At 71.3% G+C, this 52758-nt stretch carries 53 protein-coding genes, 1 tRNA gene and 1 pseudogene; 26 read left to right on the forward strand and 29 right to left on the reverse strand.

The annotated features are described in order from the left end of the window. Window positions 1-380 precede the first annotated feature (380 nt). On the reverse strand, window positions 381-2540 hold the full coding sequence (locus VGR32_RS13150) for a primosomal protein N' (RefSeq protein ID WP_327451374.1): 2160 nt from the start codon (window positions 2538-2540) through the stop codon (window positions 381-383). Between the two features lie 30 nt (window positions 2541-2570). Here VGR32_RS13150 and fsa point away from each other — a divergent pair, with 30 nt between their 5' ends. From fsa to hisS, 5 genes are all read left to right on the forward strand, one after another. Then, complete coding sequence (gene fsa, locus VGR32_RS13155) at window positions 2571-3224, forward strand: fructose-6-phosphate aldolase (RefSeq protein WP_327451376.1); 654 nt, start codon at window positions 2571-2573, stop codon at window positions 3222-3224. 48 nt (window positions 3225-3272) lie between these two features. Further along, complete coding sequence (locus tag VGR32_RS13160) at window positions 3273-3974, forward strand: DUF484 family protein (RefSeq protein WP_327451378.1); 702 nt, start codon at window positions 3273-3275, stop codon at window positions 3972-3974. 4 nt (window positions 3975-3978) lie between these two features. Next, on the forward strand, window positions 3979-4893 hold the full coding sequence (locus tag VGR32_RS13165) for a tyrosine recombinase XerC (protein ID WP_414642920.1): 915 nt from the start codon (window positions 3979-3981) through the stop codon (window positions 4891-4893). An 81-nt stretch (window positions 4894-4974) separates the two neighbouring features. Continuing rightward, the gene (locus VGR32_RS13170; protein ID WP_327451477.1) at window positions 4975-6210 is read left to right on the forward strand and encodes a DUF418 domain-containing protein; all 1236 of its coding nucleotides are present in this window, start codon (window positions 4975-4977) and stop codon (window positions 6208-6210) included. Window positions 6211-6245: 35 nt separating this feature from the next. Further along, the gene (hisS, locus tag VGR32_RS13175) at window positions 6246-7742 is read left to right on the forward strand and encodes a histidine--tRNA ligase (protein ID WP_327451382.1); all 1497 of its coding nucleotides are present in this window, start codon (window positions 6246-6248) and stop codon (window positions 7740-7742) included. A gap of 266 nt (window positions 7743-8008) precedes the next feature. Here hisS and VGR32_RS13180 read toward each other — a convergent pair whose 3' ends face one another. Next, entirely contained in the window at window positions 8009-10156 is a 2148-nt protein-coding gene (locus VGR32_RS13180; protein WP_327451384.1) for a M13 family metallopeptidase, read from the reverse strand. Window positions 10157-10313: 157 nt separating this feature from the next. Between VGR32_RS13180 and VGR32_RS13185 the strand changes: the two genes are divergently transcribed. Next, window positions 10314-12155 carry a cation:proton antiporter gene (locus VGR32_RS13185; RefSeq protein ID WP_327451386.1) on the forward strand — a complete coding sequence of 614 codons (1842 nt, stop codon included), beginning with the start codon at window positions 10314-10316 and terminating at the stop codon, window positions 12153-12155. A 208-nt stretch (window positions 12156-12363) separates the two neighbouring features. After that, entirely contained in the window at window positions 12364-13023 is a 660-nt protein-coding gene (locus VGR32_RS13190; protein ID WP_327451388.1) for a TetR/AcrR family transcriptional regulator, read from the forward strand. Window positions 13024-13029: 6 nt separating this feature from the next. On the opposite strand, the gene VGR32_RS13195 is transcribed toward VGR32_RS13190, so the two are convergent. Beyond that, window positions 13030-14118: an aromatic ring-hydroxylating dioxygenase subunit alpha gene (locus VGR32_RS13195; RefSeq protein ID WP_327451390.1), complete on the reverse strand. Its 1089-nt coding sequence runs from the start codon at window positions 14116-14118 to the stop codon at window positions 13030-13032. A gap of 107 nt (window positions 14119-14225) precedes the next feature. Here VGR32_RS13195 and VGR32_RS13200 point away from each other — a divergent pair, with 107 nt between their 5' ends. Beyond that, the gene (locus VGR32_RS13200; RefSeq protein WP_327451392.1) at window positions 14226-15164 is read left to right on the forward strand and encodes an alpha/beta hydrolase; all 939 of its coding nucleotides are present in this window, start codon (window positions 14226-14228) and stop codon (window positions 15162-15164) included. On the opposite strand, the gene VGR32_RS13205 is transcribed toward VGR32_RS13200, so the two are convergent. The 3 genes from VGR32_RS13205 to VGR32_RS13215 are packed head-to-tail and all read right to left on the reverse strand — an operon-like array spanning window position 15161 to window position 17613. Further along, window positions 15161-15919: an ATP12 family chaperone protein gene (locus tag VGR32_RS13205; protein ID WP_327451394.1), complete on the reverse strand. Its 759-nt coding sequence runs from the start codon at window positions 15917-15919 to the stop codon at window positions 15161-15163. The two genes, VGR32_RS13200 and VGR32_RS13205, sit on opposite strands and share 4 nt — an antisense overlap. Before the next feature lie 18 nt (window positions 15920-15937). After that, window positions 15938-16621: an HAD-IA family hydrolase gene (locus tag VGR32_RS13210; RefSeq protein WP_327451396.1), complete on the reverse strand. Its 684-nt coding sequence runs from the start codon at window positions 16619-16621 to the stop codon at window positions 15938-15940. Beyond that, the gene (locus VGR32_RS13215; protein ID WP_327451398.1) at window positions 16618-17613 is read right to left on the reverse strand and encodes an RluA family pseudouridine synthase; all 996 of its coding nucleotides are present in this window, start codon (window positions 17611-17613) and stop codon (window positions 16618-16620) included. The genes VGR32_RS13210 and VGR32_RS13215 overlap by 4 nt, the downstream gene beginning before the upstream one ends. 172 nt (window positions 17614-17785) lie before the next feature. Here VGR32_RS13215 and VGR32_RS13220 point away from each other — a divergent pair, with 172 nt between their 5' ends. Beyond that, window positions 17786-18964: a hypothetical protein gene (locus VGR32_RS13220; RefSeq protein ID WP_327451400.1), complete on the forward strand. Its 1179-nt coding sequence runs from the start codon at window positions 17786-17788 to the stop codon at window positions 18962-18964. On the opposite strand, the gene VGR32_RS13225 is transcribed toward VGR32_RS13220, so the two are convergent. Genes VGR32_RS13225 through VGR32_RS13235 form a run of 3 tightly spaced genes read right to left on the reverse strand, consistent with a single transcriptional unit; the run spans window position 18961 to window position 20684 of the window. Then, entirely contained in the window at window positions 18961-19458 is a 498-nt protein-coding gene (locus VGR32_RS13225) for a CC0125/CC1285 family lipoprotein (RefSeq protein WP_327451402.1), read from the reverse strand. The two genes, VGR32_RS13220 and VGR32_RS13225, sit on opposite strands and share 4 nt — an antisense overlap. Before the next feature lie 26 nt (window positions 19459-19484). Then, entirely contained in the window at window positions 19485-20231 is a 747-nt protein-coding gene (locus VGR32_RS13230; RefSeq protein WP_327451404.1) for an RluA family pseudouridine synthase, read from the reverse strand. A gap of 9 nt (window positions 20232-20240) precedes the next feature. Further along, entirely contained in the window at window positions 20241-20684 is a 444-nt protein-coding gene (locus VGR32_RS13235) for a hypothetical protein (RefSeq protein WP_327451406.1), read from the reverse strand. Between the two features lie 96 nt (window positions 20685-20780). Here VGR32_RS13235 and VGR32_RS13240 point away from each other — a divergent pair, with 96 nt between their 5' ends. Together VGR32_RS13240 and VGR32_RS13245 are read left to right on the forward strand one after the other, a co-directional pair. Next, the gene (locus VGR32_RS13240) at window positions 20781-21245 is read left to right on the forward strand and encodes a YaiI/YqxD family protein (protein WP_327451409.1); all 465 of its coding nucleotides are present in this window, start codon (window positions 20781-20783) and stop codon (window positions 21243-21245) included. A 121-nt stretch (window positions 21246-21366) separates the two neighbouring features. Next, entirely contained in the window at window positions 21367-23451 is a 2085-nt protein-coding gene (locus VGR32_RS13245; protein ID WP_327451411.1) for a PBP1A family penicillin-binding protein, read from the forward strand. 3 nt (window positions 23452-23454) lie between these two features. Here VGR32_RS13245 and VGR32_RS13250 read toward each other — a convergent pair whose 3' ends face one another. From VGR32_RS13250 to hemC, 5 genes are all read right to left on the reverse strand, one after another. Further along, the gene (locus tag VGR32_RS13250) at window positions 23455-24183 is read right to left on the reverse strand and encodes a SprT family zinc-dependent metalloprotease (RefSeq protein WP_327451413.1); all 729 of its coding nucleotides are present in this window, start codon (window positions 24181-24183) and stop codon (window positions 23455-23457) included. Next, a complete protein-coding gene (locus tag VGR32_RS13255) occupies window positions 24146-25429 on the reverse strand; it encodes a polyhydroxyalkanoate depolymerase (protein ID WP_327451415.1) in 1284 nt (427 codons plus the stop codon). Before VGR32_RS13255 ends, VGR32_RS13250 begins: the two co-directional genes overlap by 38 nt. Window positions 25430-25531: 102 nt before the next feature. After that, window positions 25532-25607 (reverse strand) — tRNA-Thr (locus VGR32_RS13260). 14 nt (window positions 25608-25621) lie between these two features. Continuing rightward, a complete protein-coding gene (locus VGR32_RS13265) occupies window positions 25622-26284 on the reverse strand; it encodes a uroporphyrinogen-III synthase (protein ID WP_327451417.1) in 663 nt (220 codons plus the stop codon). A gap of 4 nt (window positions 26285-26288) precedes the next feature. Continuing rightward, on the reverse strand, window positions 26289-27224 hold the full coding sequence (hemC, locus tag VGR32_RS13270; protein WP_327451419.1) for a hydroxymethylbilane synthase: 936 nt from the start codon (window positions 27222-27224) through the stop codon (window positions 26289-26291). 41 nt (window positions 27225-27265) lie between these two features. Here hemC and tsaD point away from each other — a divergent pair, with 41 nt between their 5' ends. From tsaD to VGR32_RS13290, 4 genes are read left to right on the forward strand one after another with little or no spacing between them, the layout of a single operon-like run. Beyond that, window positions 27266-28396 carry a tRNA (adenosine(37)-N6)-threonylcarbamoyltransferase complex transferase subunit TsaD gene (tsaD, locus tag VGR32_RS13275; RefSeq protein ID WP_327451421.1) on the forward strand — a complete coding sequence of 377 codons (1131 nt, stop codon included), beginning with the start codon at window positions 27266-27268 and terminating at the stop codon, window positions 28394-28396. Continuing rightward, window positions 28393-29391: an NAD(P)H-dependent glycerol-3-phosphate dehydrogenase gene (locus VGR32_RS13280; protein ID WP_327451423.1), complete on the forward strand. Its 999-nt coding sequence runs from the start codon at window positions 28393-28395 to the stop codon at window positions 29389-29391. The genes tsaD and VGR32_RS13280 overlap by 4 nt, the downstream gene beginning before the upstream one ends. Continuing rightward, the gene (locus VGR32_RS13285) at window positions 29388-29771 is read left to right on the forward strand and encodes a Rieske (2Fe-2S) protein (protein WP_327451425.1); all 384 of its coding nucleotides are present in this window, start codon (window positions 29388-29390) and stop codon (window positions 29769-29771) included. The genes VGR32_RS13280 and VGR32_RS13285 overlap by 4 nt, the downstream gene beginning before the upstream one ends. Before the next feature lie 39 nt (window positions 29772-29810). Continuing rightward, on the forward strand, window positions 29811-30191 hold the full coding sequence (locus tag VGR32_RS13290; RefSeq protein WP_327451427.1) for a hypothetical protein: 381 nt from the start codon (window positions 29811-29813) through the stop codon (window positions 30189-30191). A gap of 5 nt (window positions 30192-30196) precedes the next feature. On the opposite strand, the gene VGR32_RS13295 is transcribed toward VGR32_RS13290, so the two are convergent. Both VGR32_RS13295 and VGR32_RS13300 read right to left on the reverse strand, forming a co-directional pair. After that, window positions 30197-30649, reverse strand: a complete 453-nt coding sequence (locus VGR32_RS13295) for a hypothetical protein (protein WP_327451429.1) — start codon at window positions 30647-30649, stop codon at window positions 30197-30199. Between the two features lie 20 nt (window positions 30650-30669). Beyond that, on the reverse strand, window positions 30670-31428 hold the full coding sequence (locus VGR32_RS13300; protein WP_327451431.1) for a creatininase family protein: 759 nt from the start codon (window positions 31426-31428) through the stop codon (window positions 30670-30672). 74 nt (window positions 31429-31502) lie between these two features. On the opposite strand from VGR32_RS13300, the gene VGR32_RS13305 reads away from it, so the two are divergent. Beyond that, the gene (locus tag VGR32_RS13305; protein WP_327451433.1) at window positions 31503-32753 is read left to right on the forward strand and encodes an NAD(P)/FAD-dependent oxidoreductase; all 1251 of its coding nucleotides are present in this window, start codon (window positions 31503-31505) and stop codon (window positions 32751-32753) included. Continuing rightward, window positions 32750-33466, forward strand: coding sequence for an endonuclease III (nth, locus tag VGR32_RS13310; protein ID WP_327451435.1), 717 nt, complete (start codon window positions 32750-32752; stop codon window positions 33464-33466). Before VGR32_RS13305 ends, nth begins: the two co-directional genes overlap by 4 nt. Here the strand turns inward: nth and VGR32_RS13315 are convergent. Genes VGR32_RS13315 through VGR32_RS13340 form a run of 6 tightly spaced genes read right to left on the reverse strand, consistent with a single transcriptional unit; the run spans window position 33463 to window position 37262 of the window. Next, on the reverse strand, window positions 33463-34068 hold the full coding sequence (locus tag VGR32_RS13315; RefSeq protein ID WP_327451437.1) for a transporter: 606 nt from the start codon (window positions 34066-34068) through the stop codon (window positions 33463-33465). The two genes, nth and VGR32_RS13315, sit on opposite strands and share 4 nt — an antisense overlap. Window positions 34069-34106: 38 nt before the next feature. After that, on the reverse strand, window positions 34107-34325 hold the full coding sequence (locus VGR32_RS13320; RefSeq protein ID WP_327451439.1) for a hypothetical protein: 219 nt from the start codon (window positions 34323-34325) through the stop codon (window positions 34107-34109). Next, window positions 34322-34729 (reverse strand): acyl-CoA thioesterase, encoded by a 408-nt coding sequence (locus tag VGR32_RS13325; RefSeq protein WP_327451441.1) that lies wholly within the window; start codon window positions 34727-34729, stop codon window positions 34322-34324. Before VGR32_RS13325 ends, VGR32_RS13320 begins: the two co-directional genes overlap by 4 nt. A gap of 35 nt (window positions 34730-34764) precedes the next feature. Beyond that, on the reverse strand, window positions 34765-35049 hold the full coding sequence (locus VGR32_RS13330; RefSeq protein ID WP_327451443.1) for a hypothetical protein: 285 nt from the start codon (window positions 35047-35049) through the stop codon (window positions 34765-34767). Between the two features lie 51 nt (window positions 35050-35100). Further along, the gene (locus tag VGR32_RS13335) at window positions 35101-36540 is read right to left on the reverse strand and encodes a HAMP domain-containing sensor histidine kinase (RefSeq protein ID WP_327451445.1); all 1440 of its coding nucleotides are present in this window, start codon (window positions 36538-36540) and stop codon (window positions 35101-35103) included. After that, window positions 36537-37262: a VTT domain-containing protein gene (locus VGR32_RS13340; RefSeq protein ID WP_327451447.1), complete on the reverse strand. Its 726-nt coding sequence runs from the start codon at window positions 37260-37262 to the stop codon at window positions 36537-36539. The genes VGR32_RS13335 and VGR32_RS13340 overlap by 4 nt, the downstream gene beginning before the upstream one ends. Before the next feature lie 134 nt (window positions 37263-37396). On the opposite strand from VGR32_RS13340, the gene rpmH reads away from it, so the two are divergent. From rpmH to yihA, 4 genes are read left to right on the forward strand one after another with little or no spacing between them, the layout of a single operon-like run. Then, window positions 37397-37531, forward strand: a complete 135-nt coding sequence (rpmH, locus tag VGR32_RS13345; RefSeq protein ID WP_125255230.1) for a 50S ribosomal protein L34 — start codon at window positions 37397-37399, stop codon at window positions 37529-37531. 34 nt (window positions 37532-37565) lie between these two features. Next, window positions 37566-37976, forward strand: a complete 411-nt coding sequence (gene rnpA / locus VGR32_RS13350) for a ribonuclease P protein component (protein ID WP_327451452.1) — start codon at window positions 37566-37568, stop codon at window positions 37974-37976. A 4-nt stretch (window positions 37977-37980) separates the two neighbouring features. After that, complete coding sequence (yidC, locus tag VGR32_RS13355; protein WP_327451453.1) at window positions 37981-39837, forward strand: membrane protein insertase YidC; 1857 nt, start codon at window positions 37981-37983, stop codon at window positions 39835-39837. Next, entirely contained in the window at window positions 39834-40487 is a 654-nt protein-coding gene (gene yihA, locus VGR32_RS13360) for a ribosome biogenesis GTP-binding protein YihA/YsxC (protein ID WP_327451454.1), read from the forward strand. The genes yidC and yihA overlap by 4 nt, the downstream gene beginning before the upstream one ends. On the opposite strand, the gene VGR32_RS13365 is transcribed toward yihA, so the two are convergent. Genes VGR32_RS13365 through VGR32_RS13385 form a run of 5 tightly spaced genes read right to left on the reverse strand, consistent with a single transcriptional unit; the run spans window position 40459 to window position 45485 of the window. Next, window positions 40459-40842, reverse strand: coding sequence for a hypothetical protein (locus tag VGR32_RS13365; protein ID WP_327451455.1), 384 nt, complete (start codon window positions 40840-40842; stop codon window positions 40459-40461). The two genes, yihA and VGR32_RS13365, sit on opposite strands and share 29 nt — an antisense overlap. A gap of 1 nt (window position 40843) precedes the next feature. Continuing rightward, window positions 40844-41971, reverse strand: coding sequence for a polysaccharide biosynthesis/export family protein (locus VGR32_RS13370; protein WP_327451457.1), 1128 nt, complete (start codon window positions 41969-41971; stop codon window positions 40844-40846). A 9-nt stretch (window positions 41972-41980) separates the two neighbouring features. Continuing rightward, window positions 41981-43222 (reverse strand): glycosyltransferase, encoded by a 1242-nt coding sequence (locus VGR32_RS13375; RefSeq protein ID WP_327451459.1) that lies wholly within the window; start codon window positions 43220-43222, stop codon window positions 41981-41983. Next, entirely contained in the window at window positions 43219-44514 is a 1296-nt protein-coding gene (locus VGR32_RS13380; protein WP_327451461.1) for a glycosyltransferase family 1 protein, read from the reverse strand. Before VGR32_RS13380 ends, VGR32_RS13375 begins: the two co-directional genes overlap by 4 nt. Next, entirely contained in the window at window positions 44514-45485 is a 972-nt protein-coding gene (locus VGR32_RS13385) for a KpsF/GutQ family sugar-phosphate isomerase (RefSeq protein WP_327451463.1), read from the reverse strand. Before VGR32_RS13385 ends, VGR32_RS13380 begins: the two co-directional genes overlap by 1 nt. 104 nt (window positions 45486-45589) lie before the next feature. Between VGR32_RS13385 and otsB the strand changes: the two genes are divergently transcribed. From otsB to VGR32_RS13400, 3 genes are read left to right on the forward strand one after another with little or no spacing between them, the layout of a single operon-like run. Beyond that, on the forward strand, window positions 45590-46378 hold the full coding sequence (gene otsB / locus VGR32_RS13390; RefSeq protein ID WP_327451465.1) for a trehalose-phosphatase: 789 nt from the start codon (window positions 45590-45592) through the stop codon (window positions 46376-46378). Continuing rightward, a complete protein-coding gene (locus VGR32_RS13395) occupies window positions 46375-48159 on the forward strand; it encodes a glycoside hydrolase family 15 protein (RefSeq protein WP_327451467.1) in 1785 nt (594 codons plus the stop codon). The genes otsB and VGR32_RS13395 overlap by 4 nt, the downstream gene beginning before the upstream one ends. After that, the gene (locus VGR32_RS13400; protein WP_327451469.1) at window positions 48156-49586 is read left to right on the forward strand and encodes an alpha,alpha-trehalose-phosphate synthase (UDP-forming); all 1431 of its coding nucleotides are present in this window, start codon (window positions 48156-48158) and stop codon (window positions 49584-49586) included. Before VGR32_RS13395 ends, VGR32_RS13400 begins: the two co-directional genes overlap by 4 nt. Before the next feature lie 5 nt (window positions 49587-49591). Here VGR32_RS13400 and VGR32_RS13405 read toward each other — a convergent pair whose 3' ends face one another. Further along, window positions 49592-50200, reverse strand: coding sequence for a glutathione S-transferase family protein (locus VGR32_RS13405; protein WP_327451471.1), 609 nt, complete (start codon window positions 50198-50200; stop codon window positions 49592-49594). Between the two features lie 139 nt (window positions 50201-50339). Between VGR32_RS13405 and VGR32_RS13410 the strand changes: the two genes are divergently transcribed. After that, window positions 50340-51065 (forward strand): YafY family protein, encoded by a 726-nt coding sequence (locus VGR32_RS13410; RefSeq protein ID WP_327451473.1) that lies wholly within the window; start codon window positions 50340-50342, stop codon window positions 51063-51065. 79 nt (window positions 51066-51144) lie between these two features. Here VGR32_RS13410 and VGR32_RS13415 read toward each other — a convergent pair whose 3' ends face one another. Then, window positions 51145-52347, reverse strand: coding sequence for an acetyl-CoA C-acyltransferase (locus tag VGR32_RS13415; RefSeq protein WP_327451475.1), 1203 nt, complete (start codon window positions 52345-52347; stop codon window positions 51145-51147). A 229-nt stretch (window positions 52348-52576) separates the two neighbouring features. On the opposite strand from VGR32_RS13415, the pseudogene VGR32_RS13420 reads away from it, so the two are divergent. Then, window positions 52577-52758: pseudogene (locus VGR32_RS13420) on the forward strand (cell envelope biogenesis protein OmpA); the annotation flags it as partial.

Consider the following 52758-nt stretch of genomic DNA (forward strand, 5'->3'; position numbering starts at 1 on the left):
GCCTTCCCGTGACGCGCCATGATCGCCGGCCTGATCCGGAGGCGTCTCATTGCCCCCGGCCCCCGCGCCGCCGCCCACCTCCGATGGCCACGACCTTGCAGGTTCACGCCGACGCCGGCCGGCCGTGGACATGTGAGCCCCCGGCGTCGACCCCCGCTCGAACCGCTCCCGCCGCGACAAGCTCGCAAGGCCTTGCGCCCTTCCCCCGCGACGGAACCACGCGAAGGTTGGCATGAGGCCGGACCGGTCATGACGGATAGGGTGAAGATTCCGGGCGGGCGTTGGGAAGGCGGGGGAATTCGGCGTGGGTCTTCGCAACTGAGCTGGGTCGGCCGACGCAATCCCTCCGCTCGAGGCGGGACCACGGAGGCCGCGGCGCCCTACAGGAAGCTGTACGGATCCACGTCGACGGTCAGGCGGACGCTGGAGGGCAGCTTCACCCGGGTCAGCCAGGCGCGGAGGAAACCCTGAAGATCCACGTCGCGGTCGGCGCGGACCAGCAGGCGCTTGCGACGGCGGCCACGGATCAGCGCCAGCGGCGCGTCGGCGGGGCCGTAGACCTCCAGCCGCCCGGCGTTGGGGATCGATCCGGCCAGAAGACCCGCGGCCTTGTCCACGGCGTCGGCCTTCTCGCCCGAAAGGATCAGGGCCGCCAGTCTGCCGAAGGGCGGCAGTCCGGCGGCCTCGCGCTCGGCCAGCTCGGCCTCGACGAAGGCGTCGCGGTCGCCCGCGGCCAGGGCCTGAAGCACCGGATGCTCGGGGGTCCAGGTCTGCAGCAGGGCGCGGCCCGGCCGATCGGCGCGTCCGGCCCGGCCGGTGGCCTGCATCAACAGCTGGAACGTGCGCTCCGCCGCGCGCAGGTCGCCGCCGCGCAGACCCAGATCGGCGTCGACCACGCCCACGAGGGTCAGGCGGGGGAAGTTGTGGCCCTTGGCGGCGGCCTGCGTGGCGACGAGAACGTCGATCTCGCCGTCCTGCATGCGACGGATCAGGCCGCGCGCGGCGCCGGCGTCGGGCGCGGTGTCGGAGCTGAAGACCGCGGTGCGCGCCTGCGGAAACAGGGAGCGGACCTCCTCTTCCACCCGCTCCACCCCCGGACCCACGGGCGTCAGGCTGTCGGCCGCGCCGCATTCCGGACAGCGGGCGGGCTTGGGCATGGAGAAGCCCGTCAGGTGGCAGACGAGACGGCCGGTGTAGCGATGCTCGACCAGCCAGCTGTCGGTGTCGGGGGCCGTCAGGCGGTGGCCGCAGGCGCGGCAGAGGACGACGGGGGCGTAGCCGCGTCGGTTCAGGAACAGCAGGGTCTGCTCGCCGCGGGCGAAGACGTCGGCCATTTCGGCGACCAGTTTCGGCGACAGCCACCGGTCGCGCTCCGGCGGGTCGGCGCGGAGGTCCAGCAGCTCCAGCGTCGGCAGGACGGCGGCGCCGTGGCGCGCCTTCAGCCGCAGCCAGCCGTAGCGGCCCGCCCGGGCGTTCGCCAGCGTCTCCAGCGAGGGGGTGGCGGAGGCCAGGACGACGGTCCCGCCCTCGATCATGGCGCGCGCCACGGCCAGGTCGCGACCGTGATAGACGAGACCGTCCTCCTGCTTGAACGAGCCGTCGTGCTCCTCGTCGACCACCAGCAGGCGCAGGTTCGGGAAGGGCAGGAACAGGGCCGAGCGGGCGCCCACGACGATGCGGACGCGCCCGGAGACCACGCCCTGCCACACCTGGCGTCGGCGCGGGCCGGACACGCCGGAATGCCACTCGGCCGGCGCGGCGCCGAACCGGGCCGCGACCCGCTCGATCAACGCCTGAGTGAGGGCGATCTCCGGCAGGAGGATCAGGACCTGCGCCGCCGGATCGATCGACAGGGCCCGCGCGGCGGCCTCCAGATAGGCTTCCGTCTTTCCCGAGCCGGTGACGCCGTCGAGCAGGAAGGGCCGGAAGCCGCCCGCCGCGACCGCGTCGCCGATCTGATCCGCGGCCGCCGCCTGGTCGGGGTTGAGATCCGACGGCGCGTGCGCGGGGTCGGGCGCCGGGAAGTCCGTCCGGGCCGTGACCTCGACCCGGACCAGGACGCCCTCGTCGACCAGTCCCTTGACCACGCCTGCGGAGACCCCGGCCGCGCGGGCCAGATCGGCGGCGGTCATCGGCACGGTGGCGGCGGCCAGAACGGCGGCGCGGGCCGCGGTGGCGCGCGGAGGCTCGACGGCAGGATCGCGGGCCAGCTTCACCGTCGGCTTCGGCTCGGGCGCGCGCAGGCCCTTCAGCGCCATGGCCGCCATCTCGCCCGGCGGCGACAGGGTCCAGCGGGCCGCCCATTCCACGAATTCCATCGTGCCGGGGGGCAGGGCCGGGTCGTCCAGCTTCGCCTCGACCGCCTTCAGCTTCCGGTTCGAGCCGGTCGTTTCGTGCGTGTCCGACACCAGACCGCGCATCAGGCGCGGACCCAGCGGCACGGCCACCTGATCGCCGCGGTTCAGGTCGAGCCCGTCCGGGACCTCATAGTCGAAGGCTTCGGGCACCGGCAGCGGGACGAGGACGGAGGCGACTTTCACGCGAGGGGCCGGTCGGCTATTGAGCCGCCCATGAAACTCTTCCTCGACACCGCCGACGTCGCCGTCATCCGGGACATGGTCCCCACCGGCATGGTGGACGGCGTGACCACCAATCCCACTCTGATCGCGAAGTCGGGCCGGAACATCGCCGAGGTCATCGCCGAAATCTGCGCCCTGGTCGAGGGGCCGATCTCGGCCGAGGCCGTGGCCACCGATTTCGAGACCATGGTGCGCGAGGGCGACAAGCTGGCCGCCATCGCCCCGAACGTGGTGGTCAAGCTGCCGCTGACGACGGACGGCCTGCGCGCCGCCCGCGCCTTCGCCGACAAGGGCGTGCGCACCAACGTGACGCTGTGCTTCTCGGCCGCGCAGGCCCTGCTGGCGGCCAAGGCGGGCGCGACCTTCGTGTCGCCGTTCGTGGGCCGGCTGGAAGATCACGGCGCGGACGGGATCGGCCTGCTGGAAGAGATCCGCACGCTCTACGACATCCACGGCTTCGACACCGAGATCCTGGCCGCCAGCCTGCGCAATCCCGGCCACGTGTCGGCGGCGGCGCTGGCCGGCGCCGACGCGGCGACCCTGCCGCCGGAGACCTTCCGGGCCCTGGTCAAACACCCGTTAACCGACAAGGGGTTGGATGCCTTCCTGGCCGACTGGGGCAAGACCGGTCAGTCCATCCTCTGAATTCGACGCCGGCGCCCGCTTGCAGGGCTCCTGGCGGGAGCACGGCGCGTGACGGCTGAATCCCTCGACCTCTTCGCCGACGAGCCCGGCCTGCACTGGCCGCAGGTCCGTGGGTGGCTGCAGGGGCACGGCGAGCTGCTGACGGGCGATCGCGCCCTGCTGGAAGAGCTGGGCTTGCGCGCCCACGGTCCCAACGTCGTCGACTTCACGCCCGCCGCGCTGACGCGGCTCGAGGCCGAGGTGGAGCGCGAGACCGACGCACGAAAGCGCATCGAGACGGTGGCGCGGGCGAATTTCGCGGCGCAGACCCAGACGCATGTGGCCACGCTGGACCTGATGGAGGCGCGGTCGAATTCCGATCTGGCGCGGCGGCTGGACGCGACGGCCAAGGCGAGGTTCGGCCTCGCCGGGGCGGCGATGGGGCTGGAGAAGCCGGGCGCCGTGCCGTTCGGCTGGAAGGCGCTGGAGCCGGGCCGCGTCGACGCCCTTGTGGGTCAGGACGGGCTGCACTGGCTGGGATCGAACTTCGACGGCCTGAACCTGTTCGGCGCGACGGACGAGGCCGTGGCCTCGGTCGCCCTGATCCGCATGGCCCCGGCGATCACGCCGGGCCGCCCGCCGCGGCCGGGACTGGTGGCGTTCGGCTCGCCCGATCCGGACGGCTTCCATCCCGCCATGGGTTGCGAACTGGCCGCCTTCGTGACCCGCGTGACGGAGCGCATGGCCGAACGCTGGCCGGCGCTTGACTGAGATCTTGACCGCCGACGACGCGCTCAGGGCCTGGCTGGACTGGCTGGCCTATGAGCGGCGCGCGTCGCCGCGCACGCTGGAAGCCTACGGCCATGCCGGGCGGCGGTGGATCTCGTTTCTGGAGCGGCATCGCGGCGGGCCGCAGGCGCTGGCCGATCTGGCGGACGTCGCGGCGGCCGAGCTGAGGGCGCACCTGGCCGAGCGGCGCGGCGGTGACCGCCCCCTGTCGGCGCGGAGTCTGGCGCAGGCGCTGGCGGCGATCCGCGGCTTTCACAAATACCTTGAGCGGCGGCACGACGTGCGCAGCCCGCAGCTGACCCTGGTGCGCGGGCCCCGGCCAAAGCCGACCCTGCCGCGCCCGGTGGCGGAAGCACAGGCGTTCGCCCTGTTGGCCGAGTCGGAAGCGGATGCGGATCTGCAGCCGTGGGAGGCGGCGCGCGACCGGGCGGTGCTGACGCTGCTCTACGGCTGCGGCCTGCGGATTTCCGAGGCGCTGGCGCTGACGGAGGCCGACGCGCCGCTGGCGGATTCATTGCGGGTGACCGGCAAGGGGGGCAAGACGCGGCTGGTCCCCGTGCTGCCGGCCGTGCGGCAGGCGGTCGAGGACTGGCGGACGGTGAATCCGTTCACGGCGACCGGTCGCGATCCGCTGTTCCGGGCGAAGCGCGGCGGGCCGCTGACGCCGCGGCACGTGCAGGCGACGGTGCAGCGGTTGAGGGGCCGGCTGGGCTTGCCCGCTTCGACCACGCCCCACGCCCTGCGACACAGCTTCGCCACCCACCTGCTGGGCGCCGGCGCCGATCTTCGCTCGATCCAGAGCCTGCTGGGACACGCGGGCCTGTCGACGACGCAAAAGTACACGGCCGTCGATGCGGCGCGTCTGCTCGAGGCCTATGCGACGGCCCATCCCCGGGCGTGAGCGCCCGGATTACGGGAATTTCATGCGGAGGGCGGGCGTGAAGGTGCGAGGCTGCGCCGTCGTCGACCATGGGGGGCCGTGATGACAGATTCCACGCTGGAGCCCGCGCGCCTCGCGCCGATCTCCGAAACCGACCGCATCCGCAATCTGGACATGCTGCGCGGCTGGGCCGTGCTGGGCATCCTGGCGGTGAACGCCGTGGCGTTCGCCTGGCCGTCGCTGTTGATGATGGCGCAGCAGCCGCCGCCTGCCGACGCGTCGCAGGCGGACGTGATCGGGCGCTGGGTGATCACGACCTTCTTCGCCGACAAGATGCGCACCCTGTTCACGATGCTGTTCGGGGTCTCGATCTTTCTGGTCGGGGGCGAACGCAGCGATCTGGATCGGGGATCCCTGCTGCGCAGGCGCCTGGGCTGGCTGCTGCTGATCGGGGCGCTGCACGGCGCGGTGCTGTGGTGGGGCGACATCCTGCTGCTGTACGCCGTCAGCGGCTTCGTCTTCCTGATGTGCCGGTCATGGAGCGCGCGTCGGCTGCTGTGGGTCGGCGGGACGGTCACGATCCTGTGGGCCGTCGTGGCGACGCTGGGATACTGGGGCATGGCGAACCTGCCGCCCGCGATCGCGGCCAAGATGGCGGGCAGCATGCCGTCGGCGACGCCGGAGGCGGTTCAGGCCGTGGTCGACGCCTGGTTGGCGGGGGGCGGGGCGTCCTTCGTCCAGAACTTCACCACCTGGATCGGCATGGCGCCCTTCTTCATCCCGTTCATGCTGCCGGTGACCGTGCCGCTGATGATGGTGGGGCTGGGCCTGTTCAAGTCCGGCTTCTTCTCGGGCAAGGCGCCGACCGGGGCCTATCTGACCTTCATCGTGCTGGGCGGCGCCAATCTGGCGGTTCTGGCCGTGCTGGGCTGGCAGAAGGCCATGGCGGGGGAGGGCGTCGATCCGACCGGCGGCCTGGCCGACGCGGCGCGCGGCGCGGCGCCGCTGATCACCCTTTTCTATGCGTCGCTCCTGATCCTGCTGGCGAGGTCGGCGCTGAAGGCGGCGACGGCGATCTTCGTGCCCGTCGGCCGCATGGCCTTCACCAACTATCTGTCCCAGACGCTGATCATGATGTCGCTCTACTATGCGCCATGGGGGCCGCAGTGGTTCGGTCAACATTCGACCAGCCAGATGTGGATGGTGGTCGGCGCGATCTGGATCGCCCAGATCGTCTGGTCGCCGCTGTGGCTGAAGGCCTTCTCAATGGGGCCGCTGGAATGGCTCTGGCGCTGCCTGACCTATGGGCGGATGCTGCCGCTGCGGCGCGCAGTCTGATTGCTCTTGGGCGGCGCCCGGTTTAAGCGCCGCGCATGACCGACGCCTCGTCCTCCCGCCCCGAAGCGCGCGCGCCGCGCGGCTTCGCCGACCGCCGCGCCCGCGACCTGATGGTCGAGCGGGGCCTGATCGCGCGCGTGTCGGAGGTGTACGAGCGCTGGGGCTTCGAGCCGCTGGAGACGCCGGCGTTCGAATACGCCGACGCGCTCGGCAAGTTCCTGCCCGACGCGGATCGCCCGAACGCGGGGGTGTTCGCGCTGCAGGACGACGACGACCAGTGGATGGCGCTGCGCTACGACCACACCGCGCCGCTGGCCCGGTTCGCGGCCGAGAGCTGGCAGACGCTGCCCAAGCCCTATCGCCGCTATGCCTTCGGGCCGGTGTGGCGCAACGAGAAGCCGGGGCCGGGGCGGTTCCGCGAGTTCATGCAGTGCGATGCGGACACCGTCGGCAGCGACCGCCCGGAAAGCGACGCCGAGATCGTGGCCATGGCCTGCGAGGGCCTGACGGCCGCGGGACTGGGCGAAGGGCAGGCGGTGTTGCGGGTCTCGGACAGGCGTCTGTTCGACGGCCTGTTCGACGAGGGCGGGGTGACCGACGCGGGGCAGCGGCTGACGGCCCTGCGCGCCGTCGACAAGTACGATCGGCTGGGCTGGGAGGGCGTCCGCGACCTGCTGGGCGCCGGGCGTCTGGACGAGTCGGGCGACTATACGAAGGGCGCCGAGCTGGGCGCGGGCGTGATCGGCCGCATTGAAGGTTTCCTGAAGGCCGAGCAGGCCGGGGGCTGGACCGACCGCATCGACCGTCTGGCCGCCGCGGGCGGGCTGGGCGCGGCGGGTCAGGCGGCGCTGGAGTCGCTGGCCAAAATCGGCGCCGCGGTGAAGGCGCTGGGGGCGCCCGAGGGCGCGGTGACCTTCGATCCGGCGGTGGTGCGCGGGCTGGAATACTACACCGCCGCGGTGTTCGAGGCGGAACTGCTGCTGGAGACGACCGACGAGAAAGGCCGCCCGGTGCGGTTCGGCTCGATCGGCGGCGGCGGGCGCTATGACGATCTGGTGGCGCGCTTCACCGGCGAGCGCGTGCCGGCGACCGGCTTTTCGTTCGGCGTGTCGCGGCTGGCGGCGGCCCTGCGGGCCGCGGGCCGCGCCCCGGCGGAGCCGCGCGGACCGGTGGTGGTGATCGTGTTCGACGACGACGGCATGACGCACGGCCTGGCCTGCGCCGCCGAGATCCGCCGGGCCGGTCTCGCCGCGGAGGTCTATCTGGGTCGCGCCGGCATGAAGACGCAGATGAAGTACGCCGATCGCCGGGCCGCGCCGGCCGCGGTCATCCTGGGAGGGGACGAGATCGCGCAGGGCACGGCCACGGTGAAGGATCTGGACGCCGGCCGCGTCGCCGCGGCGGGCCTGGCGGACAACGCCGCGTGGAAGGCGGAACGGCCGGGGCAGGTCACCGTGCCTCGGGCCGACCTGGTCGCCGTCCTGAGCTGTATTGTCGAAGAAGCTTCGAGAAAACCGCCGACCGCAGGCTGAGTTATCGACGATCAGTCAGGGAAACGCCCGATTTCCCCCGTCGATTGATTGACTTGCCCCGATCATGGCGGTTTCATGAACACCTCGACGGCGCGGGGCGACCTGCAGCCATCGGAGGCGTTTCGGGGAGGAAACGTCCGCTCTCAAGAGCAGAAGGCCCGCTGCGTGTATCCCCCGCAGCGGGCTTTTTCTTTGCCTGAAGCGCAGCGCCACGAAAAAGGGCCGCCCCGAAGGACGGCCCTGATCCGCTTTTTCTCTTGCCGGTCCTACCAGAGGCGGACGCGGTCGGACGGGGCGAGCCAGTAGCGGTCGCCTTCCTTGACGCCGAACGCCTCGTACCAGGCGTCCAGGTTCCGCACGGGGCCGATGACGCGGTATTCCGGCGGCGAGTGCGGGTCGGTGGCGACGAGGTTCTTCATGGCGTCCTCGCGGTACTTCGACTGCCAGACCTGCGCCCAGCCGTAGAAGACGCGCTGGTCGCCAGTGATGCCGTCCAGCACCGGAGAGGCCTGTCCGCCCAGCGAGCGGCGGTAGCCCTCGAGCCCCAGGGTGATGCCGGCCAGATCGCCGATGTTCTCGCCCATCGTCAGACCGGGCTTGATGTTGTGGCCTTCCAGCGGGGCATAGGAGGCGTACTGGGCGCCCAGAACGTCGGTGCGGGCGGTGAAGTTGGACGCGTCCTCGGCCGTCCACCAGTCGCGCAGCACGCCGTCGCCGTCCGACTTGCGCCCCTGATCGTCGAAGCCGTGGCCGATCTCATGGCCGATGACCCCGCCGATGCCGCCGTAGTTCACGGCCGGGTCGGCGGTCGGATCGAAGAAGGGCGGCTGCAGGATGGCGGCCGGGAAGACGATCTCGTTCTTGGTCGAGTTGTAGTACGCGTTGACCGTCTGCGGGGTCATGCCCCACTCGGCGCGATCGACCGGGCCGTTCATGCGGCCGACCTGATAGTTCCAGCGGAATTCGCCCGCGCGCTCGGCGTTGCCGACCAGATCACCGGGGTCGACCTGAAGCGCCGAGTAGTCGCGCCATTTGGTGGGATAGCCGACCTTCACGGTGAAATTGTCGAGCTTGTAGAGGGCCTGTTCCTTGGTGGCGTCGCCCATCCAGTCCAGCTGGCGGATGCGGTCGGCCAGCGCCAGACGCAGGTTCGCGACCAGCTCTTCCATCTTCATCTTCGACTCGGCGGGGAACCAGCGGTCGACGTACAGTCGGCCGAAGGCCTCGCCCATGGTGCCCTCGGCGAAGCTGACGGCGCGCTTCTCACGGGTGCGCTGCTCCGGCTGGCCGGCCAGATCGCGCGAGCGGAACTGCCACTGGCGGTCCGAGAAGCGCTTCGACAGGAAGGGCGCCATGTCGTCCACGGTGTGGAAGGCCTGCCACGCCTGGATGTCGGCGATCGGCGTGTCGGCGTAGATCGCCGCGATCTTCGGCATGGCCGTGTTCTGGCGCACGACGACGGTCGTCACGCCGCCCAGATCCGCCTGCCCCAGCCACGCGCCCCAGTCGAAGCCCGGCGCATAGGTCGCCAGATCGGCCGGAGTGAAGGGGTTGTAGGTCATGTCGCGGTTGCGGTTCTGCTCCGGCGTCCAGTGGGCCTCGGCGATCCGCGTCTCCAGCGCCACGATGCGGGCGGCGGCCTCCTGCGGGTTCTCCCAGCCGATCATGCCCAGCATGTCGGCGACGTAGGCCTCGTACAGCGCCTTCTTCTCGCCGAAGCGGGCGGCGTCGAGATAGTAGTCGCGGTTCGGCAGGCCGATGCCCGACTGGCCGACGTAGGTGGTGTAGCGGCTGGGGTCCTTCTGGTCGTCGCCGATCGAGACGCCGAAGAAGCCGGAGCCGAAGCCGCCCTGCAGCGTGCCCATGTAAGCCGCCATCTTCGCATGGTCGTCGGCCGCGCGAATGGCGGCGAGGTAGGGCTGCATCGGCTGGGCGTCCAGCGCCTCGATGCGGTCCACGTCCATGTAGGACCGATAGAGATCGGCCATCTTCCGCTCGTCGGTGCCGGCCGCAAGGTTCGGATTGGCCAGCAGCTCGTCCAGCAGGGCGCGCAGACGGTTGTCCGACAGCTCGCGCAGCAGGGCGAACGAGCCGTAGGAGGTGCGGTCCGACGGGATTTCCAGCGACTTCAGCGCCGTGCCGTTGGCGTGCTGGAAGAAGTTCTCGCCGGGCGACACCGACATGTCGCGGCCGTCGACTGCGAAGCCCCACGTGCCGTACTTCGGCGCCTCGACGCCTTCCCACGACCCGCCCTCGAACAGAGCGGGATTGAAGAGGGTGAAGATGGTGCACGCCTCGTCCACGCATTCGTGGCCGTGGCCGTCGTCGATCGTGTGGCGCTGCTGGGCCACGGCCGGAGCTCCGGCGAGGAGGGCGGCCGAGGCGGCCACCGACAGAAGCAGGGATTTACGCATGGGCATCTCTCTCCGTGCCGTCGCTGGGGACGGTTCGGCGCGGACCCTACGCCCGGCCCGGCCGTCGCCACCTTAAATTATTGTCATGAAGCCGTGAGCGCGCCTGTCCAAGCGGGGCCGCGCCGGTCATGATGCCGCGGACGGTTTCGGAGGGGCGATGGCGGCGGGACACGGCGGCGGCGAGTACAAGGATCTGGTGGTCTTTCTGGCCGCGGCCGGGGTGGTCGTGCCCCTGTTCAACCGGCTGAAGATCAGCCCCATCCTCGGCTTTCTCGCCGCCGGCGTCCTGCTGGGGCCCGACGGACTGGCACGGTTCGCCCAGACCGTGCCGTGGCTGGGCTGGCTGACCATCTCCGACGCCGGGCAGATCCGGGCGCTGTCGGAACTGGGCGTCGCCTTCCTGCTGTTCATGATCGGGCTGGAACTGTCGTGGGAGCGGTTGCGCGCCATGCGGCGGCTCGTCTTCGGGCTTGGGATGACGCAGATGGCGGCGTGCACCGCCGGTCTGGCCGGTCTGTTCATGCTGATGGGCCAGCCCTTCGTGTCGGCCGCCGTGCTGGGCATGGGGCTGGCGCTGTCGTCGACGGCGGTGGTCATGCCGGTGATGGCCGAGCGCGGGCGCATGGGCGGCGCGGCGGGCCGCACGACCTTCTCCATCCTGCTGGCGCAGGATCTGGCCGTGGCCCCGATCCTGATCACCGTGACGGTCATGGCCGCAACCGCGCTGGAGGGGACCACTCCGGCGGGGGAATTCGATCCCTCGGTTCTGGGCCCGGCGCTGTTGACGCTGATCCCTGCGGCGATCGGGCTGGCCCTGATCGTCGTCGTCGGCCGTCTGGTGCTGCGGCCCATGTTCCGCTCGGTGGCCAAGGCGCGGGCGCGGGGGCAGGGGCAGGAGATGTTCGTGGCCGCCAGCCTGCTGGTCGTCGTGGCGGCCGGGCTGGCGGCGCAGGCGGCGGGTCTGTCGATGAGCCTGGGCGCGCTGGTCGCCGGCCTGCTGCTGGCCGAAACGGAGTTCCGGCGCGAGGTCGAGGTCTCGATCGAGCCGTTCAAGGGCCTGTTGCTGGGCGTCTTCTTCGTCGGCGTGGGGATCGGGCTGGATCTGGACGCGGTGGCCGCGGACCCGGCCATGGTGTTCGGGCTGGCGCTGGGGCTGACGGCGCTGAAGGCGGCGCTGATCTATGCCTCGGCGCGGGCCTGGAGGGTGCGGCCGCGCACGGCGCTGGAGACGGCGCTGGTGCTGGGGCCGGCGGGTGAGTTCGCCTTCGTGATCCTGGGCGCCGGCATGGTCGAGGGCGTCGCCTCGCCCGCCTTCACCGGCACGGTCATGCTCGCGGCCACGATCAGCATCTTCACCATCCCGTTCATGGCCATGCTGGCGGATCGGCTCGTGGCCCGGGTCGACGCGGCGGCTCCGGACCTGCCGCCCGAGGCCGCGATCCCGGCCGTCGCCGACGGAAAGGTCCTGATCGTGGGCTATGGCCGCGTCGGAAGACTGGTCGGCGACATGCTGAGCGAACACGACCAGGGCTTCATGGCGGTCGACAGCGATCCTTCCGTGGTGGCGGCGGCGCGTGCGCAGGGCGTGGACGTCAGCTGGGGCGACGCGTCGCGGGGCGAGTTTCTGGAGAAGTGCGATCTGGAGCAGGCACGCGCCGTGGTGGTCACCATGGACGCGCCGGGCAAGGTCGACGAGGTGGTGCGCAGCGTGCGCGCCGCCCATCCCGAGCTCTGCCTGATCGCGCGGGCCCGCGACGAGAAGCACGCCGTGCGGCTTTATGGACTGGGCGCCACGGACGCCGTGCCGGAAACGACGGAAGCCAGCCTGCAATTGGCGGAGAACACCCTGGTCGACGTCGGCGTGCCGATGGGTCTGGTTCTGGCCTCGGTTCATGAGCGGCGTGACGTGTTCCGCAAGGCGTTCCAGGAGGCGCGCCCGGAGGCGGGGCGGACGCGGCCGGCGCGTGCGCTGCGCGGGCGGTTGCGTCCTTCAGCCTGATTTTCGACCGCCGGTTTTCCTTGCGGGGCGGGCGATTCAACCTGTGTAACACCATTACGGCGCAGTCGCCTCACGGGCGCATTTTGGTCATCGTTCCGTGTTCAGACCGAGCCTCGCCCGGCCCGTCGACACGTCGGTCAGGCCTTTCCGTGTGGAAACCACGTTCGTCAGGTTTCGCTTCATCCAGTTCCGAGTAGCCCTCCCCTCCATGCGCGACGTATCCCCCTCCGCCGACGCCGGCGCCGTCATGAACCGCCGTCAGGCCGCCAAGGTGCGGACCCGCGGCAAGGTCCTGTCCTCCGCCCGCGAGCTGTTCGCCCAGCGCGGCTATGATCCCGCCACCATCCGCGACATCGCCAAGGGCGCGGGCATGTCGACGGGCGCCGTCTTCGCCAACTTCCAGGACAAGGCCGAGCTGTTCGAGGCGGTGCTGGCCGAGGACCTCGACCGCGTCGCGGGCGAAATGAAGACGGCCGCGGAGGCTGAAGGTTCGGCCCGCAAGCGCCTGGGCGCCGCCTTGACCGCCGGCTATCGCGCCACGCTGGATCACCTTCCGCTGGTGCAGGCCGTGGTCGCCCGCGCCTGGTTCCACCCGGCCGAGGCCGAGCGCCGCGCGCGAGAGGCGGTCAAGCCGCTGACGGCCCTGATGGGCGAGATCCTGTCCGGCGCCGCGTCGCGGGGCGAGATCGCGCGCGACGCCGATCTGGACCTGATCGGCGGCATGATCTGGACCGCATTCGTCTCGGGTTTCCGCCGCGCCGCCTATGAGGGGCACGACCTGAAGGCGCTGTCCTCGACGCTGGAGCGCCAGATCGACCTGATCTTCGCCGGCGCCCGCCAGCAACAGGCCCAGCTCAGCGCCGCCTGAGCCGGCTCAGCTGCGCCAGCGCAGCGTGGTCGGTTCGATCGGATTGGAGAAGCCGCGCCCCTCGGCGCGGCTTTTCTGCCATTCGCGCTTGAGCTGCTGGTACCACTTGGCCTGACGGTCGGCGTCGTCGATCCAGATCAGGGTCGGGTCGAAGGCCAGCCCCATGTTCTGCAGGTTCACCATGCCGCCGTCCTGCTTCAGGAAGGCGCGCACGCCCATGCGCAGGAAGGGCCTGGCGAGCGCGAACACCCAGTGGTCGGACCAGAAGATCTGGGTGATCCGCGTGTGGTCGTCGTCCAGCGGCGTCAGGCAGGTCAGGGCCAGGACCTGTTTCGCGCCGACCTGGATGTGCTCCCAGCGATAGCCCGGCAGGCGGAAGGTGATCTCGGTCGCCGGCGCCCCGCCCAGGATCTTGTAGGCGCGGCTGTTGGACGACGGCGCGTGCCGGACCATGGCCCAGCCGTGCTCGACGGGGGCGAAGGCTTTCTTTTTCTCGTGCATGGAATGCTCGGACCGCCACCACCACTGCTGATGCACGTAGGGGCCGTGGGCCGGGTCCATCAGGCCGACGACGGCGTGGTCGACGTGGCTGTCGAACGTCATGGCCTCCACCAGCTTCGCCTCGCCGTCGGCGCCGGGGAAGAGGGGCGGTTCGTGGTCCGGCGCACCCGCGCCGCGAGGATCGGACGACATCCAGACGAAGACGATCCCCTGGCTTTCGCGCACGGGGTAGGAGCGCACCCGGATCCGCGAGGGATCGGTGGCGTCGCCCTCGACCAGCGAAGGAATGGCAGCGCAGGCGCCGTCGGGCCGGAAGCGCCAGCCGTGGTACGGGCACTCGATCGTCTCGCCGCCGTCTTCCGCGCGGTCGACGACGCGCCCGGCCGACAGGGGCGCCGCCCTGTGGGGACAGACGTCGCGCATGGCGAAGACCTGACCAGCCCGGGTCCGACCGACCAGCACGGGTTCGCCCAGGATCATGCGGCGCGCCTGCGTGCCAGGGCGGATCTCGCGTCCGAGGTCGACGAAATACCAGGCGTCGCGCAGAAATCCCTTGCCGAACTTCGTCGTCGTGGTCGTGGTGTCGGCGGTCATGCGTGGGTTCTAGCGTCCCGGCGGGCCGTGTCGCCAGCGTCTTTGAAAAAGAACTTTACATCACAAAGTAAGTGGGGCATGTCGGTCCTGCATCACCGGAGACCCTCATGCGCGCCCTGCTTCTGACCGCCGTCGCCTGCCTTTCCCTGACCGCGCCCGCGGTGCTGGCGCAGGAGCATGGCCACCACGCCGCCGCTGCGGAACACGGCGCCCATGAAGGTCACCGCCACGCCGACTTCGCCTCCGGCCGCTTCCACGTGCGCGTAGAGGGCACGGAGGGGCCGAACGTCATCCTGATCCCCGGCCTGACGTCGCACCCCGACGTGTGGCAGCCTCTGGTCGACCGGCTGGAGGGCCCGCATCGCCTGCATCTGGTTCACGTCCAGGGCTTCGCCGGGGCCGCGCCGATGGACAACGCCACGGGCCTGGTGTCGGCCCCGGTCGCCGAGGACCTGGCCCGCTACATTCGGGAACAGGGAATCGAGGACCCGATCGTCATCGGCCATTCCATGGGCGGCACCATCGCCCTGATGCTGGCGGCGCGGCATCCCGATCTGGTCGGCAAGCTGATGGTGGTCGACCAGATTCCGTTCATGGGTCAGGCCTTCGGCAACCCGAACGCGACGCCGGAGAACATGAAGCCGATGGCCGACATGATCCGCGACGGCATGGTCAACGCCACGCCCGAGGTCTGGGCGCAGCAGTCGGCGGCCAGCATCACCCAGATGATCCGCACGGAGTCGCTGCGCGAGGGTCCGATCCGGCACGGCGCGACGTCCGACCGCACCGTGGCGGGCAATGCCATGCACGAGCTGATCGTCACGGACCTGCGGCCCGAGCTGAAGAACATCACCGCGCCGACGGAGGTGGTCTACGTCACCTTCGCCTGGCCCGGCATGACGCCGGAGATGACCGACCAGATCTATCGCGGCGCCTATACGGGCCTGAACGGGGCGACGTTCAGGCGCGTCGACGAGTCGGCGCACTTCATCATGCTGGACCAGCCCGACGTGTTCGCCGCCGAGGTCAACGCCTTCATCGACTAGGTCAGGGCGGCGAACCACCGCTCCAGCAGACGCGCCTCCTCCCGCCGGGCGGAGGTGCGTTCGGCGTTCTCGGCATCGACGCCCCACCGCTCCTCCTGAAAAACCTCGTCCAGACGCGAGGCGTCGAACAGCGCGTCCGCGCCGCCCGCCGCGCGCTGCAGGGCGAAGGCCAGAACGGCGCTGCCCAGCAGGGGCGTCGCCATCGCCAGGCCGGTCAGGGCGAAGTCGTCCAGCCGCAGCGCCAGTTCGCGCACGCGGGCGACGGCGGCGGGATCCTGCGGCCGGTGCACGATCCCCTCGGCCGGCTCCAGATGCACGGCCAGCTCGGTCGCGGCCCACGCCCGCCATGGCGCCCACTCGCGCGCCTGCCGCTCCACCAGCGAAGCGGGCCCTTCGGCGAGGTAGCAGATCAGGTCCGAGCCGGCGAAGGCGGCCACTTCTTCGGCGACGGCGTCCCGCGCCTGCGACACCCGGTCGATCGCGGTCGAAGCCAGACGGGTGGCGGGCATGGCGGCGGGATCGAGATGCTCGCCCTGCGCGGCCCATTCGTCGGCGACCAGGCGGGCCGCCGCCTCGGTCGGCAGGATCAGCGGCGCGTGCGCCGGCGTCTTCGGCGTCCGCCCGTCCAGCCGCACCGCCCAGCCGCCGTCGGCTGGAGCCACGTCCACGTCCTTCCAGAATCGCTTCAGCCGCTCCTCGGACTCGCGGAAACCCTTGCGGGCGGCGACGTTGGGATCGAGCGACGGGATCTGCATGGCGGCCATATAGGTCGGTCAGGCGGCGGGTTCGAGGCGCTGGGAGGCGAAGGCGTCCAGAGCGGCGTCCAGCTCCGCGAAATCCGCGGCGACCAGAGCCGCGCCCGCCGCCAGCTGCTCCGCCGCGGTCTGAAACCCCCAGCCGACGCCGTAGGCGGGGACGCCTGCATTCTGCGCCATCGCATGGTCGTGCGCCGTGTCGCCGATCATGACCGTAGTCGCGGGGCAGGCGTCGCAGGCGCGCATGGCGGCGACCAGCATGGCGGGATCGGGCTTGCCGGGCCCGTCCTCGGCGCAATGGCTCGAAAGGAAGAGGTCCGCCCAGCCGTCGCGCGCCAGATTGCGGGCCACGCCGCGACGGTTCTGTCCCGTGGCGATGGCCAGCCGCCATCCGTCCCGCTTCAGGCGCCGCAGGTGATCCACGGCGCCTTCGTAGAGGGGCTCCTCGTGCCCGGCGGCGTAAAGGTCGAGGAAGGTCTGCCGAAATCCGTCGACGTAGTCGGCCGATTCCGACGGCGTCAGATGCGGCTCCAGAACCCGGATGGCGAGGGTCAGCTCCAGCCCCACGATCTGCCGGACGCGATCGTAGGACGGCTCGGGCAGTCCCAGCCGACGCGCGCCGGCGCAGCAGGCGGCATGTATGGACGCCCGGCTGTCGACCAGCGTCCCGTCGACGTCGAAGACGGCCAGCGGGCGCGTCATCGCATCCTCTTCACGCCGTGGAACGGGTCTTCGTCGGCCTCGTCCTCGGAGAAGCCGAAGTGCGCGAAGCCGGCCTTCATCTCGGGGCTCAGCGGCGCCTCGACGATCAGCTTGCCGCCGCCGGGGTGATCGAGCTCGATGCGGCGGGCGTGCAGCTGAAGCTTCAGCGGGCCGGACAGCGCCGTCGACTCCGGCGTGCCGTATTTGGGATCGCCGAGGATGGGGTGGCCGATGGCGCCCATGTGCGCCCGCAGCTGGTGGGTGCGGCCGGTGAAGGGGCGCAGCGCCATCCAGGCGGCCCGGTGGGCGGCGCGGCTGACGGTGGCGTAGGCGGTTTCCGCCGGCTCGGCGCCATGCTCCTTCGGATCGGCGGGGCGCATCATCTCGAAGTCGTTGATGCCCGACTTCTTCAGCGCCATGTCGATCTGGCCGGCCACCGGCCTGGGCGCGCCCATGACGATGGCCCAGTAGGTCTTCTTCGCCTGACGCCGGGCGAAGGCGCCGGCCAGCCGCTTCGCGGCCTCCGGGCCCTTGCCGAGCAGCAGGACGCCCGAGGTGTCGCGGTCCAGACGGTGCACCAGCCTTGGCCGCTCCAGCCCCTCGCCCCAGGCCGACAGCAGGCGGTCGACGTGCTTCGTCGTCTTGGTGCCGCCCTGAACGGCGAGGCCATGCGGCTTGTTCAGCGCGATGACGAGGTCGTCCTCGTACAGCACCAGCGACTTCGCATAGGCGGCGTCGCGGTCGGTGAGCCTGGGCCGGTCGCCGGGCGTCCTCTCCACCGGATCGGGGATGGGCGGCACGCGCACGGCGGCGCCGGCGGTGAGACGGTCCTGCGGCTTGATGCGGGCCCCATCGACGCGGATCTGACCGGAACGGGCCAGTTTCTCGACCTGGATGTGGGACAGGTGCGGCCAGCGGCGCCTGAACCAGCGGTCCAGCCGGATGCCGTCCTCGGCCTCGGCGACGTAGAGCGTCTTCACCTCACGGGTCATGGGCGCCGCATACATCCTCCCGCCCGGGAAGCGAAGGCCGCGGGGCCTGACCGAAACTTCACTTGCCGGGGACGGGGTTAACGGCGAAGGCTTCCCGTGACGGGAGAACGTCGTCCGGCGGGCGGCGAACTTCGCCATACTGGCCGATCAGTTCGGGGATTTCGCGATCGCCATGTCGCACGACGACCACAACCACGGATTCGACGACGGCCACGGCGGGCAGGGCCACGACCGGCGGCTGGAGCCCGCCAATCCGCCGCCCCCGGGGGCCGCGGATCACGCCGACCGGGCCGTGCCGCCCACGCCGACGCCGGTGCGCGAGCCCCTGCGGGGCGGTGACGGCATCCTGCGGCCGATCAGCGAAAGCGAGTATTTCGCCCAGACGCCGGAAGCCGAGGCGATCGTCTCGTCCCACATCGACGAGTACTTCAACCAGCCGCTGGACATCTTTCCCTTCTGGGAGACGGAGTCCAAGCCCGACCGCTTCCACGTCCTGTTCGGACGGCAGATCGAGGAACGGTTCCCGGTCGACAAGGACATCCGTGGACGCATCCACGACTATGGGCGGCGCGTGTTCCGCGCGCTGGTCACGCACGTCTTCGTCAAGCGCCTGAGCCAGGCCGGGGCGCTGGCGGCCTTCGCGGCGCTGGCGATCCTGGGGCCGGGGTGGTTCGCCCGTTGGGCGGGGACCGAGGCGATGGGCCTCGGTCTGGCCGCCGGGGCCATGCTGGCTGCGTTCGGCGTGTTCTGGGCCCTGCAGGCGATCCTGTTCATCCAGTACCGGTTCCAGCTGGAGAACGATTCCTACGAGCTGTCGCGCGAGGTGGTGCAGCGGACGCGCGAGCTGCAGAACCTGTTCACCAGCGCGCGGGCCATGGCCGACCAGGCCGAGACCCAGTTCCAGATGGACGGCAAGGGCTGGGGCCGCCGGGCGCAGTATCTGACCCGCCTGACCATGTGGATCGGCGCGCGCATGGAGTACCTGGAGAAGTTCGTCCAGATGGAGCTGTGGCGCGTGCGGCGCGAACGCTACTGGATGCGCTGGGCGCAGCGCATCATGACGCCGCTGGTGCTGATCGTCGGTCTGGCGGTTCTGGCTCTCGAGCCGGCGCCCGGGACGGGCGAAGCCGGGTTCCGTGGCCTGCAGGCGCTGGCGGCCGTGCTGGGAATCGCCGTCAGCTGGCTGTCCTACTTCCGCTGGCGCACGCCGGTCGCCGCCGTCCAGGACAAGCTGGGCGTCGAGGGCTGGGTCCGCTACGCCTCGCTGGACGTGGACAACGCCGTCTCGGACCAGGTCCGCCGCGACAAGGAGCGGCTGGTCGAGTACCGCGCCCTGACCCGCGGACGTTAGTAGCGCCCGATCGTCTCCAGCACGCCGCGGGCGTCGTAGACGGCGCCGCGATCCGGGGCCGGGCCGTCCCCGGTGACGATCTCCAGCGTGGTTGTCGTCGGCGAGGGGCCGCTGAAGTTCAGGCCGACGCCCACGCCGACTCCCGAGGTGGAATAGCTGCCGTAGCGGCCCGAATAGCGGCCCGAGCCGGCGCCCACGGACAGGGACGGGCGGATGCCGCCTGCGGAGTCCGGGCGGCCGTCGGTGTAGCGCTGGACCACCTCGAACCAGTCGTCGCCATTGGCCACGGTCAGCTCGGCCGCGCGGCGCAGGGCCAGCTCCGCGACGGGGGCGGGCGCGCCGACGCCGGAATAGGTCACGCGCCAGCGGTTCGATTCGATCCGCTGCTCGGCATAGCCCTGACCTCCGGACCCGGTCTGGGGGCCATAGGGAGCGAGCGAGGCGCAGGCCGTCAGGGCGAGCGCGGCGGCGGACACGGTCAGGATGCGGAACATGGCGGGTCTCCTCGCCGGTTCAGCGCTCAGGTCACGTCTTGCGTTCCCAGCCCCGCCTTCCGCATGAGGTCGAGGACGTCCGCGGGGGGCGCGGCCCGCACCGTGCGTTCCCCGCCCTCGGGATGCGGAAAGGTCAGCTTCCACGCGTGCAGCATGAGCCGGGGCGCCGGCGCGCCGGCAAGCGTCAGGGCGCCGCCGTAGCGCGCGTCGCCGACGAGGGCCCGGCCGATCGAGGCCATGTGCACGCGCAACTGGTGCATGCGGCCGGTCAGGGGGCTGAGCTCGACCAGGGCCGCCTCGTCGGTCGCCGAGAGGGTGCGGTAGAGGCTGGTCGAGGCCTGGGCGCCGGGCTCGTCGTCGGCGGCGATCCGCATGTGGCTCTCGCGGCCGATCTCGACGCGGAGAAGCGGGGTCTCGATCCGGCCGGCGCGGGGCTCGGGCGCGGCGGAGACGAGGGCGAGATAGGTCTTCTTCAGCCTGTGGGCCTGGATGGCCTTGCCGAGGAAGCCGGCCGCCGGCTTCGTCTTCGCCGCGAGAATGACGCCCGAGGTGTCGCGGTCCAGCCGGTGCACCAGATCGGGCCGCTTGCCGTTCGAGCGGGCGAAGGCCCACAGCAGGTCGTCCAGCGTGTGCGCCCGCACGCGGCCGCCCTGGCTCGACAGGCCGGACGGCTTGTTCAGGACCAGCACGTGGGCGTCTTCTTGGATCACCCACGAGCGTACGGCGGCGATCTCGTCTTCAGTGAGCGCGGCGGGCTGTCGGGGGGCTTTCACCCCCCGCGGTTAGCGCAGGACGCCGCGCTTGCCCATGGTCCAGGCGTACCAGGCCAGGAAGGCCGCGACGACCGCGATGAGCCACGGCATCCACTTCATCATCGCCATCGCTTCGGGCAGTTCGGGCATCGGATGGATCAGGCCGAACAGCAAGCTGGCCACCGCGCCCAGCAGCGAGGCCGCAAAGGCCCAGACGGCCAGACGATTGCGCAGCAGAAGCAGGATCGAGCCGAGCACCGCGCCCCAGACGCCCAGCGTCCACGGCACGTACATCCATGTCGGCATGGCGTTGAAGTAGTCGATCATGCCCTGCGTCATGCCGGACGCGCGCATGTAGGCCTCGCCCTGCGTGTTGGTCATGATGAAGTCGTAGGCGCCGAAGCCGTTCCACAGCAGGCTGACGACGCCCACGGCCCACAGGTGCCACGGCGTCTTCACGGTCATGTCGGTCATTCTTCCCTCCCCAGGTCGACCTGACGGGAGACTGCGCCCGGAACGCGGTTATGGCAACGCTTTGGCGGATGGTGCGCATGACGCTAGACAGCGGCCATGACCGCGCCGCGCCTGTTCATCGACGCCGACGCCTGTCCGGTGAAGGCCGAGGCCTTCCGCGTGGCCGAGCGGTGCGGCCTGCACGTCTTCGTCGTGTCGAACGGCTGGATTCAGCTGCCCCGCGCGAGCTTCATCGAGCAGGTCGTGGTCGACGCCGGGCCGGACGTGGCCGACGACTGGATCGCCGACCGGGTGGGGCCCGCCGACGTGGTCGTGACGTCCGACATTCCCCTGGCCGAGCGGTGTCTGGCCGCCGGTGCGCAGGCGATCCGGCCGAACGGGGATGCCTTCACCGAAAACTCCATCGGCTCGGCGCTGGCGGGGCGGATGGTCGGCGAGCACCTGCGGTCCATCGGCGTGGCGACCAGCGGACCGCCGCCGTTCGGGCCGAAGGACCGGTCGAACTTCCTGCAGGCGCTGGACCGGGCGGTGGTCGTCGCCCGACGCCGCGCGGCGGGATGAACGCCCGCTCACGTTTCCGTCATCGTTTGGACGGATTGGTGCGTTCACTCTTCAGGCGAGCGGCGGTGTTCGACCCCGCGCCGGGCGGCTAAGGTCGGCCCGGGCACTTTTGAGGGCGGCGATGGCGCGGTTCGGAACTCCGGGTGGACGTGGCGACGGCGCGGGCGCGACGCGCACGCCGATGCAGAAGGCCCTGTACTGGGGCGGCGTCCTTGCCGTCTGGGGCGTCATCTTCCTGGTGGCCTTCTTCGCGGTCTTCGCGCGGGGCCTGCCCGACACCTCGACCCTGTATGAAGTCGATCGTCAGCCCTCGATCACCTACCTGGACCGCAACGGCGCGCTGATCGCGGTGCGCGGGACGCAGCAGGCGCCGCCGGCCGACCTGAACGCCCTGCCGGACTACGTCCCGGCCGCCTTCATCGCCATCGAGGATCAGCGTTTCCGCTGGCATCCCGGGTTCGACCCGGTCGGCATGGTGCGCGCCATGGTGGCCAACATGCGCGCCGGACGGGTGGTGCAGGGCGGCTCGACGATCACCCAGCAGCTGGCCAAGAACCTGTTCCTGACGCCCGACCAGACCCTGCGTCGCAAGGTGCAGGAGCTGATGCTGGCCGTGTGGCTGGAGATGAAATTCTCCAAGGACGAAATTCTGGCCCTCTACCTGAACCGGGTCTACTTCGGCGCCGGCGCCTATGGCATCGAGGCGGCGTCGCAGCGCTATTTCGACAAGTCGGCCAAGGACCTGTCGGTCGGCGAGGCCGCCCTGCTGGCCGGCCTGCTGAAGGCGCCGTCGCGGTACTCGCCCGTGTCGGAAAGCGAGCGGGCCGCGACCCGGGCGACCGTGGTGCTGGACGAGATGGAGGAGAGCGGCGTCATCTCCGCCGACCAGCGCGCCGCCGCCGTGCTCGAGCCGGTGCGGGTGTCGCGAACGCTGGCGACCCAGCATGCCCAGTACTTCATCGACTGGCTGGATTCCGAGGTGCGCGCCCTGGTCGGCGACGAGCCGGGCGAGGACCTGATCGTCGAGACGACGCTGGACCTGACGCTGCAGACCTCGGCCGAGCGGGCGGTGCGCCGCATTCTGGACCGCGACAGGTCCAAGGGCGTGCAGCAGGCCGCGCTGGTCGCCGTGGACGGCGACGGCCGGGTCCGCGCGATGATCGGCGGCGCCAGCTATGCCGACAGCCAGTTCAACCGCGCCGTGGATGCGCGGCGTCAGGCGGGGTCGGCGTTCAAGCCTTTCGTCTACCTGACCGCACTGGAGGCCGGCTACACGCCGGAGACCCCGGTGGTGGACGAACCGATCCGCATCGGTAGCTGGTCGCCGCGCAACTATTCCGGCGGCTACGCCGGGCGCATGAGCCTGGCCAGCGCCGTCGCGCAGTCGACCAACACCGTCGCCGTGCGGCTGGCCGACACCCTGGGCCGCGATCAGGTGGCGCGCACCGCGCGGCGTCTGGGCATCGAAAGCCAGATCGGTCTGGAGCCGGCCATGGCGCTGGGTGCCGTGGAAGTCAGCCCGCTGGAGATGGCGCAGGCCTATGCCCCCTTCGCCAACGGCGGCAAGCGGGTGGAGGCCTATGGCATTTCGCGCATCCGCACGCCGAAGGGCCGGGTGATCTATCAGCGCGGCGCGCGTGACGTGCGCGGCGTGCAGGCGATCGCCAATCCGCCGCTCTACTACATGAACCAGATGCTGCGCGGCGTGGTGTCGGGCGGCACGGCCCGGTCGGTCGGGATTTCGGGCCGCGATCTGGCCGGCAAGACGGGCACGACCTCGGACTACAAGGACGCGTGGTTCGTCGGCTACACCGGCGGCTTCGTGACCGCGGTCTGGGTCGGCAAGGACGACAACACCGCCATGCGCGGCGTCACCGGCGGCGCGTCGCCGGCGGCGATCTGGAAAGGATTCATGGAGGCGGCCCTGCCGCGCCTGAACGCGCCCCGCATTCCCGACGGCCCGCCCATGCCGGAAGGCTGGATGCCGCCGGACCCGATGACGGAGCTCATGGGCTCGATCGAAGACCCCTACGCCGAGGGCGAGGAACTGGTGACCGGACCGGAGGTCGAACCGTCGACGCCGGAGCCCGCGGTCCCACCGGTCGACCGGCCGGTGGTGCGTCCGACCACCCCGCAGCCCGTCGAGCCGCGCCGCCCCGAAACCCAGCCGGCGCCCGAGAAGAAGTCCGAGCCGCTGTTCTTCTGACGCTCACCCCACGGCGTGCAGGGCCGCGCCGTGGGACCTGAGCCACCGCCGGTGCGGCCGGTGATCGCCGATCAGCCGCTCGACCACCGACCAGTAGGCCGGACTGTGGTCGGCGTGGACGAGGTGCGCCACCTCGTGGGCGGCCAGATAGTCGAGCACCGCCTCGGGGGCCATGACCACGCGCCAGCTGTAGCGGATCGACCGGTTGTGCGGGCTGCATGAGCCCCAGCGGGTGCGCGAGTCGGTGATCGAGACGCGGACAGGCGCCTGACCCAGGGCGGCGCGATGGACCTCGGTGCGGTCCGTCAGACGGCGACGGGCTTCGGCCCGAAGCCAGTTCAGCACGCGGCGGGAGAAGGCCTCGCCGTCGCCGCCCGCGCGCAGCACGGGGCCGGCGTCGGTGTCGACCAGACGCGCCGCGGCGGCGGCGCCCGTCGCCTCCAGCCGGACGGCGCGGCCGGCCAGCAGGATCTCCTGGCCGGGCGACAGCGGCGTGGTCTGCGGGCGCGCCGTCAGCCGCTCGGCGATCCACAGGGCGCGGGTGCGGGCGAAGTCGACGGCCTGGGGCAGGGTGCGCAGGCTGGGCGCCACGACCACGGCCTCTCCCGCGCGGGCGTCGATGCGCACCGACAGGCGGCGCGCGCGGGCGTTGACGGACAGGCGCAGGGTCAGCGGCTCGCCGCCGCCCGGCCGCTCAAGCCGCAGCCGCGCGCCGTTGTGGAACTGCGTCATGGATCGCCTGGTTGCGGGCGATGAAGTCGCGCACGCGCGGATAGATGTCGTCGCGGAAGCGGCGGCCGTTGAAGACGCCGTAGTGGCCGACGTCGGGGTTCACATACAGCTCGCGCCGGGTCTCGGGGATGGCCGTGCACAGGCCGTGCGCGGCCTGGGTCTGGCCGACGCCGGAGATGTCGTCCTTCTCGCCCTCGACCGTCATCAGGCCGACGTCGCTGATCGCCGTCAGATCGACCCGGCGTCCGCGATGGTCCAGCAGGCCGCGGGCCAGCAGATGCTGCTGGAACACGATGTCGATGGTCTGGAGGTAGAACTCCTCCGTCAGGTCGAGGACGGACAGGTACTCGTCGTAGAATTCCTCGTGCTTGTCCGTGGCGTCGCCGTCGCCGCGCACCAGACCGTCGAAATAGTCGCGGTGGGCGTCGACGTGGCGGTCCTCGTTCATCGACATGAAGCTGTAGAGCTGGACGAAACCCGGATAGACCCGACGCCCTGCGCCCGGATAGGGCAGGGGCACGGTGTGAATCATGTTCGAGCGGAACCATGTGAAGGGCTTCTGCTCGGCCAGCCGGTTGGTCACCGTGGGCGACAGGCGCGCGTCGATGGGCGAACCCATGAAGGTCATCGACGCCGGGCGGTTCGGGTCGTCGTCCATGGCCATGCAGGCGACCGCGGCCAGCACCGGCGGGCCCGGCTGGCAGACGCCGACGACGTGAGCGCCGGTGCCCAGCTGACCCAGCATGGTCCGGACGTGGTCGATGTAGTCGTGGAAGTCGAAACGGCCTTCCAGCATCGGCACCTGCCGGGCGTTGACCCAGTCGGTGACGTGGACTTCGTGGTCCTGGATGAAGGCCTCGACGGTGCCGCGCAGCAGGGTGGCGTAGTGGCCGGACAGCGGCGCGACGATCAGCACGCGCGGGGCGTCGACCGGCTTGCCCGCCGCCTTCAGGTCCTCAGGGTTCCGGACGAAGCGGATCAGGCGGCACCACGGCGAGGTCCAGACGGTCTCCTCCGTCACCCGCACGTCCACGCCGTTCACCGGCACGACGTCCAGCCCCCAGGCCGGCTTGCCGTAGCGCCGGGTCAGGTGCTCGAACACCTCGGCGGCGGCCGCGGCGGAGCGGCCCATCAGGGTGTCGGCGGCCGGGTTGAAGGGATGGGTCCAGAAGCTTCGGGCGGCCTGGGCCCCCAGCCGGAACGGCGTCGCCCCGTAGTAGGCGAGCTCGTGAAGAGTATACAGCATGCCAGTCCTGAAGCGGCCCCCGCCTTTGCGGCAGGGCAGCATAGAACGCGCCGCGCTGCAAAAAGATTATCGCGGCGCGCGGACGGCGGGGGAGGGGAAAGGTGGTGCCGCTTGCGTGACTCGAACACGCGACCCCCTCATTACGAATGAGGTGCTCTACCGGCTGAGCTAAAGCGGCCCGGAGGCGCGCCTTTACACGGCGGGCGGGGGCTTGCCAAGCGGGGCCAGAAGATGGGCTTCGTCGGGGTGCGCCGCGACGTGCAGCGCGGCCCACGGCAGGGCCCCGAGCGGCGCGGCTGCGGCGGCGGAGATGGCGGCCAGCCGGCGGCCTTGAGCGGCGTCAGGCGACAGGCCTGCGGCCAGCACGCGGGCGGCGCGCGGCGAGTGCACCAGAACGAGGTCGAAGTCGGGCGCCGCCAAGGGATCGACGGGTCGCGTCTCGTAGACCGGCGCCGCGCGCACCTCGACCACGCCGGTCAGGGCTGAGGCCAGATCGAAGGCCGGTTCGGCGGCGCGGGGCCAGAGCAGGGCTCCGGGCGGGTCGGCGGCGATCAGGGCGGCCAGGGCATGCCCGTCGCCCGCGGCCGAGGCGACGTCGGCGAAGCCGGCCTCCGCCGCGGCCCGGGCGGTGGCGTCGCCCACGGCGAAGACACGGGCCGACCGCGCGCCGCTGAGCCGGGCGAAGGCGGCGACCGCGTTGGGGCTGGTGAAGGCCACGGCCTCGTGCGGCGGAACCGGGCCGGGGAGGTCGTGAACCTCGAGGACGGGCGCCACGACCGGCACATGTCCCAGGTCGGCGACGGCGCGGGCGGTGCGGGCGGCGCCGGGCTCGGTGCGGGTGATCCAGACGCGCACGGCCTCAGGGCACGAGGTCGGGGCCGACCTCGGCCCTGACCTGGGCGCCGAGGTCGAGGCCGAGGGCGCGCGCCTCCTCGCCGTCGGTCGGGGCGGCCGAAGCGGCCCGCCGGACGCGGCGGCGGCCGTCGGGGGACAGCCATTCGACGGTCAGGGTCAGCACGTCGCCGGACCAGACCCCGTGCGCGGCCACGGCGGTGCGGCAAGACCCTTCCAGAACCGCCATGGCCCCGCGTTCGGCCTCGACGGACAGGCGCGTGGGGGCGTGATCCTGAGCGACCAGCCAGTCCGACTCCGCCACGTCGAGGCGGGCCTGCAGGGCCAGCGCGCCCTGACCCGGCGCGGGCGGGAAGTCGTCCAGCGAAAGGCGCTCATGGATGGCGTCCGCCATGCCCAGCCGCGACAGACCGGCCACGGCCAGCAGGATGGCGTCGAAGTCGCCCTCGGCGAGGCGGCGCATGCGGGTGTCGACGTTGCCGCGCAGCATGTCGATGGTCAGGTCCGGACGCAGGGCGAGGCACTGGGCCTGACGCCGCAGCGAGGCGGTGCCGAGCCGGGCGCCGTGCGGCAGGTCGATCAGGCGGCGCGCGTCGCGGCCGAGGAAGGCGTCGCGGGCGTCCTCGCGTTCGGGAACCGCGGCCAGCGTCAGCCCGCCCGGCATGTCGGCCGGGACGTCCTTCATGGAATGCACGGCGAGGTCGAGACGGCCGTCCTGCAGGCACTCCTCCAGCTCACGCGTGAACAGGGCCTTGCCGCCGATTTCCATGAGACGGCGGTCCTGGATGCGGTCGCCCTCGGTGACGATGGGGACGAGGACGGCGAACTGCTCCTCCTCGCCCGGCGCGGCGCCGAGGGTGCGGGCGACGGCGTCCCGGACCATGCCGGACTGGGCCAGCGCCAGCCGGCTTTTGCGGGTGCCGATGCGGATCGGGCGGTCCATCGCCGTTGCGCCTGTGCCTGCGGGTCTTTACCTCGGACCCCATGAGTGGACGCCCGCCCTACAGCAGGGGTTCGGACCCGGCAACCGAGGCGCTGACCGTGCTGGGGCTGGAAACGAGCTGCGACGAGACGGCCGCGGCGGTCGTGCGCCTGTCGCCGGACGGCCGGACCGAGGTCCTGTCCAGCGTGGTGCACAGCCAGATCGACGATCATGCGGCCTATGGCGGCGTCGTGCCCGAGATCGCGGCGCGCAGCCACGTCGAGGCGATCGACGGCGTGGCGCGGCGCGCCCTCACCGAGGCGGCGGTCGACTGGCGCGCGATCGACGGGGTGGCGGCGACGGCGGGGCCCGGCCTGATCGGCGGCGTCATGGTCGGCTTGAGCTGGGCCAAGGGCGCGGCGCTGGCGCGCGGCCTGCCGCTGGTGGCGGTGAACCATCTGGAGGGGCACGCCGTGTCGGCGCGGTTGACGGAGCCGATCGCCTATCCCTTCCTGCTGCTGCTGGTGTCGGGCGGGCATTGCCAGCTGCTGGACGTGCGCGGGGTGGGCGAGGTGCGGCGGATCGGCGCGACGATCGACGACGCCGCCGGCGAGGCCTTCGACAAGATCGCGAAGTCCATGGGGCTGGGCTACCCCGGCGGACCGGCGCTGGAGCGAGCCGCCGCGGCAGGCGACGCGAGCCGGTATGAGCTGCCGCGGGCGCTTCTGGGCCGCAAGGACTGCGACTTCTCCTTCTCCGGCCTGAAGACGGCGGCGGCGCGGATCGCGCAGACGCTGACGACCGACGCCGAGCGCGCCGATCTTGCCGCGGCGGTGCAGGCGGCGATCGTGCGGCAGCTGGTGGAACGGTCCGGCCGGGCGATGGACGGCTGGGCCGCGGCGGCCGGCGGGGCGGAGCGGGTCTTCGTCGTCGCCGGCGGCGTGGCGGCCAACAGGGCCGTGCGCGCCGGGCTGGAACAGGCCGCGGCGAAGCGGGGATTCCGCTTCCTGGCGCCGCCGCTGGCCTATTGCACCGACAATGCGGCGATGATCGCGCTGGCGGGGGCGGAACGACTGGCGCTGGGTCTGACTTCCGCACTGGATGCGCCGGCGCGGCCGCGGTGGCCTCTGGACGAGGCGGCCGCTCTGGCCGATCCGATGCACGTCGCGGGCCGAAAGGGAGCCAAGGCATGAGGTTTCGCACGGCGGGCGTGATCGGCGCGGGCGCCTGGGGCACGGCTCTGGCGCAGGTGTGCGCGCGCGCGGGCATGGACGTGATCCTGCAAGCGCGCGAGGCCGAGGTGGTCGAGAGCGTCGCCGCGCGGGGCGAGAACGAAGCCTTTCTGCCGGGCGTCAAGCTGGAGCCGGGGGTGCGCGCGGTGGGCGATCTGGCCGATCTGGCCGGGTGCGACCTGATCCTGGCGGTGCCGCCGGCGCAGCACATGCGCGGAACGCTGGAGGCCTATCGCCCGCACTGGCGGCCCGGCGTGCCCGTGGTCCTGTGCTCCAAGGGCGTCGAGCGCGGGTCGCTGGCGCTGATGACCGACGTGGCGGCGCAGGCCCTGCCCGAGGCGCCGATCGCGGTGCTGTCGGGCCCCAGTTTCGCGGCCGAGGTGGCGCGCGGCCTGCCGACGGCGGTGACGCTGGCGTGCGCGGACACGGCGCTGGGCGAGGATCTGATGCAGGCGCTGAGCGCCCCCCACTTCCGCCCCTATCTGGCCGACGACCTGATCGGGGCCGAGGTCGGCGGCGCGGTCAAAAACGTTCTGGCCATCGCCTGCGGCGTGTCGGAGGGCATGAAGCTGGGTCGCAGCGCGCACGCGGCGCTGATCACAAGGGGCTTCGTGGAGATGACCCGGCTGGGCGTGGCCCTGGGCGGACAGGCGGAGACGGTGGCGGGCCTGTGCGGTCTGGGAGACCTGGTGCTTACCTGCTCCAGCCCCCAGTCACGCAACATGAGCCTGGGCCTGGCGCTGGGCCAGGGGCAGACCCTGCAGCAGGCGCTGGCGGGCAAGCGCAGCGTGGCCGAAGGCATGGAGAGCGCGCCGGCGGTGCGCGCCCTGTCCGACGCGCTGGGCGTCGAGATGCCGATCTGCACCGCCGTCGACCGGCTGCTGAGGGCCGAAATCACCTCCCTGCAGGCCATCGACCAGCTGCTGTCGCGACCGCTGAAGGCCGAGAACGCGTGAGCGAGGGGACGCCGGAGGCCGTGGCCCGGCGGCGCGTGTGGAAGACGCCGCCCGGGGTGCCGCTGTGCGTCGAGGCGGATCTGCCGGACCCGGGTGCGCGGTCGCTGGTCCTTCAGATCGGCGAGGCCTTCTTCCACGGCTTCGTCGTGAGGAAGGACGGGCAGGTGGCGGGCTACGTCGACCGGTGCCCGCACGCCGGGCATCCGCTGGCGCTGGAGCTGGACCGTTATCTGACGCCGGACGGCCAGCTGATCCTGTGCGGCTGGCACGGCGCGGTCTTCGAGCCGTTGAGCGGCCTGTGCGTCGGCGGACCCTGCGCGGGCGGGCGGCTGACGCCATGGCCGGTTCAGGTGACGGGTGGGGTGATCAGGACGGCGTGACCACGTGAGGGCGGGACGGAGATGTGGGCGATTATTTGGATGAGAAGGTGGCCCGCGCTCCTCGGCGCGTCGGGGATAGCGACGTATCTACTGTCGCTGGCCTTCCGCGATTTTGGTCAGGTCCCCTTCCTGCTCATCATATTGGGCATGGCCGGAGAGAGCGTCAAACGACAGGATCGCCGCGAGAAGCGGCTTCTGGATCGCCTTTCGCGCGCCGACATTGAGGGGCTGCTTCTCAATCGCCGCATCGCGGCGGCGTCCGCTGCGGCCATCGCACTGACTTCGGTGAGCTTGGCGACGCTTATGGCCAGTTATCTTCGCCTAATGAGCGCTGGCTCGGTCGTCGCGCTCGCGTGTCTCGCTGGATTGATCCTCGCAGCGGCCATAATGATGCTTGTCGAGTGGCGCGCGGCGCGCTGATCCGGTCAGCGCTTCAGCCGCTTCGCATTGGCCACGGCGACGCGGCGGACGGGCTCCAGCGCGGCGGCCTGGGCCTCGAGCATGGAGGCGGTGAAGGCGGTGGCGGCGTCCGCCGCGCGCAACCAACCGCCCATCAGCCATGCCGCCTGCACGGCCACGGCGCCGGACGGATCGGTCGAGGCGCGGGTCCAGGCGTCCAGCGCCAGCTTCGCCTCCTGCGTCGCGTCGCGCGCGGCGCGGTCGCCGGCGGCGGACAGGATGCGGCCCGCGTCGGCGGCGCCCTCGCCCAGGGCCTGCAGTTTTTCCATGCCCATCAGGGCGGCCTCGTCGACGTTCAGCCGCCCCGATCGGGCCAGCGCAAGCCGGGCGACCACGACCTCATGCGCGGCGTGCGCCGTTTCCTGTGCGCCCTTGATCAGGCGCAGGCTGGAGCGTTCGGCGCGGCGGGAAGGGCTCATGCGCCACAGGTGCGCCCGTTTCAGACGCCCGGCAAGGCCTCGGCCGAGAAGTCGGCCAAGTCCCTGAGCAGGGCGGGGACGGCGGCGTCGATGATGGTCTGGCCCAGTTCGGGCGACGCCAGCGTAGGATCCGAGCCGATGCGGCCGTCGGGAAAGCGGGCGCGGTAGTCCAGCGCGTCGCGGATCGGGCCGACGGGGGCGATCTTCGGCGTCATCTCCGGCGCGGTCTTGATGCGGTCGGGCCAGGCCGCCTGCGTCACCGCGATCTCGGAAGGGGTGGCGTGCATGCCGTGGCCGGTCGGGAACAGGCGGTTGCACAGGGCGGTGACGCCCGGCAGGTCCCACCAGTTGCGCAGCTTCAGGGCGAAGTCGGTGCGTTCCGCCGCGAAGCTCCATTCCGCGTAGATCTCGGCGAACGTCGCCTCGATGGTGGCGACGTTGCCGCCGTGGCCGTTCAGGAAATAGATCCGTTCGAAGCCGTGGCGGGCCAGCGAATGCGTCCAGTCGGTGATGGCCGCCATGAAGGTGGACGGGCGGAACGAGATGGTGCCCGGAAAGGCCAGATGGTGCTGGGCCATGCCGATGTTGAAGGTCGGGGCGACGATCAGGCTCTCGTCCGACGCCTCGGCCGCGTGGGCGATGATCTCGGGGCACATCCAGTCGGTGCCGAGCAGGCCGGTCGGGCCGTGCTGCTCGTTGGAGCCGATGGGCACGACGACGGTCTTCGTCGTCTTCAGCCGTGCGTCGATCTCGGGCCAGGAGGAGAAGTGAATCAGCATGGGGACGCTCCGCGAAACTGCGCCGGTTCCTAGACCCCCTTGCCCGCGAAGGACAGGCGCCCGACATCACCGCAATGGCCGCTGAACTTCCCGCCGAAGTCGACGTCGCCGTGGTCGGCGCCGGGGCGGCGGGGATCGCGGCGGCACGCGTGCTGGCGAATCGACCGTTGAGCGTGGCCGTTCTGGAGGCGCGGCGCCGGATCGGCGGGCGGGCGCTGACGATGGACCGGGGTGGACACGGCGTCGACCTGGGCTGCGGCTGGCTGCATTCGGCCGACGAAAACCCGTTGGCGGCGCGCGTCGAGGCCGAAGGGCTGACGATCGACCGCACGCCGCCGCCGTGGGAGCGGCAGGCCTTCAACCACGAGATGACCGAGGCCGAACAGGGCGAGTTCGGCCGCGCGTTCGGCGCCTTCGAGGATCGCCTGGCCGAGGCGGCTTCGCGTGGCGAGACGGGGCCGGCGTCGCGGTGGTTCGAGGCGGATTGTCGCTGGAACGCGCGGATGGACGCCATCTCCGGCGCCCTGAACGGCGCCCCGTTCGATCAGGTCGAGACGCAGGACTACGACGCCTATCGCGACACCGGGGTGAACTGGCGGGTGGTGGAGGGCTACGGGCGGCTGGTGACCGGGCTGGGCACGGGCCTTCCGGTGATCCTCGACTGCGCCGTGACGCGGATCGACCGGAGCGCGGCGCCGCTGGCGCTGGAGACGAGGCGCGGCACGATCATGGCACGGGCGGTGATCCTGACCGTGCCGACGGCGCTGATCGCGGCGGAGACGCCGCGGATCGACCCGCCTCTGCGGGAGCTGCTGGAGGCGGCCGACGGGACGCCGCTGGGGCTGGCGGACAAGGTGCAGATGGCGGTGACGGGCGCGGAGGACTTTCCGCCGGATTCGCAGCTGTGGGGGCGCGCCGACACCCGGGACACGGGCGGGCATCACCTGCGGCCGTTCGGGCGGTCGATGATCGAGACCTATCTGGGCGGGGAGCTGGCGCGGGGACTGGAGGCCGAAGGGCCGGGCGCGGGCTTCGCCTTCGCGGTCGACGAGCTGGTCGCGCTGCTCGGCTCGGACATGCGCAAGCGGCTGACGCTGCTGGCGGAGACGCGATGGGGCGCGGCGCCGTGGTCGCGCGGGTCGTATTCGCATGTGCTGCCGGGGCGCGCGGGAGCCCGCCAGGCGCTGGCGCGGCCGGTCGAGGATCGGATCTTCGTGGCCGGAGAGGCGACTTCCCTGGACTTCTACGGCACGGCGCACGGCGCGTGGCTGGAGGGCGAGCGCGCCGCCCGTGAGGCGCTGGCGGCTCTGGGCGTCGACGCATGACGGCTCCGGCGGATCGTCCCCGCAGGTCGAAGACGCCCAAGTCCGCGCCGCGCCGGCTGGGATGGCCGCCGGACGAGGACCGGGTCGAGGCGATCTTCGAACGTCTGTCGGCGGTGATGCCGGAGCCGAAGACCGAACTGGACTTCACCGATCCCTTCACCCTGGTGGTGGCGGTCGCGTTGTCGGCGCAGGCGACGGACGTATCGGTGAACAGGGCCACCGCGAAGCTGTTCGCCGTGGCCGACACGCCGCAGAAGATGCTGGCGCTGGGCGAGGCGGGGCTGATCCCCTTCATCGCCTCGATCGGCCTGTACCGGAACAAGGCGCGGAACGTCGTCGCCCTGAGCCGGATCGTGCTGGAGAGGCACGGGGGCCGGGTGCCGCTGAACCGGGACGATCTGCAGGCCCTGCCGGGCGTGGGGCGAAAGACCGCCAGCGTGGTGCTGAACGAACTGGGCATCGAGCCCGCCATCGCCGTGGACACCCACGTGTTCCGCGTGTCGCACCGCCTGGGGCTGGCGAACGCCGCGACCCCGGACAAGGTGGAGGCGCAGTTGCACAGGGTGGTGCCGGAGCGCTGGCTGCCGAAGGCGCACCACTGGCTGATCCTGCACGGGCGTTACACCTGTCTGGCGCGGCGGCCGAAGTGCGGGGCCTGCGTGATCTCGGACCTGTGTCCGAGCCGGGGGGAGTTCGTGGAACTGCCGGCCTAGAGGCGTCCCCTGACCGCCCGCGCGAAGGCCGCGCCGCCGTCCGGGGCCTGGGCGAGGTAGAGGTCCGGTTCGATCAGCTCCGCCTCCATCAGCAGCCATCCGCCGTCGGCGTCGCGGGCCAGGTCGATGCGGGCGTAGAGCAGGTCCTCGTCGATCCCGGCCAGCACGGCCTCGGCCAACGCCAGCGCCTCGGGGGGCGGCGCGACGCTCTCGTAACGGCCGCCGAACTGGACCTGGATGCGGAAGTCGCCCGGGACGGGCGTCTTGCGCACCGCGTGGCTGAAGCGGCGGCCGAAGAACAGCAGGCTGGTCTCGCCGTCGGTCACGATTGAGGGGAGATAGGGCTGGATCAGCGACGGACCGTCCGGTGCGCCGGTCAGGGGCTGGCCACGGGACAGGCGCAAGGTTTTCCACGCGCCTCCGGAGACGCGGGGCTTCACCACCACCTGATCCGTCCCGAACCGGTCGAAGGCGGAGTCGACGTCGGACCGCGTCGGGGCGTCGGTCCAGATCGTCGGCGGGATCGGCACGCCGCGGTCGGCGAGGCGCCCGAGGTAGGATTTGTCGGAGTTCCAGCCCAGCACGCCCGGCGGATTGAACATGCGCACCCCGTCGCGGGCCCAGGCGGCGCAGGCGGCGGTCAGCGGGCGTGGTCGCGGTGATAGCCCCAGGCCACAAGCGGCAGCACCAGCGGGGCGTCGGCGAGGACCCCGCCGCTTTCGACGTGGTCGGTCCAGGGTTCGGCGCGCGACTGCACGCCTTCCGTCGCCAGCGCCGTCTGATGACGGGCCAGCACCTCCGGCCATTGGCCGGCATATGACGGATCGCCGGGGTCGGGCGTAAGGATCACCACACTCACGCGGTGATCTCCGGCAGGACGCGCGGACGGCGCTCACCGTCTATGGCGACGTAGGTGAAGACGCCCTCGGTCACCCGCATGGACTGGGCGTGCGCCTGACCGCGCGACCGCTTCCACGCCTCGACGTGGACGCGGATCGAGGTCCGGCCGGTGGAGACGACGCGGGCGTGGATGGACACCTCGTCGCCGACGGCCACGGGCTGGTGAAACACCATGGCGTCGACGGCCACGGTGACGCAGCGGCCCTGCGCCCGCTCGAAGGCGGGCGTGGCGCCGGCGAGGTCCATGTGCGCCAGCAGCCAGCCCCCGAAGATGTCGCCTTCGGGGTTGGTGTCGGCCGGCATGGCGATGACGCGCCCGACGGGCGGGCCGGACGGCTGGGCGGCAAGGTCGGAAGAGGACATGACGGGCCTCTAGGCCCCTCACGCCCTCCGATCAATCACGAGCCGGACGTGGGCCCGCAGGCGGTCTGGTCGCCGGCGACGCAGGCTTCGTAGCGCGCGGTGGCGGCGCGGTGCGCGGCCATGTCGGACTCGTATTTGGCCTGGGCCGCGCGATATTCCGCCATGGCGCGGGCCTCGGCCTCGTCCTGCGCCTTCAGGCGCGCGGCGACCTCGGCGTTCAGTTCGTGGGTGCGCTTGTCGCCGTTCGGATCGGTCGGATCCTGGGCCAGGGCGGGAGCGGCGAAGGCGGCGAGGGCCGCGGCGACGATCACGGTACGCATGGAATTTCCTCCATCGACACGCCGGCGCACGCCGGCCGATGGAGCGAAAACTCACAACGGCAGGGCCAGTTCAAAAACGGTGCCGTCCGGACCGCTCTCGACCAGTCTCAGGTCGCCGCCGTGGCCGACCGCCAGCTCGCGGGCGATGGACAGGCCCAGGCCCGTGCCCTCGGGCCCCGCGCCGGAGACGAAGGGCTGGAACAACCGGGCGCGCACCCGCTCGGGGATGCCGGGGCCGTCGTCGGCGATGCGGATCACGGACAGGCCGTCGCGGGTTTCGGCCGTGACGCGCACGCGGCCCGGTCCGCGGCCGGACGCCTTGCGCGCCGCGTCGCCCTCGATGGCCTGACGGGCGTTGCGGAAGAGGTTCACCAGAACGCGGTTCAGCTGGTCCGGGTCGGCGTTGACCGTGAAGCGCGCGGGGATGGACCGGCTCAGCTTGACGCCGTCGCCCAGCCCGGCGTCCTCGGCGGCGACCGAGACTGCGGGGGCGAGGGCCATGCGGTGCGGACGCGCGGCCGGCTCTTCCGACTTGCCGTAGTCCAGCACGTTGCGCGTCAGGGCGGCGGCGCGTCCCAGCGCCCGCTCAAGCCGGGGGACGGCCTTGGCCACCTGTGGATCCGACGAGGTCGAGAGCCGCTCGGAGGCGATCTGGGCCGAGGTCAGCATGTTGCGCAGGTCATGATTGATCTTGGCCACGGCCTCGCCGAGGGCCGCCAGGCGCGCGCGGCTGCGCAACGATTGACGCACCTCCTCCTGCATCCGGGCCAGTTCGCGCTCGACCTGACCGATCTCGTCGTCGCGGTCGGACGGCGCGGACGGGCGTCGCTCGGGGTCGTCGGCGAAGGCCTCGATCGACTGGGTGACCCGCTGCAGGGGGCGCAGCACGAGGAAGGCGAGGCCGAGATAGAGCAGGCCGCCCGCCACGATCGACAGCAGCAGGGACAGCAGCAGGCTGTTGGCCAGATAGGCCGCAAGCTCGCGCTTCAGCGGCTCCGCCGGGGCGAGGATCTCGACGTAGTCGCCCGAGCGGTAGCGGGGACGCGCCTGCACCCTCAGCGACCGGTCCGGGTGGCCGAACAGGGTGCGCCAGGGGTCGCTGAGGCGCGCGACGGTGCCGCGGCGGCGCAGGTCGATGAGGTCGGGCGCGCGCGGCAGGTTGGGCGCCTGGAGCAGGAGGCGGCGGACGCCCTGCTCGCCGACGACCACGGCCTGCACCCCGCCGATCCGCAGCAGCTCCTCGGCCGTCTCGTCCTCGACCATGGAATAGGGCAGGGCCTCGACGCCGACCGAGGCCAGTTCGGCGGCCTGCAAGCGATCCAGAAGCCATCGCTCGTGGAAGCTGGCGGCGCCGGGGGCGACGATCAGGATCTCCACGCCGAGGGTGAAGGCGGCGGTCAGCAGCAACAGGCGCCACGCCAGCCCCCGGCGGCCCGCGCGGCGCACGGGCCAGCGCGACCGGATCCGGGCGAGGAGCTCCGCGGCGGTCATGACGCCTCGCGGCCGCCGCGGGCCCGTTGCGCCAGCTTCAGGATCAGGGGCAGGAGAATGGAGAGGAAGGCCACTCCCAGCAGCGGCCACATGAACTCGCCGAACAGCGCGGCCAGGTCGGGATCCGGGTTGTCGGCCAGCACCTCGTTCAGGCCCGAGCCGATCCAGCAGTAGATCACGTGCGCGGGCAGCAGGCCGATGAAGGTGGCCAGGGCGTAGGGGCGGATCGGCGCCGCGACCAGTCCGGCGGCGACGTTGATCAGGTGGAAGGGCACGCTGACGACCAGGCGGGCGACCAGCACGTACCAGAAGGCGTCGCGGTCCACCCCGTCGCAGATCTTCTTCATAAGTCCGGCGTCGGCCTCGCGGGCCTTGCGGCGAAAGCCCTCGCCCAGCGCCGTCCGGCCGACGGCGTAGACGCCCAGCGCGCCCAGGGTGGCTGCGAAGGCCGTGGCGACCCCGCCGACCCACGGCCCGAACAGATAGCCGGCGGTGACCGTGACGAAGACCACGCCCGGCACCACGCTGGCCGTCAGGGCGGCGAAGATCAGGATGAGGAGCAGCAGCGAGAGCGCGTAGTTGTCGGCGACGAAGGCGCGCAGGAAGGTCCCGTGGTCGCGCACCGTGTCCAGCGACAGATACCGGTTCCAGCCCATGGCGAAGACCAGCGCCAGGGCGGCCAGCAGGATCAGCAGGGGCAGAAACCGACGAACCCTGGCCATTCCGCTGCGCGATCTCCTGGAACCGATGGGGCCGCGGCGTTGACAGGCGCGCCCCGATGGCCCTATACGCCCGCCTCCCGCGGCGGACGCTCGTTACGAATGTTCCGCCCGCCCACTTGTTTCTGGAGCCGACCGTGAAGCGGACCTATCAGCCGTCCCGACTCGTGCGCAAGCGCCGTCACGGCTTCCGCGCGCGCATGGCCACCAAGAATGGCCAGAAGATCGTCGCGCGCCGTCGCGCCAAGGGCCGCAAGCGCCTGACGGCCTGAGCGGCCTGACCCCTCTCCCGCAGGGGGAGGATCGATGGACGAACCCCTGACAATCCGACGCCTGACGCGGCGGCCCCAGTTTCTGGCGGCCGCCAAAGGCCGTTCCGAAGCGCGCGGCGCCGTGGTGGTCCAGCGTCTGGAACGGGCCGACGGCGATCCGGCCGTGGGCGTCGGCTTCACCGCCACGCGGAAGGTCGGCGGCGCGGTGGTGCGCAACCGGGCCAAGCGGCGGCTGAGGGAGGCGGCGCGGAGGCTGCTGCCCCTGTTGGCGGCCCCCGGCAGCGACTATGTGCTGGTGGCCCGCATGGGCACGGCCGACAGGGACTGGACCCGTTTGCTTGACGACCTGAGTTCCGCCCTTACAAGGCTGGCGACCCCGCGGCCGACCCCGGCCCCGGACCGCGCGCCCGCCGCGCCGCCCTCATCGCCCGAGCAGGACGCCTGACCTCATGAGAGACGACAACGGCCGCAACACGATCATCTTCGTGGTCGTCACGGCGATCTTCCTGATCGGCTACCAGATGCTGGTGCTGGGGCCGCAGGCGGAGCGCCGCAAGGCCGCCCAGCAGGCGCAGCGCGAGGCGACCGCCTCCGCCGCGGTGACGCCGGACGGCGCGCCCGTCGCGACCGGTGAACCGGGCGACGCCTCCACGGCCACGCCGCGTCCCGTGGTGGTCGACCGGAGCCAGGCCCTGGCGACCGACGCCGTGACGGGCCAGCGGTCGGAGCGGGTGATCGTCCGCACGCCGACGCTCAGCGGATCGATCTCGCTGATCGGCGCGCGCGTCGACGACCTGTATCTGACGCGCTACCGCGAGACGATCGCGGCGGACTCCCAGCCGGTCGAGCTGTTCCGTCCGCAGGGCATGAACCACGCCTATCAGGCCCTGTTCGGCTGGACCGGGGCGAACGTGGCCGGCGGCGTGCCGGGACCGGCGACGCCGTGGCGGCTGACCGAGGGATCGACCCTGACCCCGACGACGCCCGTGACGCTGACGTGGGACAACGGCGCCGGTCTGCGCTTCACGCGCCGCATCTCGGTCGACGACCGCTACGTCTTCACCGTGCGCGACACCGTGGCCAATTTCGGCACGGCGCCGATCACCCTGCGCCCGTGGGGCCGGGTCGAGCGGCTGGGCGTGCCGGCGGATCTGGGCAAGCAGCAGATCCTGCACGAGGGGGCCATCGGCACCTTCAGCGACGACGGCAACGGCTACACCACGACGCAGCTGAAGTACGGCGCCTGGGTCAAGAAGCCGATCGAGGAGGAGGAGTCGGTCGGCGGCTGGCTGGGCATCACGGACAAGTACTGGCTGGCGGCCCTGATCCCGGATCAGGACGAGCGCATCGACGCCGGCTTCCGCATCCGCGACGGCGCCGCCTACGACACCTATTCGGCGACCATGCAGGGCGCCGAGCGCACCGTCTCGCCCGGCATGCAGATCACCCACGAGCAGCGGCTGTTCGCAGGGGCCAAGGTCAACGACGTGCTGAGCGCCTATGAGAAGGAGCTGGGCCTGCCCCGGTTCGTCTATGCGATCGACTGGGGCTTCCTGTTCTTCCTGACCCGGCCGATCCTGATCGTGCTGGACTTCTTCTACGGCATTCTGGGCAACGTCGGTCTGGCGATCCTGGCGCTGACGGTCTGCATCAAGATCCTGCTCTTCCCGCTGGCCAACAAGGCCTATGAGAGCCTGTCGAAGATGCGGAACCTCCAGCCCAAAATGGAGGAGATCAAGAAAAAGCACGGGAACGACGCGCAGAAGCAGCAGCAGGAGCTGATGGCCCTGTATCAGCGCGAGAAGATCAATCCGCTGGCCGGCTGTGTGCCGATCCTGATCCAGATCCCGGTCTTCTACGCCCTGTACAAGGTGCTGTTCGTGACCATCGAGGTGCGGCATGCGCCCTTCTTCGGCTGGATCCAGGACCTGTCGGCGCGCGACCCGTCGAACATCTGGACCCTGTTCGGACTGATCCCTTGGGATCCGGCGTCGGCGCCGGTGATCGGCGGCCTGCTGGTCGGCGCGCTGGGCCTGGGCGTTCTGGCCATCATCTACGGCTTCACCATGTGGCTGCAGCAGGCGATGAACCCGCCGCCGCCGGACCCGGTGCAGCGCCAGATCTTCGCCTTCCTGCCGTTCGTCTTCACCTTCATCATGGCGCCGTTCGCGGCGGGCCTGCTGGTCTACTGGATCTGGAACAACATCCTGTCGATCCTGCAGCAGTACGTGATCATGCACCGCTTCAAGGCGCCCAATCCGATCGACGGCTTCATCGACAAGCACATCCGGAAGAAGGCGGCGTGACGCCCGAGGAGCAGGCGGAGCGCGAGGCGGAGATCGAGGCCGCGCGCGTCCTGTTCGCCCGGCCGGCCACCTTCGTGCTGGGCTGCGCCAAGATCGAGCAACTGCCCGATCCCGACCTGCCGGAGATCGCCTTCGCCGGACGGTCGAACGTCGGCAAGTCCAGCCTGATCAACGCCCTGGTCGGCATGCACAAGCTGGCGCGCGCCTCCACAGAGCCGGGCCGCACGCGCGAGGTCAACTTCTTCGACCTGGACGGCAAGATGCGGCTGGTCGACCTGCCCGGCTACGGCTGGGCCAAGGCGTCGAAGGGCGAGGTGAAGCGCTTCCAGAACCTGGGCCGCGACTATCTGCGGGGCCGGGTGACGCTGAAGCGGGTCTATCTGCTGATCGACGCGCGCCACGGCCTGAAGAAGGTCGACGACGAGGCGCTGGACGCGCTGGACCTGTCGGCCGTAAGTTATCAGATCGTCCTGACGAAGGCCGACAAGATCAAGCCGCACGAGGGTCAGAAGGTCGCCGAGGCGACGCTGAAGGCGGTGTCGAAACGGCCCGCGGCCTATCCCGAGGTCCTGCTGACCTCGTCGGAGAAGGGAACCGGCATTCCCGAACTGCGCGCCGCGGTCATGCGCGCGACCGGGACGGCCCCCTAGTCAGCTCCAGGGCGGCGAGCAGGTCCTCGGGCGTCAGCGGTTCGCCGGAGGACAGCCGCGCGCGGAGACGGGCCAGGGTCTTCAGCGTCGCGGAGGCCCGGCGCGGCCCGGGTCGCCCGTCCATCGCGCCCAGATCGGCCAGCGTCGCGTGCCGCCAGCCCTTTTCCGGCGGTCGTGCCAGCACCTCGGCCCAGCGCGCCTCCGGCGACAGGTCGGCGGCGAGAAGGGACCACGCCTTCGCCCGCGGACCCTTGCGGTAGTGCCCCGGACGCGTCGGCAGGCCGTGCCTCGCATAGGCCGACAACGCTTCGGCCTCGATCGCCGCCAGCCTGACCAGCACGGCGGAGAGGCTCATCTCAGTCGAAGTTCGCGGCGCCGGTGACCGAGACGTCGTAGACGACGCGCGTCACGCTCTGGACCAGTTCGAAGAAGCCGCGAAGCTCCGCAGAGCCCGAACGCGGCACGTAGATCAGGTCGTCGGGTCGGACGACGAATTCCTGGGCGACGAACAGGCCGTCCGGCCGCGACAGGTCCAGCCGGTAGATCACCGGCACGCCGCGGGGCGAGACGGGCTGGGACAGGCCCAGCGCCCGCGCGATCTCCGGCCGCTCGAAGCGGAACACCAGCACCTGACGCGCGTCGGCCCGGTCGGGGGCCAGACCGCCGGTGCGGGCCAGTGCGGCGGCGAGGGTCAGCTCGCCCGGACCCATGTCCTGCTGGGTGACCTGGCCCAGGGCGCCGAAAGCCGAGAACCGGCGCGGGCGGTGGATCAGCGCCAGCTGGTCGCCGGGGGCCAGCCGCACGTTGGCGTCGAACCGCGACATGACCGCCGTCAGGGGGGCGGACCATTCGCGGCCGTCGCGACGCAGGCGCACCTCGACCTCTTCCGCCGGGCGCGAGGCGCCGCCGGCCGAGGCGATCACGTCCAGAACGCGACTGGCGCCGGTGCGTAAGGTCGCGCGGCCGGGCGTGCGCACCTCGCCCAGCACGGTGACGCCGTTGGACGGCCGCTCGGCGAGGGAAACGGTGACCTGCGGTGATCCGACCCGACCCTGAAGGGCGCGCCGCACGGCGTCGGCGGCCTGGGACGAGGTCAGACCGGCCACGGCGACGCGACCGCCGAAGGGCACGCCGATTCGTCCCTCGCGATCGACCGTGGCCGACAGGGTCTCCGATCCGCCCGACACCCGGCCGTCGGGGCCCCGCGCGCCGAACAGGGCGCCGGACGGCTCGTAGATCGAGACGCTGAGCACGTCGTCGACGCCGATCAGGTCCAGCGGCCCTGCGAAGTCCGCGCCCGTGAGGCCCGCGTCCTCGCCGGGCTCGACCAGCCGAAGCGCCTGCGTCGTCGCATAGTCCAGCTCGACCATGGCATAGGTGGCCGACGCCGCGTCCAAAGCGCGCGACGACGGCCCGTCCGCCGGCAGGGTGGAACAGCCGGCGAGCAGCAGGGCGGCGCAGAGGGCGGACAGGCGACGCGTCATGCCGCGACCCTATCGGCCTTCCGGCAGGCCCGCCAGCGGGGCGACCGCCGCGAAGTGGTCGGGCCATGTCGGCGGCGTGAAGATCGCCCGCGGACTGACGACCGCACAGGCCGAGGCGATCGCCGAGGTCCAGCCGGGGCCGTCGAGCGGATCGATCAGGCGCGCGCCCCTGGCCAGCTCGCGATGGGCGGCGATGTCCGAAGCGATCACGGGCACGCCCAGCGACAACGCCTCGAGGGCCGGGAGGTCGAATCCCTCGACGGCGGAGGGGGCGAGAACCGCGCGGGCGCCCGTCATAAGGCGAGCCAGCGCGGCGTCGGGCAGGTCGGCGGCGTGGTGCACCAGCCCCTGAAGCGGCGGCGACCGCTCCAGCAGATCGAGAACCGCCTCGTTCTCCCAGCCGTGGCGGCCGATCAGCGCAAGGCGCGGCGCGGCGTCGCCCATGGTCTCCGCCAGACGGCGCCAGACCGTCAGCAGAAAGGCGAGGTTCTTGCGCGCCTCCAGCGTGCCGACGCAGACGAAGTACGGCGCGGCGCCCGGCGCCCACCGCGGACCTGCGAACAGCGCCTCCAGACCCAGCGGCGCGGCGACGAGGCGCGGCGGCGTGACGTTTTCGCGTGCGGCGAAGGCCGCCAGCGCTTCCGCCGTGGCGACCGAGTTGGCCACGATGCCCGACGCGTGCGTCAGGGCGGCCCGGACGCGGCTCCGGTGGCGCGGGCCTTCGCCGGGCCGGCAGAACTCCGGATGAGAGACCGGGATCAGGTCGTGGATCATGACAAGGGGACGAACGCCCTGTGTCCTGAGACGCGCCAATCCGTAGGGGCCGTCCAGCGGCGCGTGGCCGACGTCGACGTAGACGTCGCCCCGCCTCGGCTCCGGCAGGGGTCGGGTGCGGAGCAGGCGTTCGACGGTGCGGCGCCCCCGGCCGGTTTCGACCTCCGTCGGCGCGTCCAGCAACGAGCGTGAGGGGCGGGGTCCCGTCAGGGCGCGGATCAGCCGGGTCTCGGCGGGCAAGGGCGCCGCGGATGCGTCCCCCGTCCAGCGATGGGCCAGCTCCGCGATGCGGTCCCCGACCCATCGCGGGTCCAGCGCCGTCATGCGGCGGCGGGTCGTGTGCACCGGAACGACGGTCACGCCCTTCAGGCCACGCAGCCATCTGTCGTAGGCGAGGCACACCCGGTCGACGCCGGTCGGCGCGGCCCGGTCCCGACGGCCGATCAGCCGCCCCACCTCGAACAGGACGCGGGTCACAGAACCCGGGCGTACAGGTCCTGCAGCCGCGCCCGGTGCGCCGCAGGGCTGAATTTCGCCGCCTGCACCCTGCCGCGGGCGACGAGGTCGTCGGCGAGGGCGTCGTCGGCGTCCAGATCCCGGATGGCCCGCGAAATGGCGGCCGGGTCATAGGGGTCGACCATGATCGCCGCGTCTCCCGCCACCTCCGGAAGCGAAGCGACGTTCGAGGTGATCACCGGGGTGTCCAGCAGCATGGATTCCAGCACGGGCAATCCGAACCCTTCATAGATCGACGGGAACACCGTCCCCCGCGCGCCACGGATCAGCGACACGAGGAGGGAGAAGGGCAGGTGGTCGAAGACGCGGATGCGCTTGCGCTGGGCCTTTCCGCGCGACCGGTGCGCATGCATCAGCGCCGTCTCGTCCTCGTCGAGCCAGCCTTTGCCGCCGACCACCACGAGGGGCCGGGTCGAGCCGGAGGTCAGATAGGCCTCGACCACGCGGCCGAGGTTCTTCTTGGGCTCGATCGCGCCCCAGTGCAGCCAGTAGTCCTTCCAGCCCAGGTCGAAGGCCGACGTCAGCTCCGCGGACACGTCGGCGTCCGTGCGATCGCGCAGGCGGGCGGGGACCTCCACCGATTGCCAGGTGGTGACCAGCTTATCCTCCGGCACGCCGAGCAGGCGCACCACGTCGACACGGGTGGCGTCCGAAACGACGGCGATCGCGTCGGCCCGGCGCGCGGCGTCGCGGCACAGGCGGAAGAAGGCGCGCTTGTTGTCCAGCGTCACATGCGGCAGGCGCAGCGGGATCAGATCGTGGATCGTCAGGACGTTTGCCCGGCCCGTGGCGTGCAACGGCAGCGGCGTGGTCCAGTGGACGACGTCCGGACCGCCGACCGTGGGGTGCGCGGCGAACCGCAGCCGCGTGGTGCGGCGCTGACCGGCGAAATTGCGCTGGGCCGTGGTGAACAGGCGCGACGCGGTCCAGTACGCCCGGGCCCGGGGGCGGCCGCCGCCGCGGGCGGGCCAGATCACGTCGTCGGATGGCTCGACGGCCCGGGCGGTCCGGCCGAGGCGCCCTGAAAATACGCCGGTCACGCGGTCAAGCGCGCCTTCGCGGATTTCACGCGCGTCGATCAGGCCGATCTCGTTGAACAAAGGGCGTTTCGACGGCTTCGACTGCGGGCCGTACAGGACCTGGGTCTCGTGCCCCATGCCCTCGAGCGCGCTCAGCAGATTGCGGCCGTAGGCGCCGATGCCGGTCGTCTTGCGCAGGCCGATGTTGAAGCCGTCGACGCAGATGCGGGCCATCAGCTGACGTAACCCGCCTGCATCAGCTCGGCCACGTGCATGATGGCGACCGGCCGCGCGTCCTCGACCACCAGCAGGGTGGCGATGCGGTTCTGGGTCATCAGATCCAGGGCGTCGCTCATGCGCGCGTCCGGGTGGACCGTCTTGGGCCGGGGGCTCATCAGTTCGGCCGCCGTCAGGGCCTTGACGTCGCCGTCGCGCGAGAAGGCGCGGCGCACGTCGCCGTCCGTGACGATGCCGCCCAGCGTCCCGTCGGGATTCAGCACGGCGACGGCGCCCTTGCGGCCCTCGGTGATGGCCGAGACGACCTGAACGAAGCCGGCGTCGGCGGCGATCGTGGCCGGCTGGGGCGGGCGGTCGCCCATCCAGTCGCGCACTGACTGCAAGCTCATGCCAAGCTTGCCGCCGGGATGGTGCAGGCCGAAGTCCTGGGCGGTGAAGCCCCGCCGGTCCATCAGCACCATGGCCAGGGCGTCGCCCAGCGCCAGACTCATCAGGGTCGAGGTGGTGGGCGCCAGCCCGTTGGGACAGGCCTCGGCCACCTGCGGCAAGGTCAAGCAGACGGTGGAGCTGCGGGAGAGGAAACTGTCGGGCCGCTGGGTCATGCCGATGACCGGAATGCCGCGCCGGCGACAGAAGATCAGCGGATCGCGCAGCTCGCGGCTTTCCCCCGAGTTCGACAGCGCCAGCAGGGTGACGTCGTCGCGCAGCATGCCCAGATCGCCGTGGCTCATTTCGGCGGGGTGGACGAAGAAGCTGGCGGTGCCCGTGGAGGCGAGCGTGGCGGCGATCTTGCCGCCGATGTGGCCGGACTTGCCCATGCCGGTGACGATCAGATAGCCGGGCCGCGACAGCACCACCTCGACGGCCCGCGCAAGGGCGTCGCCGACCGACGCCTCCAGCGCCTGCAGGGCCGAGACGTTCAGGCGGACCACCTCGCGGGCGCGGTCGATCATGGCGGCGTCGTTCATGTCTCCGGTTTCGCCCATCGCGCCGCCCGGCACAACTCGCGCGCGGAGGCGGCGACCGGCGGTTTTTCGGAACCTTGGCCGTGAGGGGGCGTTGGCGGACCGTCATGGGGATACCGCAAGACACGCTCGACGCCGGCGCGCCGGCCGCCGAAAGTCTCGCCGCGCGCCTGCCGCCGCCGCCGGACGTCCTGCCGCGCCTCTCGCTTTTCCTGGATCTGGACGGCGTGCTGGCGCCGCTGGCCCCGACCCCCGACGCCGTGGGGCCGGACCCGCGACGCAGCCGCGTGCTGCGGGCCCTGTCGCAGAGGCTGGACGGGCGCGTGGCCATCGTCAGCGGCCGGCCGCTGGAAGAGATCGACCGCATCGCCGAGCGGGCCGTGGTGCCGGCCTCGGGCGTGCACGGCCTCGCGCGCCGGACGGCCGACGGCGCGATCATCGAGGCGGAGCCGCACGAAGGGGTGCGCGAAGCCGTGGCCGCCTTCCAGGCCTTCGCGCGGGAGCGGCCGGGACTTCTGGTCGAGGACAAGGAAGTCGCGGCCGGACTGCACTATCGCGGCGACCCGCGGCAGGCCGACGCGGCTGAGGCGCTGGCGCGAAATCTGGCAGAGCGGACCGGCCTGAAGCTGCAACCCGGCAAGCTGGTCATGGAGCTGAAGACGCCGGGCGCCGACAAGGGCACGGCCCTGACGGCCTTCATGGCCGAACCGCCCTTTGCGGGGAGCGTTCCGGTGATGGTCGGCGACGACCTGACGGACGAACACGGTTTCCGCGCGGCCGAGGCGCTGGGCGGCTTCGGCGTGCTGGTGGGATCGTCGCGACGCACGGCGGCCCGGCACGGGCTGGAAGGCGTCGGGCAGGTACTGGACTGGCTTGAAAGGGTGCGCGTCGCATGACCCCGAACCTGGACCTCGCCCCCGTCGGAAACTGCGCGGTCACGGCGCTGGTCGACCGGCGTGGCCGCTTCGTCTGGGCCTGCGCGCCGAGGGTCGACGGCGATCCGGTGTTTTCGGCGCTGATGAACGGCACCGATCCGGAGCACGGCTTCTGGGACGTGGAGATGGAAGGCTGCGTCAAGGTGGAGCAGGCCTACGTCCGCAACACGCCCGTGCTGCGGACCGTCATGACCGCCGCCGACGGCGCCGCGCTGGAACTGCTGGACTTCGCGCCGCGCCATCCCAAGCTGAGCCGGACGTATCGGCCGCTGGCGTTCGGACGGCTGCTGCGGCCGCTGTCAGGCGCGCCCCGCGTGCGCGTGCGCCTGCGCCCCTCGGCCGACTGGGGGGCGCGACGGGCGGAACACACGTCCGGCTCCAACCACATCCGCTACCTGTGCACCGACGTGACGTTCCGCCTGACGACGGACTGTCCGGTGTCGCACGTGCTGAACGAGCGCACCTTCCGGCTGGAGAAGCCGCTGGCCTTCTTCTTCGGGCCGGACGAGGGCTACGACCAGGACGTCGGCCCGGGGGTGCAGGCGGCGCTCGACCGCACCGTCGTGTACTGGCAGGACTGGGTCCGCAGCCTCTACCTGCCGCTGGACTGGCAGGAGGCGGTGATCCGCGCCGCCATCACGCTGAAGCTGTGCGCCTATGAGGAGACGGGCGCCATCGTCGCGGCGCTGACCACGTCCGTGCCGGAGTTTCCCGAGAGCGGCCGGAACTGGGACTACCGCTACTGCTGGATCCGCGACGCCTACTACGTCGTGCGGGCGCTGAACCGGCTGGGCGCGGTCGACATCCTGGAGAACTATCTGGGCTATCTGCGCAACCTGGTGGACGACTCCGGCGGCGGGCACGTGCAGCCGGTCTATGGCGTGGGTCTGGAGGCCGAAATCGACGAGCGCGTGGTGGAGAGCGTCGAGGGCTATCGCGGCATGAAGCCCGTGCGCGTCGGCAATCAGGCGCGCGAACACCTGCAGCACGACGTCTATGGCCAGATCGTGCTGCCGCTGGTGCAGAGCTTCTACGACCAGCGCCTGCTTCGGCCGGGGACGATCGACGACTTCCGCGCGCTGGAGAAGGTGGGCGACCGGGCCTTCGAGATGCACGACCAGGTCGACGCCGGCCTGTGGGAGTTCCGGACCATCGCCCGGGTGCACACCTACTCCTCGGTCATGTGCTGGGCGGCCTGCGACCGGCTGGCCAAGGCCGCGACGCATCTTGGACTGGTCGACCGCGCCGAGTTCTGGCGGGCGCGGGCGCAGATCATCCGCGAGCGGATCGAAGCCGAAGCCTTCGTCGAGGACGAGGGCCGGTTCGCGGCCAGCTTCGGCAACCGCGAGCTGGACGCCAGCCTGCTGCAGATGACCGATCTCGGCTTTCTCGACGCCCGGGATCCGCGGCAGGTCGCCACGTTCGACGCGATCGAGCGCGACCTGAAGAGAGGGCCGTACCTGTTCCGCTACGTCGAGCCGGACGATTTCGGCGAGCCGGAGACGGCCTTCAACTTCTGCACCTTCTGGTTCATCGAGGCCCTGCACCAGAACGGCCGCGACGCCGAGGCGCGCGAGATCTTCGAGCAGATGCTGAGCCGGCGCACGCATGCGGGCCTGCTCAGCGAGGACATTTCGCTGTCGGACCACGAGCTGTGGGGCAACTATCCGCAGACCTATTCGCTGGTCGGCATCATCAACTGCGCCATCCTGCTCAGCCGGTCGTGGACCGACGTGCGATGACCGGCCGCCTGATCGTGGTGTCGAACCGGGTGTCGGCTCCGAAAGATCCGGCCGCCGGCTCCGTGGGCGGGCTGGCCATGGCCCTGTCGGCCGCGCTCAGGAAGTTCGACGGACTGTGGTTCGGCTGGTCGGGCGAAACCACCGCCGAGTGGAAGCCGGAGGCGAAGATCGAGGATCGCGGCGGCGTCACCGTGGCGCTGGTGGACCTCGAGGCGCAGGACGTCGACGAATACTATAACGGCTACGCCAACAAGACGCTGTGGCCGCTGTTCCACCACCGCGTCGACCTGACCGCCTATGAGCGGTCGTACGGCGAGGGCTACGAGCGGACCAACGCCCGGTTCGCCGAAGTGCTGGCCCCCCTGATCCAGCCCGACGACGTGGTCTGGATCCACGACTATCACATGATCCCGCTGGCCCGGGACCTGCGGCGACGCGGCATCCGGAACCGGATCGGCTTCTTCCTGCATGTGCCGTGGCCCGCGCGGCAGCTGCTGGTGACGCTGCCGCATCACCGGCGACTGGTGGAGTCGATGTTCGACTACGACCTGATCGGCTTCCACACGCGCGAATGGCTGGACCTGTTCCGTGACTACGTCGCCTCGGAGCCCGGAGTGGACGGGCGGCTGCTGCCGAACGACGCGCTGGAGGCCTTCGGTCGCCGGGTCCAGACCGGCGTCTTCCCCATCGGCATCGACGTGGAGGGTTTCGAGCAGGCGAAGGAGTCGGCGCTGGGCGCCCGGACCTTCGATCGCATGTTCGCCTCGACCGCCTTCCGCAAGCTGATCGTGGGCGTGGACAGGCTGGACTACTCCAAGGGCCTCGAGCAGCGGCTGCTGGGCTATGAGCAGTTTCTGGAGAGCCATCCCGACATGCGTTCGGAGGTGTTGCTGCTGCAGGTCACGCCGATCAGCCGGGACGAGGTCGACGCCTATCAGGACATCCGTGCGCGGCTGGACGCCCTGGCCGGCCGCATCAACGGCGAATACGCCGAGATGGACTGGCAGCCGATCCGCTATCTGAACCGCACCTATCGCCGGGACCAGCTGGCCGGCATCTATCGCGCGGCGCGGGTGGGTCTGGTCACCCCGCTGCGCGACGGCATGAACCTCGTGGCCAAGGAATTCGTCGCCGCCCAGGATCCGGAGGACCCCGGCGTGCTGATCCTGTCGCGCTTCGCCGGCGCGGCGGAGCAGATGGGCGAGGCGCTGCTGGTCAATCCGTTCAGCCGCGAGGAGCTGTCCGACGCCATCCACCGGGCCCTGACGCTGCCGCTGGCCGAGCGCCGCCGGAAATGGGAGGCGCTGATGCAGGTGGTGCGCGACACCGACGTGTCGATCTGGCGTGACGAGTTCGTCGCCACGCTGCGCGCCGTCGACCGGCCTTCCGACGACGATCACGACGCCGGCGCGGCACACGCCGCCTGAGCGGCTCAGGTCTGCGGCAGCTGCGGCGGCGGACCGTCCTTGGCCATGGCCCACGCGTTGGCCGGTCGGGCGGTGGCGCGTTCCAGATAGGCGTCCAGCGCGGCGTCCTCCGGCAGATGCTCCCGCGCCCAGGCCAGGGTCGAGGCGACCATGACGTCCACCGCGGTGAAGCGGTCGCCCATCAGCCAGGGGCCCCGCGACAGGGCGTCGGACAATCTGCGCCGGACGGCCTCGAAGCGCCGGTCGGCGATCGGATTTCGACCGCCCGGCTCCATCCGCGACCACACCGCCGGCTCCAGCTCCCCGGCCACCCAGGCGATCCAGCTCAGAAAGGCCCCGCGCTCCGCCGAGCCCGGGTCCGCGCCGAGGTTCGGCTGTGGAAACCGCTCGGTCAGATAGAGGGCGACTGCGGCCGACTCCGTGACGAGGGCGTCTCCATCGCGCAGGGCGGGCACCTTGCCGTCCGGGTGCGGATTGCGCGGGTCGCGGGCGCCGACGCCGAACTGCGGCCGCTCGATGTCGACTTGGACGATCTCGAAGTCGGCCCCGAGCTCCTCCAGCAGCCACATGATGCGTCCGGAGCGGCTCCAGCTCGCGTGGTAAAAGGTCAGCATGGCGGCTCCTCCCTGAGCGACGGACCCTGCCGCCGCGAACGTCGGTTGACTACTGCCACGCTGCTGACAGCATGATGTCAGCAGCGGTGCGCGAGAGTGATCCGGCAGCGGGAGATCCGTCGCAACGGGAGGACATGCGATGAGACGGGCGGACAGGCTGTTCCAGATCATCCAAGTGCTGCGGCGCGCGTCGAAGCCGGTGACGGCGGACGCCATGGCGGCGGAGCTGGAGACCTCGAAGCGCTCGATCTATCGCGACGTGGCCACGCTGATGGGGCAACGCGTGCCGATAAGGGGCGAGGCCGGGATCGGCTACGTGCTGGACGGCGGGTTCGACATGCCCCCGCTGATGCTGACGTCCGACGAGGTCGAGGCGGCGGTTCTGGGGGCCCAATGGGTGGCGGGTCGGGGCGATCCCGCCTTGGCGCGGGCGGCGCGCGACCTGATCGCCAAGATCGCCGCGACGGTTCCGGAGAAGCTGCGGCCCGTGCTGCTGGAGCCGGCCGTCACCTCGCCGCCGACGTGGAAACGGGAAGTCGAGACGCTGGACATGGCCAAGGTCCGGGCCTGGATCCACGCCGGCCGCAAGCTCCGGCTGCAGTACGCCGACGAGCAGGGGCGCGAGACCGTGCGGATCATCTGGCCCTGTCTGGTCGGCTATCGGGAGACGACCCGCCTGCTGGTCGGCTGGTGCGAGGCGCGGGACGACTTCCGCACCTTCCGCACCGACCGCGTCGTGGAGGTCGACTTTCTGGATGATCGCTATCCCCACCGCCCGGCCGTTCTGCGCGGGCGGTGGTACGCGAAGATGGAGGCCGAGCGTAGCGCGTGGGAGCAGGCGCAGGCGGCCGGGGCGGCTCAGTAGATTTCGAACAGCCCGGCCGCGCAGCCCGAAGCGCTTGCGCTTCGGGCCATTTTCGTGGGGCGCGGCTTTTCGGGCGTTCTCAGTAGATTTCGAACAGCCCGGCCGCGCCCATCCCGCCGCCGACGCACATGGTGACGACGCCCCATCTGGCGCCGCGTCGCTTGCCCTCGATCAGGACATGTCCCGTCATCCGGGCCCCCGACATGCCGTAGGGGTGGCCTATGGAAATGGCGCCGCCGGAAACGTTCAGCCGCTCATCGGGGATGCCCAACCGGTCACGGCAGTAGAGCACCTGCACGGCGAAGGCTTCGTTCAGTTCCCAGATGTCGACGTCGTCGACGGTCAGACCGTGACGTTCCAGAAGGCGCGGCACGGCGAAGACGGGACCGATGCCCATCTCGTCGGGGTCGCAGCCGGCCACCGCCATGCCGGCGTAGCGGCCCAGCGGGGTCAGACCCCGGCGCTCCGCCTCCTTCGCCTCCATGAGCACGCTGGCCGAGGCGCCGTCGGACAGCTGCGACGCATTGCCGGCGGTGATGAAGCGGCCCTGTTCGATCTTCTCACCGCCGCCGAACACAGGCTTCAGCGAGGCCAGGCCTTCCAGCGTGGTGTCGGGACGATTTCCCTCGTCCTTCGACAGGGTGACCTCCCTGGCGGAGGCCTGCCCTGTGGCCTTGTCCACGACCTGCATGGTGGCGGTCATGGGCACGATCTCGGCGTCCAGACGCCCTTCGGCCTGCGCCTGCGCCGTGCGTTGCTGGGACTGAAGGGCGTAGGCGTCCTGGGCCTCACGGCTGATGCCGTAGCGATCCGCCACGACCTCAGCCGTCTCCAGCATCGACATGTAGATGTGCGGGGACAGCTTCAGCAGCGCCTCGTCCTTCATGCGATGCAGGTTCATGTGCGTGTTCTGGACGAGGGAGATCGACTCCAGTCCGCCGCCGACGGCGACGACCTGCCCGTCGTGGCTGACCTGCTTGGCCGCGGTGGCGATCGCCATCAGGCCCGAGGCGCACTGTCGATCCAGCGTCATGCCGGCCGTGATGGCCGGCAGGCCCGCGGCCAGGGCGATCTGACGGGCCACGTTGGTGCCGGTCGAGCCCTGCTGCAGCGCCGCGCCCATGACCACGTCCTCGACCTCGGCCGGATCGACGCCGGCCCGGGCGACGGCGTGCCGGACCGCATGCGCGCCCAGCTGCTGGGCCTGGGTGTCGTTGAACGCCCCGCGGTAGGCCCGGCCGATCGGCGTGCGGGCGGTGGAGATGATGACGGCTTCGCGCATGGGAGTCGGGTCCAGTTGAGGAGGTTCGCCACATTGGTCCGCCCAGGCGGACCCGCGCAACCCGCCGCCAGCCCTCGCCCGACCCGCAAAATGTGTTGAAAGGGCGCCACAGTCGCGGCCAGTGTGGTCGAAATGCGGAACCGTGTACGGTCCCCGCCGTTCATCGCGCCGTAGTGGCCCCTCACGGGGGACACGGATGGCCATTGGCATCATGGACTGTGAGGACCGTATGAAACTGAAACTTTTCACCACCGTCGCGGCGGCGGGACTGCTGTCGGCCGGCGCGGCTTCGGCGGATCCGCTGGGCTGGTACGGCGCGATCGACGCGGGCTGGCACAAGGCGGAGAACGTCTCGGCGTTCGCGTTCGACGGCACGGGTCCGGAGTTCGAGTTCGAAACGTCGGACGACTG

It is taken from the genome of Brevundimonas sp., from assembly GCF_035935935.1.
GTDB lineage: Bacteria > Pseudomonadota > Alphaproteobacteria > Caulobacterales > Caulobacteraceae > Brevundimonas.

Bases quoted from the DNA above. Each gene is read 5' to 3' on its own strand.
- VGR32_RS13200 (WP_327451392.1), top strand. From the start codon at position 14,226: ATGCGCGCCCTGCTTCTGACCGCCGTCGCCTGCCTTTCCCTGACCGCG.
- VGR32_RS13245 (WP_327451411.1), top strand. From the start codon at position 21,367: ATGGCGCGGTTCGGAACTCCGGGTGGACGTGGCGACGGCGCGGGCGCG.
- VGR32_RS13290 (WP_327451427.1), top strand. From the start codon at position 29,811: ATGAGAAGGTGGCCCGCGCTCCTCGGCGCGTCGGGGATAGCGACGTAT.
- VGR32_RS13235 (WP_327451406.1), bottom strand. From the start codon at position 20,684: ATGACCGACATGACCGTGAAGACGCCGTGGCACCTGTGGGCCGTGGGC.
- fsa (WP_327451376.1), top strand. From the start codon at position 2,571: ATGAAACTCTTCCTCGACACCGCCGACGTCGCCGTCATCCGGGACATG.
- VGR32_RS13395 (WP_327451467.1), top strand. From the start codon at position 46,375: ATGACCCCGAACCTGGACCTCGCCCCCGTCGGAAACTGCGCGGTCACG.
- VGR32_RS13340 (WP_327451447.1), bottom strand. From the start codon at position 37,262: ATGGCCAGGGTTCGTCGGTTTCTGCCCCTGCTGATCCTGCTGGCCGCC.
- otsB (WP_327451465.1), top strand. From the start codon at position 45,590: ATGGGGATACCGCAAGACACGCTCGACGCCGGCGCGCCGGCCGCCGAA.
- VGR32_RS13300 (WP_327451431.1), bottom strand. From the start codon at position 31,428: ATGCTGATTCACTTCTCCTCCTGGCCCGAGATCGACGCACGGCTGAAG.
- VGR32_RS13205 (WP_327451394.1), bottom strand. From the start codon at position 15,919: ATGCAGATCCCGTCGCTCGATCCCAACGTCGCCGCCCGCAAGGGTTTC.
- VGR32_RS13385 (WP_327451463.1), bottom strand. From the start codon at position 45,485: ATGAACGACGCCGCCATGATCGACCGCGCCCGCGAGGTGGTCCGCCTG.
- VGR32_RS13225 (WP_327451402.1), bottom strand. From the start codon at position 19,458: ATGTTCCGCATCCTGACCGTGTCCGCCGCCGCGCTCGCCCTGACGGCC.
- VGR32_RS13305 (WP_327451433.1), top strand. From the start codon at position 31,503: ATGGCCGCTGAACTTCCCGCCGAAGTCGACGTCGCCGTGGTCGGCGCC.
- VGR32_RS13330 (WP_327451443.1), bottom strand. From the start codon at position 35,049: ATGCGTACCGTGATCGTCGCCGCGGCCCTCGCCGCCTTCGCCGCTCCC.
- nth (WP_327451435.1), top strand. From the start codon at position 32,750: ATGACGGCTCCGGCGGATCGTCCCCGCAGGTCGAAGACGCCCAAGTCC.
- VGR32_RS13400 (WP_327451469.1), top strand. From the start codon at position 48,156: ATGACCGGCCGCCTGATCGTGGTGTCGAACCGGGTGTCGGCTCCGAAA.
- VGR32_RS13325 (WP_327451441.1), bottom strand. From the start codon at position 34,729: ATGTCCTCTTCCGACCTTGCCGCCCAGCCGTCCGGCCCGCCCGTCGGG.
- VGR32_RS13405 (WP_327451471.1), bottom strand. From the start codon at position 50,200: ATGCTGACCTTTTACCACGCGAGCTGGAGCCGCTCCGGACGCATCATG.
- VGR32_RS13280 (WP_327451423.1), top strand. From the start codon at position 28,393: ATGAGGTTTCGCACGGCGGGCGTGATCGGCGCGGGCGCCTGGGGCACG.
- VGR32_RS13410 (WP_327451473.1), top strand. From the start codon at position 50,340: ATGAGACGGGCGGACAGGCTGTTCCAGATCATCCAAGTGCTGCGGCGC.
- VGR32_RS13415 (WP_327451475.1), bottom strand. From the start codon at position 52,347: ATGCGCGAAGCCGTCATCATCTCCACCGCCCGCACGCCGATCGGCCGG.
- hemC (WP_327451419.1), bottom strand. From the start codon at position 27,224: ATGGACCGCCCGATCCGCATCGGCACCCGCAAAAGCCGGCTGGCGCTG.
- VGR32_RS13195 (WP_327451390.1), bottom strand. From the start codon at position 14,118: ATGACCGCCGACACCACGACCACGACGACGAAGTTCGGCAAGGGATTT.
- yidC (WP_327451453.1), top strand. From the start codon at position 37,981: ATGAGAGACGACAACGGCCGCAACACGATCATCTTCGTGGTCGTCACG.
- VGR32_RS13380 (WP_327451461.1), bottom strand. From the start codon at position 44,514: ATGGCCCGCATCTGCGTCGACGGCTTCAACATCGGCCTGCGCAAGACG.
- VGR32_RS13220 (WP_327451400.1), top strand. From the start codon at position 17,786: ATGTCGCACGACGACCACAACCACGGATTCGACGACGGCCACGGCGGG.
- rnpA (WP_327451452.1), top strand. From the start codon at position 37,566: ATGGACGAACCCCTGACAATCCGACGCCTGACGCGGCGGCCCCAGTTT.
- hisS (WP_327451382.1), top strand. From the start codon at position 6,246: ATGACCGACGCCTCGTCCTCCCGCCCCGAAGCGCGCGCGCCGCGCGGC.
- VGR32_RS13365 (WP_327451455.1), bottom strand. From the start codon at position 40,842: ATGAGCCTCTCCGCCGTGCTGGTCAGGCTGGCGGCGATCGAGGCCGAA.
- VGR32_RS13315 (WP_327451437.1), bottom strand. From the start codon at position 34,068: ATGTTCAATCCGCCGGGCGTGCTGGGCTGGAACTCCGACAAATCCTAC.
- VGR32_RS13335 (WP_327451445.1), bottom strand. From the start codon at position 36,540: ATGACCGCCGCGGAGCTCCTCGCCCGGATCCGGTCGCGCTGGCCCGTG.
- VGR32_RS13255 (WP_327451415.1), bottom strand. From the start codon at position 25,429: ATGCTGTATACTCTTCACGAGCTCGCCTACTACGGGGCGACGCCGTTC.
- VGR32_RS13170 (WP_327451477.1), top strand. From the start codon at position 4,975: ATGACAGATTCCACGCTGGAGCCCGCGCGCCTCGCGCCGATCTCCGAA.
- tsaD (WP_327451421.1), top strand. From the start codon at position 27,266: ATGAGTGGACGCCCGCCCTACAGCAGGGGTTCGGACCCGGCAACCGAG.
- VGR32_RS13185 (WP_327451386.1), top strand. From the start codon at position 10,314: ATGGCGGCGGGACACGGCGGCGGCGAGTACAAGGATCTGGTGGTCTTT.
- VGR32_RS13215 (WP_327451398.1), bottom strand. From the start codon at position 17,613: ATGACCCGTGAGGTGAAGACGCTCTACGTCGCCGAGGCCGAGGACGGC.
- VGR32_RS13370 (WP_327451457.1), bottom strand. From the start codon at position 41,971: ATGACGCGTCGCCTGTCCGCCCTCTGCGCCGCCCTGCTGCTCGCCGGC.
- VGR32_RS13210 (WP_327451396.1), bottom strand. From the start codon at position 16,621: ATGACGCGCCCGCTGGCCGTCTTCGACGTCGACGGGACGCTGGTCGAC.
- VGR32_RS13250 (WP_327451413.1), bottom strand. From the start codon at position 24,183: ATGACGCAGTTCCACAACGGCGCGCGGCTGCGGCTTGAGCGGCCGGGC.
- VGR32_RS13240 (WP_327451409.1), top strand. From the start codon at position 20,781: ATGACCGCGCCGCGCCTGTTCATCGACGCCGACGCCTGTCCGGTGAAG.
- VGR32_RS13180 (WP_327451384.1), bottom strand. From the start codon at position 10,156: ATGCGTAAATCCCTGCTTCTGTCGGTGGCCGCCTCGGCCGCCCTCCTC.
- VGR32_RS13295 (WP_327451429.1), bottom strand. From the start codon at position 30,649: ATGAGCCCTTCCCGCCGCGCCGAACGCTCCAGCCTGCGCCTGATCAAG.
- VGR32_RS13190 (WP_327451388.1), top strand. From the start codon at position 12,364: ATGCGCGACGTATCCCCCTCCGCCGACGCCGGCGCCGTCATGAACCGC.